Here is a 57,671-nt window from a genome sequence, read left to right as displayed (position 1 = left end):
GGTAGGTGACTTTGCCGCCACCACCGGGAATGGCGGCGCACGAAACCAACAGAAGCGGGAGGACAAGCAGGAACTTCATGGGGAGATAGCAGGAAAAATGCTGTTCAAGCCACGTGGCTGCTTGTCACGAGTTCCCGGCCTTCCAGCAGCTCGATGAAGTGTTTCACGTGATGGGACGCGGAATTTTCCTGCCAGACGGCCCACATGTGGAAGTCGAGGTTGGCGGTGGAATCCAGCGGCAGGATGACCACGTCCTGGTTGCCCAGATCCAGTACATGAGGGAGGAAGGAAATGCCTTGGTCGGCGGCGATGAGCGTGACCATGGAGTCGAAGCCTTCGATCTTCCGGTGTTTGGTGGGCTTGGCGCCTTCCGCGGTGTAGATCTGGCAAATGGCTTCCTTATGCCCGGACTTTCCGTCGCCTCCCACGCAAAGGAGGGTTTCCCAACGGAGATCCTTGAGCGCGACCGATTCACGTGTGGCCAGCGGGTGCTGGCGGGAGACGGCGACGCCGAAGATGGAGTGGACCACGCAGAGGCTGCGGAGGTAGGGGTAGCTCTCGACTTCCTTGCCGTACGCGAAGCCGATGTCGATCTTGCCCGATGGCAGCGAACGAAGCTGTTCGGTGGGAAGCATCTCCACGAACTCCACTTCCACGCCCGGATATTTCTGATGAAAAATCTTGAGTGTCTTCGGCAGGAAATCCGTGGCGATGATGCCGACGCTGCCGATGCGCAGTTTGCCCCGGTGGCCGGATTGCGCGTCATGGGCCCGCTCGATGGCGTTGCCTGCCAAAGCCAGGAGCTGCTGCGAATCCTCCAGGAAAATCTCGCCCGCCTTGGTCAGGGAGACATTCACCGTGTCGCGGTGGAGCAGTTTTACGGAGATCTCATTCTCCAGATCCTTGATCTGTTTGCTCAAGGCGGGGCGGCTCACGTTCAGGCGATCCGCGGCTTTGCGGAAGCTAAGTTCCTCAGCAACCGCCACGAAATATCGTAAATGTCTGAGTTCCATCCCGGCCAGAGTGGTAATCTAAAGTTACCAGCATGGAAACATCAAAGTCATTCCGGTTTTAAAAAAATAGGCGATACCTAATCCACTCGAACGTTCGTTTGAGGGTTCCACGCCATCTCCCATGCGCCCGATTTTATTCCTGCCCCTCTCTGTCATTTGGTTGTGTTTGCCGAGCTGCGGTAAAAAGACCGCCGCCGCACCGCCTGCCATGCCGCCGGCCCACGTGTCGTTCCTGCCTGTGACGAAAGAGACCGTCACCATCACGCGGGATCTGCCGGGACGCATCGATGCGGTGCGCGTGGCGGAAGTCCGGGCGCGTGTCGCGGGCATTCTCCTGAAGAAAACCTTCGAAGAAGGTGCGGAGGTCAAGGCGGGCGACGTGCTCTTCCAAATCGATCCCGCACCGCTCCAAGCCGCCCGCGACAGCGCGCAGGCCAACTACGTGCGTGCCGAGGCAAACGCGAAGCAGACACAAAACGACGACAAACGCTTCCGCGAGCTGGTCGCGGTGAACGCGGTGAGCAGGAAGGAGGCCGATGATTCCGAGTCCGCCGTGGCCGTTGCGTCGGCGGAATTGCTCGCGGCGAAGGCCGCGCTGACCACCGCCGAACTGAACCTCGGCTATGCCACCGTGACGGCGCCCATTTCGGGCCGCATCGGCAAGGCGGTCGTCACGGAAGGAGCGCTTGTTGGCCAGGGCAGCGCGACCCTGATGGCGGTCATCCAACAGCTGGACCCGATTTATTTCGACTTCACCCAATCGAGCGCCGACCTCGTCGCGCTGAAAAAGGCCGGCACCGATGAAAGCAAGGTCAGCCTGCTGCTGGAGGACGGCAGCGCCTACGAACATCACGGCCGCCTGCTTTTCTCCGAGGTGTCGGTGGATCAGACCACCGGCATGGTGACGCTCCGCGCGGAGTTTCCCAATCCCAAGGGTGATCTGCTTCCCGGCCTGTTCGCCCGCGCCCGCGTCGTGCAGGCGGTCAAGGAAAACGTGGTGACGGTGCCCCAGCGGGCGGTCACCCGCGCCACGGCCGGCATGAGCAGCGTGTTGCTGGTGGATGACAAGGACCATGCGGAACTGCGCATGATCCGGACCGCCGAGGCGATAGGTGACAAGTGGGTGGTGGAGTCCGGCCTGGAAGGCGGCGAACGCCTCGTCATGGAAGGCCAGCTCAAGGCCAGGCCCGGTGCTCCCGTGGTACCGGAGCCGTATGTTCCGCCGCAGGAAAAAAGCTCCGACCCGAAGGCACACTGATCCCTCCAACTTTCTAACAACATGGCCCGTTTCTTCATCGACCGCCCGGTCTTCGCTTGGGTGATCTCCATCCTCATCTGTCTCCTGGGGGGCATCGCGATCACGCGGCTGCCCGTCGCCCAGTATCCCAGCGTCGCTCCGCCATCCATTTCGATCACGGCGAACTACGCCGGAGCCTCCGCCGAAACGCTTACCGACACGGTGACCTCGGTCATCGAGCAGCAGCTCAACGGCATCGACAACCTCTTCTACATGTCGTCCGCCAGTGATGCGAACGGCACCGCCACCATCACCCTGTATTTCAAGCCCGGCACCGATCCGGACGTGGCGCAGGTGCAGGTGCAGAACAAGGTGCAGCTGGCGACGCCCAGCCTTCCCGCGACCGTGCAACAGCAGGGCGTGGTTGTCGCCAAGGCGACGCGCAACTTCATGATGTTCATCGCCCTCACGACCGATGACGGCAGCATGGATGCCATCAGTCTCGGGAACTATCTGGCCTCGAACGTGCTCGACCCGCTCCGCCGCGTGCAGGGGGTCGGCGAGGTCATCCAGTTCGGCACCCAGTACGCCATGCGCATCTGGCTCGATCCTGACAAGCTGAACAGCTACGCGCTCACACCCGGAGACGTCTCCGCCGCCGTCGCCGCGCAGAACACCCAGGTGCCCGTCGGCCAGATCGGCCAGCTCCCCGCGGTCCAAGGCCAGCAGCTCAACGTGATCCTTCAAGGTCGTTCCACCCTCCGAGAGGTGAAGCAGTTCGAAGACATCGTCCTGCGCTTCAACACCGACGGCTCCCGCGTGTATCTGCGGGATGTCGCCCGGGTGGAGCTGGGTGGCCAGGAGTATTCCATCAAGGCGAACATCGACGGCAAGCCCACCGGTGCCTGCGCCATCAAGCTGTCCCCCACCGCCAACGCGCTGGACACCGCCAACGCAGTCCGCACCGAGGTGGACCGCCTTTCGAAATTCTTCCCGCCGGGAGTGAAGGTTGTTTTCCCGCTGGACACCTCCACCTTCGTCAAGATCTCCATCGAGGAGGTCATCAAGACGCTCATCGAGGCCATCATCCTGGTGTTCCTCGTGATGTACCTGTTCCTGCAGAACTTCCGTGCCACCCTCATCCCGACACTGGTCGTGCCGGTGGCCCTCCTCGGCACCTGCGGCGTCATGGCGGCGTTCGGCTTCTCCATCAACGTGCTCACCATGTTCGGCATGGTGCTCGCCATCGGCATTCTGGTGGACGACGCCATCGTCGTTGTTGAAAACGTCGAACGGATCATGAGCGAGGAAGGCCTGTCTCCCAAGGAGGCCACCCGCAAGGCCATGAGCCAGATCACCGGCGCGCTCATCGGCATCACGCTGGTGCTTACCGCGGTGTTCCTGCCGATGGCGTTTTTCGGTGGCTCGGTGGGCACCATCTACCGCCAGTTCACGATGTCCATCGTGTCCTGCATGTTCTTCTCCATCCTGATGGCGCTCACGATGACGCCCGCGCTTTGCGCCAGCCTTCTCAAGCCGGTGGAGGCGGGTCATCACCATGAGAAACGCGGATTCTTCGGTTGGTTCAACCGCACCTTCGACGCCACCACCCGCCGCTACCAAGGCTGGGTCGGAAGCCTCGTCAGGCACTCGGCTTCAGGGATGGCCGCGCTCGTCCTCATCTGCGCCGCTGTCGGTTACTACTATCAGAAGATGCCGTCCTCGTTCCTTCCCGAGGAGGACCAGGGCTATTTCCTGACGCTGTTCTCGCTGCCACAGGGCGCCACCGACGAGCGCACCGTCGCCGTGCTCAAGCAGGCGGAGGAATATCTCGCGAAACAGGAGGAGGTGGAGCATTTCTTCACCGTGGCCGGATTCAGCTTCGCCGGTCGTGCGCAGAACTCGGGCCTCGCCTTCATCCGTCTCAAGCCATGGGAAGAGCGCAAGGGATCCCAGCACAAGGTGCAGGCCGTCATCCAGCGCGCCTTCGCGGGATTCTCCGGGATCAAGGACGCCATCGTGTTCCCCATCAACCCTCCCGCCATCCCGGAACTCGGAACCTCGTCCGGTTTCGACTTCTGGCTGCAGGATCTCGGTGGAAAAGGTCACGAGGCATTGGTCGCCGCCCAAGGACAGCTCCTTGGAATGGCCGCGCAGAATCCCAAGCTCGCCGGCGTCCGGCCGGAAGGCCTCTCCGACGCCGCCCAGATGAAGATCGAGCTGGACCAGGACAAGGCGAGCGCGCTCGGCGTGTCGCTTGCGGACATCAACACGACCATGCAGACCGCCTTCGGTTCCAGCTACGTGAACAACTTCGTCAACGGCACGCGCGTGCAGCGCGTGATCATCCAACTGGACGCACCCTTCCGCATGAAACCGGAGGATATCGGCAACGTTTACGTCCGGAACAAGCAGGGCGGCATGGTCGCCCTTTCAGAAGTCACGAACATCAGCTGGACCTACGGCTCGCCACAGCTCCAGCGCTACAACGGCGTGCCGGCGGTGAACATCAAGGGCATGGCCGCCCCCGGCCTCAGTTCGGGCGAGGCGATGAGCGAGATGGAGGCCATGGCCGGCAAGCTGCCGGAGGGCTTCGGCTTCGAATGGTCCGGCCAGTCGCTGGAGGAAAGGATTTCAGGGGGCCAGGCTCCCATCCTCTATGCGGTGTCCATTCTCATCGTGTTTCTCTGCCTTGCGGCGCTTTATGAAAGCTGGTCCATCCCCGTGGCCGTCATCATGGTGGTCCCGCTCGGCATTTTGGGTGCCCTGCTCGCCGCGCATTTCCGCGATCTGCCGAACGACGTGTTCTTCAAGGTGGGCCTTCTCACCACCGTCGGCCTTTCAACCAAGAACGCGATCCTCATTATCGAGTTCGCGCTGGATGAGATCAAGGCGGGCAAGGAACTCATCCCCGCCACCCTGGAGGCCGTGCGTCTCCGGTTGCGTCCCATTCTCATGACCTCGATGGCCTTCGTCCTCGGTGTGGTCCCGCTGGTCATCAGTTCGGGCGCGGGTTCCGGTAGCCAGAACGCCATCGGCACGGGAGTCGCCGGCGGCATGGTTTCAGGAACAATCCTCGCGGTTTTCCTCGTCCCGGTGTTCTTTGTGGTCGTCAGCAAAGTCGTCACCCGCTTCTTTGGCCGTCCCGCCGCCGAAGCTCCCCCTGCAGCAACTCAAAAAGGAGAAATTCACCATGCGTAACTCACTCGCAACCATCTTGGCCACCGGTCTGCTCACGACCTCTTGTTCCTTCATCCCCGCGCTCGACCCCATCAATTCCCCTGTTTCCGGCAAGTTCCCCGGCAAAACCGGCGGGGAAGTCCCGGGTGACATCGCATGGCAGAAGTTCTTCACCGATCCCCGGTTGAAAAAACTCGTGCAGGCCGCGCTGGAAAACAACCGGGACCTCCGCATCGCGGCGCTGAATGTGGAACAAGCCCGCGCCCAATACGGCATTTCCCGCAGCGATCTCTTCCCGACCATCTACGCGGGTGCCTCCACCGAGCGCAGGCGCAGCGTCAATGCGGATGGCGGCGGCGGTTCCGCTTCCGGCAACTATGACGTCAGCGTGGGGCTCTCCTCCTACGAGCTGGACCTCTTCGGCCGTGTCCGGAGCCTGAACCGCAGCGCGCTGGAGAGCTACTTCGGCAGCGACGCCGCCCGCGTCGGCGCGCAAATCTCGTTGGTCGCCCAGATCGCGAACCAATACCTCGCGGAGCGCGCGCTGCATGAGCAGGTCGCTCTTTCCGAGCAAAGTCTCGAGGGCTTCAACTCCGCCTATGACATCGTGAAACAGCGGTTCGACGCCGGTGCCATCTCGGAACTGGATCTCAGCTCCATCGAGGTCCAGCGCCAGACGGCGAAGGCGGACCTGGCGGCCTTCCGCCAGCGCATTCAGGAAGTGAACAACTCGCTCACCTTCCTTTGCGGCGGATCATTGCCGGCGAACCTTCCCGCCGGGCGCTCGCTGGATGAGATCCTGGTTGCGAATGTCCGTGCCGGGGTTCCTTCCGAGCTGCTGTTCCGCCGCCCGGACATCCGCGAGGCCGAGCACCAGCTCCGTGCCGCGAATGCGAACATCGGAGCCGCCCGCGCCGCGTTTTTCCCGAGCATCACCCTCACCACCAACGTCGGAGCCGCCAGCAACAGCCTGTCGAACCTGTTCTCGAACGGGACCGCCACCTGGTTGTTCTCCCCCGCCATCAACGTTCCGATCTTCGACGGCGGCCGCAACAAGGCGAACCTCGACGTGGCGGAGATCCGCAAGGAAATCGAGATCGCCAACTATGAGAAATCCATCCAGACCGGCTTCCGCGAGGTGGCCGACAGCCTCGCCTCACGCACGGGCCTGGATGAACAGATCAGCGCCACCCAGAGCCTCGTCAAGGCGCAGCAGAAGCGCGCCGATCTTTCCAAGGCCCGCTACACCCAGGGCGTGGACAGCTACTTCGAGGTCCTCACCGCGACGCTGGACTACTACACCGCGCAACAATCCCTCATCCGTCTCCGCCTCGCGCGGAACATCAACTCGGTGGGCCTCTACAAGGCTCTCGGAGGAGGTTGGTAAACGGGATCCTCAAAACCGTCCGGACCGCGGCGGGCCACCGCCCGGTCCGGCGGACTTCACCGGCCCCTCGCCTTCGCCGCCGTGGATTCGCCGCAATACGGGCACCGGAACTTGTTCTGGAAAATGATGCTCAGAGCCACGCGCAGGCGGTAGCTGCCGAGAAGCGCGCGCGCGTTCCGGTGTTTCGAGCAACCGTTCCGCGCGATGGATTTGGCATGGCACAGCGGGCAGCGCGCGCGGATGGCCACGGCCCACTGGGTGATGCCGACGGCGACGGTGCCGCCCATCAGCCCGAGCGCGAGGGAGGCCAGTTCCCTGTCCGCCGTGACGAGGGAATGCACGAGGAGGCCGGAGGTCGCCAACAGCAGCAGGAAGAGAAGAACGATCAGCCAGGAGGCGACCTTGAAACGGGTGACAGCGTGTTGGGAAGGTAGGCGGTGCATGTGCGGGTCGGGACACCGGATGATCCGTTAGAATGTGTTAGATTCCATCGTCGGATCCGCCCGGTGGTTGTTGGGGAAAGGGCGGGTTATGCTCGTCCCGGGCCGGATATAACGTGCGTCGGAACACTTTGTCTTTCCGAAATTTCAAAAAACGGCGGTTCTTCCCGAGAACGGCCCCTGACAGGCCGGAATCACTGCATCTTCGACATCGTCTGGAAGATGGACGTGATCATCAGATAGGCCATCGCGCCGATGAGCACCGCCATGACGATGAGCACCGCCGGCATGACGAGCGCCATGATGCGCTGCAGGCTCTTATCAAGCTCCTTGTCATATCTCTCTGCGGCGCGGCGCAGGGACTGGTCGATTTTTCCCGTCTGCTCGCCCACTGAAATCATGTCGATGAGCAGGGCGGGAAAGGTGCCGTTCCGGATGAGCGCCTTGGAGAACGAGCGGCCGTCACCAACCTGGGCGATGACCTGGTCCAGCGCGCCACGCAGCGAACGGTTCTGGGTGGCGTCGCGCGAGAGTTCCAGCGAGCGGAGGAGCGGCAGTCCGTTTCCGACGAGGTTGGCCATCGTCTCCAGGAACTGTACATAGAACCGGCTGGTGATGACGGCACCGACCAGCGGCAGCTTGAGCTTGATGCGGTCCCATGTCGGCTTGTTCGCCTCGTTGTCCTTCCAGGCCTTGAAAAAGATGAAGCTGGCGATGCCGGTCAGCAGCACCACGAGCCACCACTTGCTGAGGAAGTTGGATACGCCGATGAGGATGGCCGCGCCCAGAGGGATTTCCCCGCCGCTGCTCTTGATAAGCTGGGTGAGCTGCGGAATGAGGGTGGTGACGAAAACGATCGAAACGCCGATGCCCGCGAGAATGAGGAACGCCGGATAGATCATCGCAAGGATCAGGCGGGCCTGCAGTTCCGCGAGGGTCTTGAGGTAGTGCGCCTGGCGCTTCAGAATGTCGTCCAGAGCGCCGGAAGCCTCGCCCGCCGCCGCCAGCGAACAGTACAACGGGCCGAAGCTGGGGCTGACTTTTTTCAGGGCAACGGAGAAATTCACACCATCCCGCACGATCTGGCGGATCTTGAAAGACACGGCCTTGAGGTTTCCAAGTTCCTGGCGGCTTTCCATCGACTTGAGGGCCGGCTCAAGCTGGAGGCCGGCACCGAGCATGTCGGAAAGTTCCTCGGTGAAGAGCACGACTTCCGCACGCTTGAGCTTGATCGGTCCGTCCGGGATCGGCGCTTCCTTGTCTTCGGCCTTGGGCTTTGCTTTTTCCGCTGGCTCCGGTTTCGACTTCGCCCCCTGGGCCGCCTTCTTGGGAGCCGCCGGTGCGGCGGTCTCCTTGAGATTGACCGGCTGGAGTCCTTTTTTATCCAGGACACGCAAGGCTTCCGGGCGATCCGCCGCATCGATTTCTCCGGTGGTGACGGAGCCGTTTGCAGCGAGGGCTTTGTATGCGAAGAGAGGCATGGTTGGGAAAGTGCCGGGGGATCAGTGAGCCGTGGTTCCGATGATCGGTTTTTATTCCGCGCCGCCGATGTCGGAGGAGGTGACGGAAATGACCTCCTCGATGGTCGTCTCACCCTTCATCACCTTGTGCCAGCCGTATTCGCGCATGGGGACGTAGCCATCACGCACCGCCTGGGCTCGGAGTTCGACTGCCTGGGCGCGATGGGCGACCAGCTCCTGCATCGGCGGAGTCAGAAGGATGACTTCGTAAATGGCGAGTCGTCCGGCGAATCCGGTATTCCGGCAGCGGTCGCAACCTTTCGGCGAGTAAGGTTGTCCGGTGATGTGCAGCGGGATGCCGAGATCGCGGCGGTCCTGCTCGCTCACCTCGCGCGGAACCTTGCACGCAGGGCAGAGTTTTCTAACGAGACGCTGGGCGAGGAACGCACGCACCGCGGCGGAGACGAGGAAGGGTTCCACCCCCATGTCCACCAGACGGCTGATGCCGCCCATCGCGTCGTTCGTGTGCAGCGTGGAGAAAACCAAGTGACCGGTGAGCGAGGCGCGGATGGCGATCTCCGCGGTCTCGAGGTCCCGGATTTCCCCGATCATCACGATGTTCGGGTCCGCCCGCAGGATGGAACGCAGCGCGGTGGCGAAGGTCAGGCCGATCTCGTTCTTCACGGCGATCTGCATGACGCCGGTGAGCTTGTTTTCCACCGGGTCTTCCACGGTGACGATCCGCCGCTCCGGGTGGTTCACTTCGGTGAGGAAGGAATACAGCGAGGTCGATTTACCCGATCCGGTCGGACCGGTGATCAGGATGATGCCGTTCGGCAGGTGTAGGATGGATTCGATCTTTTTCAGGACGAACGATTCCATGCCGAGCTTGGCGATGTTGAATTTTTCCTGGTTGAGGAGACGCAGGGAGACGCTCTCGCCCTCGACGGTCGGCACGGTGGCGACGCGGACGTCGATGGTCGCGCCCTCGAACTGGAGGTTGATCCGTCCGTCCTGCGGCACCCGGCGCTCGGCGATGTCGAGGCGGGCCATGATTTTCAAACGGGCGATGACCGAGCTTTGCAACGCCTTGATGTTTTCCGGCACGGCGACCTCGATCAAACGACCGTCGATCCGGTAACGGATGCGGAGATTCGTCGCAAGCGGCTCGACGTGGATATCCGTCGCCCGCTGGTCCAGAGCCTCACGGAGGATCTGGTTCACGAACTTCACAACCGAGGCTTCCTCGTCGTCGTCATTGTCGATGACGTTGGCCTCATCCTCGCCGTTTTCGATCTGGTCGTAGTCGAAATCCCGGCCTTCCAGGATCTGCTCGAAAGTGTCGGCACCCACACCGTACAAGCGGCGGAGCGCTTCGTAGAGCCGTTTGCGGGACGCCATGCACCAGTCGATGGGCAGTGCAAGCTCTTGGGCCGCCGCTTGGCGGGCGACGAGATTGAAAGGGTCGAACGTGCAGACCTTCAGCCGCTTGTGACCTTCTTCGCCGGAAATTTCCACCGGCAGAAGCCTGTGCCGCAGTGCCAGCCGGGGCCCGCAAGCCTCACGCAGTGGGAGTGGTACTTCCGGATTCGGGATGCTGTCCAACCACTCGATGCCGAGATCGAAAGCCAGCTCGCGCATGTACTTTTCCTCATCCACCACGTTCGCATCCAGCACATCATCAATGGGCGAGCGTTGCCGTTGGGAGGCGGTGCGCAGTACTTCGGTAAGCGCGGGGATGTCGTCGCATCCGGTGCGGCGGGCAGGTTCGATCAAAAGCTGGGTCATGGGCGGCGACTTCTTGTCGCTTAAATGCCACCGGGGCGCAATCTTGTCTCTTTAAAATGGTGAAAATGCTCAAGCGCGTTCGCACCCGGTCGAATGTTGGAGATCGAACTTCCCGCGTTTCAGTTGAGGTGACGGAATCCTTCCTTTGAGTGGATTCGAGCGCCCCGTCGCGGGCTGAAGTTCTTTTTGATCGATGCTTTCAAAAAGCATTGATAGCAAGACGATTATGGATATGATGCGTGTAAATGAGACTCGATGTCAGACGGATCAAGCCTTTGATTGAGGCGCTTTCAGCGATTCTATCGGTTGTGCTGCTCTATTTGGCGGTTCAAGGGCATCCCACATTGGGAATTCCGGGGATGCTGCTTTTACTTCAGCTGGTGGTTTCCAGAATTGTGAGCGCCAACGAACGGAAAGAGCGTCGGAAAATGTCCGCCATCGTGAGTGGGATCTTCGGTGAATCTTCCCCCGGACGACCCGATTTCGTCCTCTCTCCCCGATTCCGGGCACCGAATGTCGAATTGATATTCAAATCACCGGAAGATGCCCGGGAGGCGGAGCGAAACGGGACACTTCAAGAATCCGTCGAGCGCGTTCGGAACGAATACTCGATTCCCATCTTTTTGGATAAGGAAGACATCACGGGATCGTTGGTGAAAAAGACAACCAGTTGATTTGAAGCCGGTTTTTCAAACCGTCCGTCCTTCTTCATGAACCACGCCAGACATGCGGGGCATCCAAGGCGATCGGACAAAATCGTTTCCCTGAAAAAAGCCGTGCGATCCGGCCCACTTCATGCATCGTTCAAGTCGTGTCGTATCTGGAAATCAAAGACCTCCAAACCCATTTCACCCAACGCACCGGGACTTTTTTCTCGCCCGGCAAGCACGTCGTCCGCGCGGTGGATGGAGTAACGCTGAACCTTGAAAAGGGAGAAATCCTCGGCCTTGTCGGTGAGTCGGGTTGCGGAAAATCGACATTTTCGCGCACCATCATGCAGTTGATCGCTTCGACATCGGGCACGGTGATCCTCGATGGGGAAAACTTGTCCAATCTCCCTCCTGCGGAAGTGCGGCGGCGGCGGCTGGATTTTCAGATGGTTTTCCAAGACCCCTACGCATCCCTGAATCCACGGATGACGATTTTCTCCACGCTTGCCGAGGCCGTCCGCCAGCGTCACCCCCAGCTCAAGGGCGACGCTCTTTTCAGCCGGGTGGAGACGCTCATGGCCACCGTAGGGCTCGACGCCAAGGTGATGCGGAAATACCCGCACGAATTCTCCGGCGGCCAGCGCCAGCGCATCGCCATCGCCCGCGCCCTTGCTCCGGAACCGAAGCTCATCATCGCGGACGAGCCGGTTTCCGCGCTGGATGTTTCCATCCAGTCCCAGATCCTCAATCTCATCAAGAAACTGCAGAAAGAGCTCGATCTCACCATGATTTTCATTTCCCACGACCTCGGCGTGGTCCACTACATCGCGGACCGCATCGCCGTGATGTACAAGGGAAAGATCGTCGAGTCCGGCCCCGCCGGAGAGGTTTTCCACAACCCGCAGGCGGATTACACGAAGCGGCTGCTGGCCTCGATCCCGAAGCTGGCGGCGGTGTAGCGGCTTTTACCTGACAGCAGGTCGCACGGTAACCCCCGCGGCCTCCAACGTCCTGCGGAGCTCGCTCAGAATCCCCGCAGCCGTCGTACCATCGCCATGGATACAGAGCGTCTGCATGCGTCCTTCGGAAACAAGCGCCATCGCCTGCTCCACCGCTTCGTTCACCTCCTTGATCACCGCACCCGGTTCGCCACGGGGCATCAGCGTGCCGTCGTCGCGGTAACGGCGGTCGGCGAATCCTTCGGTACAAATTTTCACGCCTGCCCGCTCAGCGGCCTGCGCAAGCTCGCTTCCCGGCTGGGCGAACAGGATCAACCCCGGCGACACCTTGAGGATTCCCTCCACCACCGCCGCGGCCAGCGCCGCGTCACGGCCTGCCTGGTGGTAGAGCGCTCCGTGTGGTTTCACATGGTGGAGTTCGGCTCCCTCCTCGGCGGCGAGGGCGGCGAGTTTCCCCACCTGCTCCGCCACCAGTTCCGTGATATTCTCCAATGGCAGGACCATCGCCCTCCGTCCGAAATGCTCGGGGTCCTTGTAACCCGGGTGGGCACCGATCGCGACTCCCGCTTCCTTCGCCCACCGGATCGAGCGCCGCATCGTTTCCTCATCACCCGCGTGACCGCCACAGGCGATGTTCGCGGAGCTGACCAAGCCGATCAGCGCCTCATCCTCGGAACCACCTTCCCCAAGATCCGCATTCAAGTCGATCCATCGCATGACCGTCATGCTAGCAGGTCAATTCCAGTCCGCAACCACTTGAAATCCTGTTCCGCCAATTCGCGCGCCTGCCGGGCTTCCTCCCATGTCACTTCGCGGAATCTCACTTCCGTGCCAGGCCACGCACGCGCCAGTTTCGGCAGATCCACGGAGATCACATGCCCGATCTGCGGGTACCCGCCGATGGTCTGGCGCTCCGCCAACAGGACGATCGGCTGTCCATCCGGCGGCACCTGGACCGAGCCGCAAGCCACCGGCTGCGAAATCATCTCGCGTGGTTCGCAGAGCTCCAACCCCGCACCGGACAACCGTGCGCCCATCCGGTCCGACCTCGGCGTGAGCCGGTAGATTTCCGAGCGGAACCGCTGTCTTGCCTCGGCGGAAAACCAATCCTCCTGAACTCCTGTTAGAAATCCCAGTTCGATCACCTTCCTGTCCGCGGCCCGCCCGACATGCCAGTCACCGCACCTGGGAATCCGTCCCGGTGTTCCAATTTCCAACAAATCCCCCGCACGCAGCGGACGTCCCATCATTCCGCCGAATCCGGCCCTGACATCGGTCGCCGGACTGCCCAGGATTTCAGGCACGCATATCCCGCCGGCGATGGCGAGATAGGAGCGGACGCCGCCGGCGGGTTTGGAAAAATCCACCGTCTCTCCTGCAGCGACGCGCCGTGGCCGCCCGTTGCCGGATACCAGGGCGACCGCCGTTGCCTCGTGAAATTTCAAAATCGGTCCGCTCACGCAGCATTCCAAACAGGCCGCCGACTCGTCGTTGCCCACCAGGAGATTTGCCATGCGCAGCGACTCGCGGTCCACGGCACCGCCGGGACTGACGCCGGACGATTCATGGCCCGGCCTGCCGGGATTCTGCACGGTTGTCAGTCCGCCGGGATGGATGACCTCGACCGTCCCCATCCGTCTTTGGCCCGTCGTCGGCGTGCTCTCTTTCACCGGAGTGATCCGATCCACCGGACAAAACCGCACCCGGTCCCCCGGCAGGAAAAATGAAGGACGGGGCGAATGGACGTCAAACAACGTCACATCCGTTCTGCCTAACAAATGCCAGCCACCGGGCGAGATGGATGGATAGATGCCTGCCTGTCCCGCGGCGATGGCCACCGATCCCGCGGGAACGCTCTGTCGTGGCGTCGCAAGCCGTGGCAGCCGCAACCGCCCGGGCAAGCCTGACAGGTAAGGAAATCCGGGGGAAAATCCCACCGCCGCCACCGTGTAATCCGCACCGCTGTGAAGCGAAACCACCTCGTCCGACGATAAACCCAGAGCGGCCGCCACACCCGCCAGATCACGCCCGTCCTCACCGCCGTACCGGACCGGGATCAATTTCTCCTCGCCCGTGGAAAGCTTGTCCGTGAATTCCGTCGTACGGATCCATTCACGAACCGCCAGCCCGTCCACCGTGTCGAAGTGCACCGCGACGGATGCGAACGATGGAACGATGTCCGTTACTCCTCCGATCTTGTTCTCTCGCAAGGCCACGGCCAACCCCGTCACCCGCGCAAGCGCCGCCTCGCCCGTCAGATCGGGAAATTCCACCAACCATGCGGCATCGCCGAGGGGCTTGAGCGTCATGTCCGCAGCCTTGCACGGTCCTGTGGGCTTGCCAATGCCGGGAAGCCGGAGGATGGTGCAGGAGTCCATTTCTTCCATGAAACCATTCGTCATCCTCACACTGTCCGGCCTGCTTTCGCTGGCTTCGTGCGAGGAAAAGCAACCCACTCCCGTGATCGACCACACCATTCCCGCCGGACCCCGGCGAGCCGCCGCCGCCGCTGCCAATGTGAGTCCGGGACTGAAGCGCGATCTTGCGGCCGTCGGTCTGGAATTCGGCGCTCCGGTGTTTCTCCGCGCGCTCAAGCGGGAGCGGGTGCTCGAGCTCTTCGTCCTGAATCGGTCGACGGAAAAATACGATCTCTTCCGCAGCTATCACATCGCCGGGACCTCCGGCGACCTCGGTCCGAAGCTTGCGGAGGGCGATGGCCAGGTGCCGGAAGGATTTTATTTCGTCCCGCCCGCCGCGATGAAGCCGGACAGCCAGTACCATCTCGCATTCAACATCGGATTTCCCAACAGCTATGATGCCGCCCTCGACCGCACGGGAAGCGCCATCATGATCCATGGCAACAGCATTTCCATCGGCTGCCTCGCGATGACGGATGAGAAGATCGAGGAGATCTACACCCTGTGTTCCGCCGCCCATCAAGGCGGGCTGCCGTTTTTCCGGGTGCACATCTTCCCCTTCCGCATGACGGAGGAAGCGATGGCGGCATCCGCGGCCAGCCCGCATGCGGAGTTCTGGAAAAATCTCAAGGAAGGTTATGACCTCTTCGAGAAAAACCACATCCCGCCGGATGTCACGGCGGCTGATGGGAAATACCGGTTTGAATGAGGTGGTCCTCCGCGCGAGCCGCCACCACGGCATGCATGGGAGATCGGGATGGTGGTTTGATTCAGCTTCCCCAGCTCCATCGTTCCGCATGCCAGAGGTAGCCTTCTCCCACCGGCAGCACATGGCCGATCCCCGGCCACGGCACGTGGAATCCATAACATCTCGTCCGTTCGGCCGCGGCTTGGGCGAATACTTTCTTCCGCGTGTCGATCGACTGCATCGGGTCGTGGTCGAAGGCGATGTACCAGTTGGGATTGTGGAACATGAACCCATGGTGGTGCGAGAGGTCCATGAGATGCAGCAGCGATTCGTTCCCGGACTTGATGCGGAAGATCGCATGGCCCGCCGTGTGTCCGGGGGCCGCCTCGATGGTCACCGCGCCGTTGAAGAACTGGGTGCCCGCCTTGGCCGGTTGTGACACGCCCTTGAGAATGTCGAACTGGCCGCAGACCTCCCTGATCATGCCCGGCAGCTCGGCGCGGTTGCGTTTGGTCTTGGAAAAATCCGGCTCCTTCGCGTGCCAGAAATCATACTCCTCCGGCAGGTAATAGAAGGCCGCGTTCGGAAAGGCGGGTTTCCCACCCGCCACAAACCCGGCGAGGTGGTCCGCATGGGAGTGGCTGAGGAATCCGGCCGTCACCTGCTCGGGTGCGATACCCGCTTGTTTCAAGCCATCCTGCAACCAGCCGATGTTGGTGCTGTCCCGCTCGCCGAACCCGGCGTCGAACAAAGCGATTTCCTTGCCGATCCGGACCACCAGGATGTTCACGTAAAGCGGGATGCCATCCATCCGCTCGCCGTGGCTTTCCAGCCACTCCTTCATCTGTGGCTGGTCCTCGCGCGGCCACATGAGATCGAGCGGTCCGCGGAAAAGCATGTGGCCATCGCTGATCGACCACGCGTCGAACTCACCGATCTTGAATTGATAGACGATTGCGTTGCCATGTTCCTTCGGCTTCGGCGCCGGCTTCGCATCCTGCCCCAGCACCACGCCACCCGCCGTGGCGGCGAAGATTCCGCCTAAAAATGCCCGCCGTCCGAATCCCGGTGCCGATGATGAGTTCATGATGCGCTCCATACGGGATGAAGATGGGGAAGTTTTCGCCGGAATCAATCATGCAGAAGGGGGTGGACCCAGAGTCAAGCCGGAGGAATCGGAAGGTGTCCGACCTGTCCGGCACTTCCACCTGACGAAAAACCAGACAATGCGGGTAGACGGAGTCAACCCTCCGCTGGTTCATTCCACAATCTCCACCGTGATGAAGATCCGCCTTTCGATCGACGGGTCCCCGCTCGCCACATCGATGGCAGCCGCTTGCCCGGACGTCATACCCATGACGCTCGAACCGTTTCCTTCGGAATCGTTGGAAAGAGTGATCTTCCGGAACTTTTTCGACAAGAGGACCGACAGGTTGATACCAGGGAATTCCGGCCACGGAATGTGAGCTTGGGCCGTGGGTATCACCACCTGCTTGAGCCGGCGTTTTTCAAGACCGTAATGTCTGGCAAGCGCATTGAGCGCCTCATCATCGGAGGGAAGCAGCATTTTGAAGTTCCTCGCATCCTCGGGAAGCGTGGGATCGCGTGGCAGATCGATTTGCGTGCCGCTGATGCGCACACGGCCCTTCACCTTCGCCGAGGGAATTTCATCCGGGTGCAGGCTTGGATACCGGGCCGGTTCCCCAGGTTCAGCCGACCCGGCCCAGTTGGTATAGTTTGGAGAAGGGTTTTCCAAGCCGTCCAGCCGCCTTCCAGTGGCATCGATCGCATCCATTCTGGTAAAGATGATCAGGGACCTGCCGGGCTCGACTTCACCCAGATTGGTACAGACCGTAAAGCCACTGGCCAACCGGCCTTTGATCGTCCGTTTGACCGTTTTGATATCGGTCGGACTGATTCCTTTGGGAAGGGTTGCTTTCGAACGCACGAACTCGACGACGGGCTGAAACCGCCCGGGGATGTAATGATAGTCCACGGTTTGACTGATCTCCATCACGATACTGGGACCGGCTTGTGCGGGGACTACCTCATTACCGGGGATTTCCTCGCTGAACTCGGACGAATTGTGCATTTTGATGCCGACGTAAGGATCGCCGGAGTCCGGATTTCGTTTGGAGACCCGGCCCGGCGGCTCCGCGATTTCGCGAATGATTTCAATCATCGATTCTTGTCCGAACTTCGCACACACACTGGGTGATGTCATGATGTGGCATCCTTTCATCCGCTCTAGGCCTCGGAAAATCAATTGAATCTGACCTTCGCTGTAGAGTGATCTGGTCGAAAACCGCCCGCCATCGGTTACATTTTCCCGAACAAGGCCCATCTCCAGACTTTTAGAATCGATGAAGACGAAGTTGCTGGAGATCTTCACCTGCCCACCAGCCCGTGCGGGAGCCGGCGGTGGCGGCGGCGGCGGTGGTGCGGATTCATCGACATCCGGCTGTGCCGGAACCGGCTCCTGTTGGAGCGCTTTTTCCACCGTAGGCTCCTCGGTTTTCTCGGGTACGGTCTCGCCGGCGGGCGTGTCATGGGAAACGGGAGGCATCCCTTCCGCTGCGACTTTCAAAACCGAGACAGACATCGCGGCACAGACGGAAAGTGCCAGGCTGATGCCGATGAAACCTCTTCCAACCGGTGTCACACCCTCCTCCTTTGAATCCAACAAACACACGATCCTCTGTTTCAACCGCCGGACATGGAGACGCCGGGCCATTGAAACGGCGAGCGAGGGATGCTTGTCGGTTTGGCGCGCCATGGCGATGAGGAACTCCCCATAGTCCGCTCGGTCGCCAGCGGAGGAAGCCGCGTGGAGATCACACAGTTGCTCGCGGACGGCGGCCCAGTCGGCGACGAGACGATGGACCAACGGATTCCACCAATTCAGGCAACGGATGACGGCGAAGAGGATCATCCAGCGCGAGTCCTCCGCCTGACGGTGCGCGGTTTCATGGCGCACGGCCCAACGTAATTTTTCGGAGGAAAGAGCATCTAACAAAAAATGCGGGATCACGATTCTGGGTCGCAGGAAACCGATGACGCAGGGACTGGTGGTGGCAGGGGAAATGATAAAATCGGTCCGTGCCGTGCCGGACGGGACGATGTGCCGGAGCACGTCCCATGTGCTGTCATCAAGGGGCTTGAGGGATCTTTTCCAGAGCATCACCCTCATCATGGCGAGCGCGAGCAGACCGAGACCGATGCCGACACCGGTCGCCCAGAGTGTGATCACGGTTGTTGGGAAATCAGGCAGTTCCCACTTCGCCCCGGACTCGGAGTATGGTTCTGATGGTGCCGCCGCCTCGTTTCTGACCGGCACGGTGACGATGGTCCAGAGCGGCAGTTCCGCCGGAGCCGGTGCGACTTGGGCTTCCGGGATAATTGGTGACACATCGGGTGTGGGAGAGGGGCGCAGCGCGGTGATCCATGGCAGCAGTCCGACAACCAGCAATCCGGAGATGGCGGCAAAGGACCGCCGTCCGGGCAAGCGGATGAAGGCGAGGAGCAGTGTGGCGAAAACGGATAGGATCCCCGCATGCAGCGCGACATTGAGCAGATAGGTGGTGGGGAGGCTCATGGCTGGTTTCCTTTCCTGTGGGTTTTGATGAGCTGGTTGAGTTCCGCCATCTCATCGTCGGTCAGCCCGCCTTCCTCCACCAGACAGCGGACAAGCGACAGGCCGGAGCCGCCGAAGAAACGTTGCTTCAGTTCGCTGAGGACTTTTCCGCGCCCGCCTTTTTCAGATGGGGCGGAGCGATAGAGACGGGCGCGGCCCTGATCGTCGGTGAGGAGCCATCCCTTTGCCTCCAGGCGGTTGAGCTGCGTTTGCAAGGTGCTTCGCGTGATGGGTTCGTCACGGCCCTCGTTCACGGATTGGAGCAGTTCGCCGACGGTGACGGGTTGCCTCTGCCAGATCTGGTCCATGAGCGCTTGTTCGGCGGGAGACAGCGGGGGCAGGACGGAGGCTTTCTTGGAACTCATGGGAAACTTAAAGACAAATGTCGCCATAAGCGTCAAGCGGCAAATGACGACAGATGTCGCCATCAAGGTTCATCCGAGGATTCCGGGCGCGAGGCGGGACAACCACCCGGCGAGTTCCGCCGCCGCCCGTGTCTCGGGAAGCGCGTCGAGGTTGTCCAGATCCCAGCGGAAGGAGAGCTTGTAGCCGTCCCATTCACCCCGCGCGCCGCAGTCCCGCATCCAACCCGCGGCCTGGCGGTTCTCCGTGAGGACGTGGCCGGTCATCGTTTCCGCGCCCGCGCGGAAGGCGGTGAGCCACAGGATCGCGAGCAACAGCGTGCCGATGCCCCGCCGCTGGTCGTCGTCCAGGACAATGAATGAAATCTCGACCTCACCGGGTTGGCCGGCGGTCCGCCACCAGCTCGCGCCGCCCATGGGACTGAACTCGCGGGTGGGATCCAGCACCGCCCAGCTGACATGCGTCGCAGGATCCTGATGCAGCACGCGGGTGAGCATGTTGTCTCCGACGACCTCGCCGGTGTGGGTCCAGAAGCGGTTGTAGCGGGCCTCCGGGGAAAGACGGCGGTAGGCCTCCGCCAGCGCGGGGCGGTCATCCGGGACGAGAGGCCGCACGATGATCGGCGTGCCGTCGCGCAGGATGGTTTCGAATCTTCCGGAGCCGTTCACGGACCCAGTCTAGCGGAGGACGCGGGGCGGAAAAGAGCGAATGACCGCTGTATGATTTCAATGTTCAACGCGTCGTGTCCCGTGTTCAATGATCCCGTCACGATGTCCGCCCCGCTCAACTCCAAGAATCTTCCGGAAAACCCCACCGCGGACGATATCCTCAACGTCTTCCTGGATTACCTCACGGCGACCGGCACTGTTCCGTATGATCACCAGGAGGAGGCCATTCTCGAGCTTTTCGCGGGAAACAACGTGATTCTCAACACGCCCACCGGTTCCGGGAAATCCCTCGTGGCGCAGGCGATGCAGTTCAAGTCCCTCTGCCAGGGACGCCGTTCTTACTACACCGTGCCCATCAAGGCGCTGGCGAATGAGAAATTCCTGTCCCTCTGCCACGTCTTCGGTCCGGAAAACGTCGGCATGATTACCGGGGATGCCACCGTGAACCATGACGCGCCCGTCATCTGCTGCACGGCGGAAATCCTCGCGAACATGGCCCTGCGCGACGGAGCCCGGGCACCGGTGGACGATGTCATCATGGACGAGTTCCATTACTATTCCGACCACAGCCGCGGAGCCGCCTGGCAGATCCCGCTGCTCACCCTGCCGCGCGCCCGCTTCCTCCTGATGTCCGCCACCCTCGGCGATTCGTCATTTTTCTCCAAGCAGCTCACCACCCTGACAGGCGCGCCGACCACCCTCGTCCAGTCGGAGCAGCGGCCGGTCCCGCTGGAATTCGAATACTCCACCACCCAGCTTCAGGAAAAGGTCGCCGGGTTGAACGAGCAGGGACGCTCGCCGGTTTACCTCGTCCACTTCACCCAGAACGCCTGCGCGGACACCGCCCGGGACCTGCTCTCCACCAACTTCTGCACCAAGGAGGAAAAGCAAGCCATCGCCCGAGCTCTCGACGACGCGGACTTCCGTTCTCCCTATGGTCGCGAGCTTTCGAAGATCCTCCGTCACGGAGTGGGCATCCACCATGCCGGACTGCTGCCGAAGTACCGTCTCCTGGTGGAAAAGCTCACCGCCCGCGGCCTGCTCAAGGTCGTCTGCGGCACGGACACGCTCGGCGTCGGCGTGAACGTGCCCATCCGCACCGTGATGCTCACGGGCCTGTGCAAGTACGACGGACGTGGTACCAAGATCCTCGCGGTGCGGGATTTCCGCCAGATCGTCGGCCGTGCGGGCCGGCGGGGATTCGACACCACGGGTTACGTCGTCGCCCAGGCACCCGAGCACATCATCGAGAACCTGCGGCTCGCGGCCAAGGCGGCGGCGAACAAGAAGAAATCCTTCGAGAAACGCAAGCCGCCGGAAAAAGGCTTCGTCCACTGGGACGAGCAAACCTTCGCCAAGCTCCAGACCGCGCCGCCCGAGCCGCTCGTTTCCAGTTTTTCCGTCTACCACCACACGTTGCTCAACGTGCTTTCCCGCACCCATGAGGATGGCTGTGCGGCGTTGAAGAAAATCATCGACGACAGCCACGAACCGCCATCGAAGAAGAAGGCGCTCAAGAAGCATGCCTTCAAACTCTTCCGCGGTCTTATCGGCGCGAAGATCCTCCACATCATTCCGCCGGCGAAACGCACGGGGCCGCGGAAGGTCGTCGTCGATGTTTCGCTGCCCGAGGATTTCTCCATCAACCACGCGCTGAGCCTCTACCTGTTGGACGCCATCCCGCAGCTTGACAAGGAAGCGGAGGATTACGCGCTCAACGTCATCTCCCTCATCGAGTCCATCCTGGAAAATCCGGACATCGTCCTGAGGAAACAGGTCGATCTCCTGAAATCCGAGCTCATGGCCCGGCTCAAGGACGAGGGCATGGAATACGACGACCGCATCGAGATGCTGGACCAGGTCGAGTGGCCGAAGCCCGGTGCGGATTTCATCTACACCACCTTCAACGCTTTCAAGCTCCGCCACCCCTACCTCGGCAGCGAGAACGTCCGGCCCAAGACGGTCGCCCGCGAGATGTTGGAAAACTACCAGTCGTTCGAGGACTATGTGAAAACCTACAAGCTCGAGCGTGCCGAAGCCGTGCTGCTCCGCCACCTCGGCGAGGTTTACAAGGTCCTCTCCCAGACCGTGCCGGATCATGCGAAAACCGAGCATCTCCACGAGGCCGAGTCATTCCTCGAACTCATCGTCCGCCACACCGACTCCAGTCTGTTGGACGAATGGCAGGCCATGAAAAATCCGGAAGCCGCCAAGGTTGATAAATCCGATTCCATCAAAAACGAACTCTCCAATTTCAAGGCGAAGATCCCCTACACCAAGGACAAGCAGGCCTTCACCCGCCACCTCCGCAACCACGTCCTCACCCTCGTCACCGCGCTGTCCCGCTACGACACCGAGGCCGCCCTCAGCCTCATCCTCCCCCAGGACAGCGATGGCAAGCCGTGGTCGAACGAGCGCATCCTCGTCCTTCTCAACACCTACCACGCCGCCCGCCACCAGATCCGTCTTGATCCGGAGGCCCGCAACGCCCGCCACACCCACATTTCCGACGACGGCCTGGAGATCCACCAAACCCTCATCGACCCGGACGATCTGAACGACTGGTCATTGAATCTCACGATCGATCTGGAGAAATCCAACGAGACGAGAACCCCGGCGATCCGCTTGGAATCCATTGCGGCGATTTGACATTCTCCTACCTTCAGAGCGGCTGTGGCTGGGTCCCGCCGTCAGTTCCGAAAAGGTGTTTCTGTAATCTTCGCCAGATATTGGCGGGCGAAAGCAACTTGCGTCCGATTCAACCGCTGCCGACAATCCGTCCATTCCGTGGAGACTATCCGTTCGATCGACCGTCCCCGTATGATGCACGGGGCCAGGTGCCGCCGCCGATGCGGACCTGACCGCCGCCGTCGTCCTCTCCCCGGACTCACTTCCGGAAAACACGGACGAAGGCTTTCCATGTATCCACGGAATTTTCCAAAAGCTTGTCGCGTTCGTTGTCACTGAGGTCTCCGCTTTCCTTGGCACGGTCTTCCGCAGCGAGCAGGTCTTCCAACCGGTTTACCAGAGAGGAACGTCTTGAATCGCTGACAGAACTGTCCGCCGCGAAATGGACCAGTTCGTCCATCAGCCATTCCCGGCGGTTCAGGTCCGGGGTGAGGATGCCGCCTTCCACTTTCTCGAGCAGGATGGTGTCGATGTTTTTGGACAGCGCGTCGAGATTGTCAGCGGTCAGCGCGGGGTTCGGAGCCTCAACGTGGGTACTGGAAATTTCCAGAAGCTGGAGGACGAAGGCGCGGGCCTGGGTGACGGTGAGGCGCTCGTTCAGGGTGTTGTTCTGGATCTTCTGGTAGATCGCGGCATGGGTGGCACGCAGCGTCTCGTCGGATTTCACATAGTAGCGGAAGCCTTCGAACGTGAGCTTGCGATAGGTTTCGAACTTGTCGCGGGCGATGCCGAGTTCCTCCTCGACCACCGCGATCTGCGGCTTCTGGGGCTCCGGAGCGGAGTTGTTTCCTCCCCGGAAGGGTGGCGGCGGGTGGGGGCCGCCGGGATTCGCTTGGGTAATGGGGGCGAGGCTGGAAAGGATGCCGAGAATCAGGGCGGTGGTCGGGGTTTTCATGGTCGTTCGGTTTTTTTTCCAGAACGACGGGGAGCGGGCGGGTTGCCTGCGGTGGGTCGTTCCGGTTGTCACCGAGTGAGCACCGGAATTGTAAAGGGATGATGTGGGTCGTGAAAAACTTCGGTTAATTCCCCTCCGTCACATCGCCGTCCTCATCGATCATCGGTGGAACCTTGAGATACTCGATGACCTCGTTGATGGTCTTTTGTTCCACCGGATCAGGAGTCTCCTCCGCCAGCGCGGACAGGGTGGGTATGGCGGCGGTGCTGCCGAAGGTTTTGGTCGCCTCCAGCGCGGCTTCGCGGATTTCCCGCAGGGGGTTCTTCAATTCCCCGAGGATCTGGCGGAGAGAAGCCTCGTCCTCGAACCATGCGAGCTCGTTGAGGTCGGAGACACGCTGGGTGATCCAGTCCAGATTTTCTTCGTCGCCCGCCGGGTGTGGTGGTTGCGTGGGTGCGGGGATTTCATCCGCGGAAATCCGGATGGCCCGGCTAGGCGGGCGCGGGCTTTTTTTAGCTGCCGGAAGCGGGGATTCCACTGCCCCGGCCCGGGCGGCGCGGCCCGGGTCACCGGATGGGCCTAAGCCGCGTGAAATGACAATCGCGGTGGCGGCCAGCACCGCCAGACCGGCGAGCAGGGTGGCGTGGCTGCGTGTCATGGGATCAGTCTTTCAAGATGGCCGCGTCCTTGCCTGAGAGCGACAACTTGCCGTCGAAATACGCGACATTTCCCGAGAGCTGGCCTTGGCCGTTCACATTGGCCGAGGATTTGCTTTCGGAACGCTGGATGTCAAATTTGTCGGGTTTCGAAATATCCAGCTTTTCGGTGGCGATCCCGCTGACCGTTCCCTTCAATGCCGGAAGGTTGATGGTGAAGGAAATGGGAAAATAATTGGTTGTTTTCTGTTCGAGTGTATCGCGCTTGTACTTGCCGTCGAAGATGGAGTCATCCTGGGCCAGGGTTGCCGTGAAGTAGCGGCTGACGTCGGCGATGGCGTTGCCCTTGGAATCGGTGACGATGACCTTGCCGCTGGTGGCGACACGGAGTTGCGAACCTCCGGAATATTTCAAGCCCGTTTGTTTGGCGAGAAGCTTCAGAAGTTGTTTGGAGTCGAGCCGCACGGCTTCGACGTCGCCCGTGACATGGCTGTTCGAGGTGGAGATCCTTTTTTGGTAATAGCAGCGGAGGTCGAGCTTGAGGGTGGTTTCCACGCCCGCTTGAAGTGAAATGGCGGGGACAAGAAAAAGGCCTGAGGCCAACAATGGTTTCAGGAAATGGGATTTCATGACGAGGGAATCGGGAGATTTTGAATGGTTCGGGGATGGCGGTGGGCCGGGCGATGGCATGTGATGCTGTTTTTGACTAGTCCCTATCTGCTTAAATTCAAACGAATCTTTAGCTTTTCGCAAAAATTGACAGTGCCTTCACGAAGAAAAGCTTGCTCCCGGATGTATCGAAAACCGATCGTTGCGATCAGATGACGACGGTTCCGCCCCCCCTCTTGTTGCTCCTGCTGATGACTCCGCTGTCCTTTGCCGGGGAAGTGCTGGAGTCGCTGAAGACGCGGGGAGGCAGGGAATACTTCAAGGTCGAGGTCCTTACGAACGACGATGTCGGTATCCGCATCCGCCACGAGGCCGGAACAGCCCGCGTGCCTTACGGAGATCTTCCTGACGCGGTGCAATCCAAATATCGTGCGGAATGGAAAAAGGCGGTGGCTGTGAAAAGCGAAGCCACCAAGGCCGAGGGCGAACGCATCAGGCAGGAAGAAGAGGAGAAAAAACAGGCCGAACTTGCAGACAAGGAAAAGCCGGTGAAACCGCGTCTCCCGGCCAAGGTATCCAAACCAGTCACCAACGGCCCCCAACCTCCGGCGGACGACAAGGAGATCAAAAAATTGGACGCCTATATCGCGGACCTGAAGATCAAGGCGAGCGAGGCTCTCGCCGAGGCCGCTCAATTGCGGCGTCAGGCTGACTCCGAGCGTTCGAGAACCCGTCGTGTCACCAGAAATTACGGGGATCAGACCTCTTACACGACGGTACCGGACAAGTCAGGCTGGGCGAAGGCGACCAAATATGACGAGCAGGCCGCCGTATTGGAGAGCCAGGCGGAGAAAGCCCGCGCCTTGATTCTCGAAGCACGCGGAAGGCGGGAGGAGATTGAGGAACGCCAGGCTCTGCCAATCCAGGCGGAATGAATGAAAGCCATGGCTTTCGGCCCATTAAGCCGCGATGGACGTGCGGCGCCGGACTTGCCACGACAAGGGAAATCCCTCAGGCTTCTCCGGAAGTCATGAAATCCGCACCCCTCTCCGCCTATCAGGAAACCCTCGGCATGGTTTATTTCGCCCGGATGCTGGACAAGATCCGGCTGCACGCCGCGGAAAACCTCCGCGAGGATTTTTGTGAAAACCTCGGCAAGGGATTCGACGGCCGTTGCTTGAATTTCCTCCGGGTGGATTACGATGATCTCAAGGCCCGCGTCCTGATCGGAGGCGGTGATGAGGAGATCCTGAACTGGTGTTTTGAAGCCGGCCGCCCGCTGAACGAAGGCGACATCTTCGTCTGGAACCAGTACATGAAAAAAGCCGGTTGGAAGGATGGCACCACCGAAATGCTCATCCGCCGCAAGCGGGAGAGCGGGCTGGAGAATCGCGACGAGATCGAGACGATGGCGGAGTACTTCGAGTATGACGAAGGCCGGAAATCCTGACGGATCGCGTTCGGGAACAATCCGGCATGGCTTCGCTACCTATCGACCTTGTGGGGTCGCCCGGTTTCGAAGATCCGTTTTTCGCCGTTCCATACGCACAGCTGTTGATAACCGCACGAGGGTTTCGCGTTGCCTTCCATGTCCGTGATGGCAAGCGATCCGGCGAGTTTCACGGTCGTTTCCTTCCCGTTTGCCTGGAGATATTCCACCTTCAGGCCCGCCCCTTCGAATCTGGCTTCGCCGTGAGGAGGGATTCCAAAACCAGGTTCATCGCTCCAGCACCGGCCCGAAACCCTCACTTGCAGCAGGAGACGCAGTTCCCGGCCGTCCATTTCAAGGAGCCATAGGCTCCCATTCCCCATGTGGGTGCTTTCGATGAGTTCCAGCACCGGATTTTCCAACATGGGAAATGAAGTCCACCGGGCCGAAACCACATGATGCCCGCGTCCTTTTATATATTCGTTCGGAAAGGTCGCGGCCCATTCGACGCCATCACCCGATTGTTTGAAAACCCGCATATGCCCCCACCATTCCTTCTCCCTCTCACAATACGCCGCCAGGATGAGTTTGTCAGAAGGACAGGGATGGATGGTCGTCGATTGGAATTTTGAAAGCCACGTGGAAACAGGCTCATTCACCCAAGCACGATCGACGGTAGCGGGATCCTCCGCATGTGAGGCGGTGGCAAGCAAAAGCAGGAAAATCGGAACTCGCATATCGGGGCGGCCCACTCGTGAACCACCGCTACTACGGGACTAAAGCCATCGGTTGTCTCACAACTTCCGCAAATAATCCATGCTTTGACGGATGCTGGCGAGCGCGTCGGGGGATTGGTCCTGCTCGACATGGCAGTGCTTCACTCCCGCGGCCTTTGCTGCGGAGAGAATGGGTTCCATCGCGATGATGCCGTCGCCGAGTTCCTGGAACGCGTCATGCGGAACATCCGTGGCATACGAGGGAATGGCGATGCCCGATTTGAGATCCTTGAGATGAAGCTGGGAAACGCGGCCCTTGAGCTTGGTGATCAATTCCACCGGATCGAGACCAGCGGCCTTCACCCAGAAGACATCGATCTCGAAGAACACGTCCCGGGAAAATTCCTTGATGAAAATATCATACCCCGTGGTCCCGCCTTCCTTGGGCTGGAATTCGAAGTTATGGTTGTGATAGGAAAGCCGGATGCCCGCCTTTTTCGCCATACCGGCGGCCTTGTTCGCATTTGCCGCGATCTTCTTGTAAGAATCAAGGCCGCCCCGCTGGCCATCCGTCAGATAGGGGATGACCAGCTCGGTAAGACCGAGGGAATGCGCTTTCTCCACCACTCTGGCGAAGTCGGACAGCTCCGCATCCTTCGGATCCACCACACAGTCCCACTGGAAGTGGGCGGAATTGATGGCCAGCCCGGCATCCTTCGCGCCGGAAACCAAGGCATCCGCATCCGGAAATCCATAAAGCTCCACCTGCTTGTAGCCAGCGGCGGCCACCTGTTTCAAAGTGCCCGCAGGATCTTTTCCAAGAGCATCCCGCAGCGTGTAAAGCTGGATGCCGATGTTCTTGCGGTAGGCGTTGTCCGGCTCAAGCGCGGCGAGCAAATGACCGGTCTGGCTCAGTGCCAGGGATGTGGCGGCGGTGTTGCGGATGAAGGTCCTGCGGTTCATGGGTTGGCTGCTTCTATATGATATGGCCCGGCCGGCCAAGCTCCGTCATCGGTCGTCCTTTTTCTTTTTCTCACGATCCGCGGTCTGATCTTTCCCCTTGGTGGACGACTGCGCTTTTTGCTGTTGAGGTCTGGCGGCGGGCCGCTGCGCAGGGCGTTCGGCGGACGCCTGACGCTTCGGCTGGGCTTCGGTCTTGCGGACGGGGGCGGTAGAGGCCTCGACCTTCTTTTTCTGCGGTTGTTCGGGTGCTGTCTGACGTTTTGGCGCGGGGTTGGTTTTTTGCTCGGGAGCCGCCTTGCGTTGCGGGGCGGGAGCCGCCTTTTCCCTTTGGCCGGGATTGGCCTCGCGTTTTTGCTGAGGTGCTGCCTCGCGTTTGGGCGCAGGGTCGGCCTTGCGCTCGTTATCTCCCTGGCGTTTGGGTGCCGGGTCGGTCTTGCGCTCGTTGCCCCCCTCGCGCTTGGGCGCGGGATCAGCCTTGCGCTCGTTGTCTCCCTGACGTTTGGGTGTTGGGTCGGCCTTGCGCTCGTTGTCCCCTTGGCGTTTGGGTGTTGGGTCGGTCTTCCGTTCGTTGTCGCCCTGGCCTTTGGGTTCGGGGTTGCCCTGTTGGGGTTTCCCCTCCCGGTTGTCCTGCTTGCCACGTTCGGTATCGGGTGTGGTCTTGCGGTCCGGCTGGGTTTTCGGAGCGTCCTTGGCTTTTTCCTTCTGTTGCGGATTAGGATCCGTCTGGGATTTCCGTCCCGGGGCTTCCTCGCGTCTTTGGCCCGGCTTGTCGCGCTTCTCCTCAGCCCCTTCCGGTTTTCCGCCAGTACGTGGCTGGTCGTCGCGCTTCGATTCCCTGCCCTCCCGGCCTTCCTTTCCTTCACCGGGTTTGCCTTTGGCGGGATCCTGACGGTTTCCTTCACGAACATTGTCATCCTTCTCCGATGCCCGGGCTTGGACTCGTGCCGGTGGCCCGCCGTCCTTGTCGGATCGATCGGATTTTTTCGCCAGGACAGGAGAGCGGTTCACCTTCTGCTTCCTTGATTCGGCGGCGCTGCGCTCAGGGCCTTCCGGCGCATTTTTGCCACGGACCTCGAGCTGTTCACGGTCACGGCCGAATTTGCGGATCTCCTGCCTTTGGGAAATGTAACGCTCCCTTTCGTTCTTATCCACGGCCTTGAAACGTTGGCGGCCGTCCTTGCGGTCACCAGTAACGCGGTCGAACCGCTCGGCGATGTCATAGCGGTCGCGGTCACGATCGCGGTCCCCCTGTGGCCGGGAAGTCAGTGCGGCCCATGTCCGGGGAGGACGGGCGTCCCGGTTGTCGCGGCGGAATTCGAAATACTCCTGACGCCTGCGATCCCACTCGCGGTCGCCGCGGTGCTCCCAGCGGTCGTGTGCGTAGAAAGGATCATACCCGCGGCGTCCACGATTGTAGGAATAGGAGGCATAATATCCACGGTCCCGATACCTCGGCTCATAGTAGTCGCCGAAATAATAGTGATTGTGGCTGGGCCTCAGGAACAAGTGGTTGCTGAAGACCGCAAGACTGATGACGGTGAGCGGCGAATAAGTGAAATTCGGGCGCGATACATAGGCGGGTTGGAAACGTACCGGCGCGAACACCACTCCACGGCGGACCACCGGGTAGTCCCAATAGCCATCCACGTAAACATAGCCACGCCGGGTCCATCGATAATAAGCGGGCACCCATACCCAGTTCTCACGGGCTCCCACCCAGGTTCCGGGCCTCCAGGCGTAGCGTTCCTCACGATAAACCCAGTTGCCTGGAATCCAGGTCTGGTCATTGGAGGCGGCCTCGACATTGGGACCTGTTTCCAACGTGCGCGGAGGTTCGGGCAGATAGGAAACTTCCGTGGTGTCCGCATCCTCCCAATATCCCGAGGTCCATTGCCACCTGCCTTCGGCTTCGGCCCAATAGCCGGGAACCCACTCCCGGTCCGGCGGCAGATTCCGCCAGATCCCGCTGATCCATAAAAAGTCGTTCTGATCGTCATCCCATGCCCAGTAGCCCGGTATCCAGGTGACGTTGTCACCCTCGAGCCGCTGCTCGGGCGGCACCTCCTCGATCAGCACCGGTGGTTGTCGGTCGACAAACACGCCGGGTTCGGGATCATAACTGATGGTTCCGGCGAATGCCTCGTGTACCGGCCCGCGGGTGAGCACTTCGGCCCCCTGGGTATCGGTGTCGGGTTGGGCGTTCGAGATGCCGGCTCCAAGAAAAGCGCCCCCCATGATGACGGCCGCCAACGCGCTTTGGATTTTGTGTCGATGTAAATGCATGTGTACCTCCTTTTATCGGATTGTGTAGGATAGACACGACCGGGAGACATGTCATTCAACTTTTTTTACACATATAGCATTTAAAAAGCATTTAAATTTACAATAACGGATCACGTTTCTGCACGATCATGTCGTGCGTTCCGCACGCAAGGCTGGATGCAGTTATGGATATCAGAAATCCAGATAGATCTCCGTGCGACGGTTCGCGCGGCGGCCCTCGGGGTTGTCCATGCCGCTCTCGGTGATGTTCGGACGGCGTGGTTGGCTGGCCCCTTTCCCCACAGTAACAATCTGGGAGGGTGAAACACCGGCTTTGCTGAGATAGTCCCTGACGACGTCCGCGCGGCGGGTAGAGAGGCTGTTGTTGTAATCCTCCGTCCCGAGGGCGTCGGTGTGGCCGCTGAGGGTGATTTTTTTCCCGGGATCCGCCTTGAGAATCATGGTGACGATTTCCAACTGGCGGCGTGTGCGCGGGTTCATCTCATCTTCGTCGAACTCGAAGTAGAGTGCCAGCGTGTCGCCGCCGGCGGGATTCTTCACCAAGGGAGAGTAATAGATGTCACCACCCGCCACACGGCGCGCGTAATCGGCGAGGAGCTGGTTGAGGTTGATTTCGGAAACGATCCAGTTCGACGGGGTGGGAGGCTGGATCATGTTGATGCCGAACTGCGCGGATTGTTTCCCGTCTTTTGTTTCCACATTCGCAAGATAGCCGACGGTATCCTCGCGCTGGAACATGGAGCGCAGCGGTTTGGTTTTCCGCATGCGGTATTCGCCTTCTTCGAACAAGATGCAAAGGCCGGCGATCTTCGCGTCAGAGACGGTGGCGGGATCGACGAAATCCCTCGCGAATTCAAAGTCCTGCCTGAGCACCGCCTGGAGAAATGCATCAGCCACCCCGAGGGAGTCGGCGAAGACAGCCTTCGGGATCGGTTCGCCTGGGCCGGGCGGCAGCGTGAGCCGTTCCACGGCCCATCTCCCGTTGAGGCGGCGGAGGTCGAGGAAAATACTGTCGCGGCCGGGTTGCGCGCCGTCGAGTTCCAGAGCCCAGCGGGAGCGGGCGTTGAGTTCGAGTTCGCCCACCTCGCGCACGCCGTCCGGTTGGCGCAGCCGCAGCGGGGTGGAAGCCATGAGTTTCAGCTTGGCGGTGGTTTCCGGATCAAGCGCGTCCTTGCCGATGAGACGGGCGACTTTCGCGAGATCCCCGGCTTCAAGCGCGGTGGCGATTTGTGAAACGAGCACGGCGGGATCCGCGGCGGCGACGCCGATGCCGAGGTCCGCCAGAACCTTGTCCGGGTCCTCAGGCTTGGCCGGTTCGGTGAGACCTTCGATTTTCGGCGGAGCGACCGGTTCCGCCGCCTGCGTCGGGACGGCGGGCGGAAGCTCGGGATTTTTCACCCTGAGGCGGGTCGCCAGCATGACCACGGCGGAGGTGGCGAGCAGGGCGGCGAGGCCCAGGAAGAAGTAAGGGAGTTTCGAGCGGGGATGCATTTGAGGCGGTGTTGAAACGCTGGTGGGAGTGGGTTAATTTCACCAATACCCGTCATTCGTCAGGCGGCAGCGCGGGCAGGTTCACTTTGGAAATCTGACCGTTCCGGACGATGTTGAGGGTGGTGTCCCGCACGGCGGCGGAGGCGGCTAGGGAAAGGAAAAATTCGTTCGCATTGCTGACGCGGGATTGGTTCACGGCGTAGATGAGATCACCCGGCTTCAGCAGATCCGCGGCCAAGCCGCTTGGAAGAAGATTGGTGACCACGGCTCCGGAATAGCCGCGCATGCGCTCGGTCACCGACAGATCCCGCACCTGGATGCCCAGCGCTTGGAGGATTTCCCTGGGTTCGCGGGCGCGTCCTTGGGCCGAGGGATCGAGCGGAAGCGGGGGGGCGAGGGCGGTGGCCCCGGCTTCGGCGATGGTCGCCTTGAGTTCCTGTGTGTTGCCTTTTCTCCAGATGTCGATGCCGAGGGTCTGGCCTACCTTTGCCCTCTGGACGAGCGAAATCAGCTGCTGTGCGGTCCTGATTTTCTCGCCATTCACCGATTCGACGATGTCGCCGTATTGCAGGCCGGCGGTCTGTGCCGGAGAGCCGGGCAGGATGCCGATCACCGCGACTCCGCCGGGACCATCATATTGCAGGACCGAGCGGACCATCGCGTCCACATCCCGAACCTGGTTGATGCCGAGATAGCCGCGGATGGGACGGCCGCGCTCGAGGATCTGGAAAAGCGAGTCCTTCACGTCGTTGGAGGGAATGGAGAATCCCACGCCCTGGAAGCCGGGGTTCTGCTTGTCCGGCGAGTAGATGGCCACGTTGATGCCGATGATCTCTCCGCGCAGGTTCACCAGAGGGCCGCCGGAATTGCCAGGATTGATGGCGGCGTCCGTTTGGAAAAGATCGCGCTGGTTGTCGGAAAGCGAGCGTTCCTTCGCCGAGATGATGCCTTGGGTGACCGTTTCGCCGAGGCCGAAGGGGTTCCCGATCGCCATGACGATCTGGCCGACCTTCACCTGTGAGGAGTCCCCCATCTTCAGAGGGGTGAACGTTTCCTTCGAATCGATCTTCAGGACGGCGATGTCCAGCAACGTGTCCTCGCCGATGAGATGGGCCGTGTAGGTCTTGCCGCCATGGAGCGTCACCTGGATCCTCTGCTGCCCGGCGATGACGTGGTGGTTCGTGACCACGTGGCCCTCGCTGGTCACGATGACGCCGGAGCCCTGGCCCTGCGTGGGGAGGTTCCGGGACTGGGTGCCGCCCCAGACATCGAACAAGCGCTCGGTGCGCACCCCGGTGGTGTCGATGCTGACCACCGACGGGACAACGACTTCCGTCAGCGTGGCATACTCATTGTTGAGCCTTGAAAGCAGCTCCACGTCACCGAGGTCCAGCGGAGGTTGTTCGGGAAGGGTGAATTTCTCGGGTTTGAATTCCCCGGTCTTGTTTGAAAAACCCGGGATCAGGCTCCGCAGGTCGCCGCCCGCGCGGTACGTCCGCAGGACGGTGACCGCGGCGAACGCGGTGACAAAAACAACGGTGAGCGCCAGCAATCGTCGAAAAGCAGGATTCATGAATGGGGGCAGGTGACGCCGCCAACATGCCCCGGAATCCCGAATTTCCAAGCGCGTAAACAAAATCCCCTCCACCGCGTTTTTCCCTGAAAATAGTTGTTCTTCCGCCTTGGCCCGCTGCGTATGATCTGAGATGACAATCCCCATGCGAGTGCCCATTCTCCTTGTTTGTTCCGCTCTGGTCCTTCCCGGACTGCGTGCGGAGTCACTTTCCTCAGCGGACCGAGAGACGTTGTTGGAGAATCTGGAAAAAATCCGTGAGGCTGCGGAAGGCAGGGTGGATGCGAGGTTCAGGCTCGCCATCACCGCTTTCCGGAACGCCCTCAGCAGCGACGAAGCCGCCATCGAGCTCTACTTCAACTGCATGGAAAAGGTGGACTTCGAGGACGTCCACAAGCGTGCGGCGGACTTCCGCGAATGGAAGCGCCAGCAGGGGGAGAAACTTTCAGATCCCGGCCTGCGCCTCGCGTTGCGTTACCAGCTCCGCTGGCTGATGCTCACGCTCGAAGCCGCATCCGTGAAACCGGACCGCGCGAGGCTGGTTCGTGAGGCTCAGGAAACCGTGGACTCGATCTTCCGTGACTCTGAAAAGCTGAAATACCAACAGCAGATCCTCAGCCAGTCCGTCACCTCCACTGTTTTCGCACGCGCCTATGACATCAACCACGTGAAGGTTGAAAAATGGTCTCTGTCTCCCATCGCCATCGACGCGATTTACGACAACATGCTCCTCCCTCCCTATCGCACACCCACCGGGCTTGCGAGCCTGCGGGCCGGTTGGATCAAGCGTATCCAGCAGGAAACCGTGAAACAGGAGTTCTGGTCCGCGGAGCCGCGGAGAAGAGGGGAAGAGCGTGAGGAAAAGCGTATCGCCATGGCGGACGACATGAAGACTCCCGAGTATCTCGAATTCATCGAGAACGAGCTTCCCCAGCTCCAGTGGGACATGGAGGTGGACCTCTTCACCTACGGTGACGAGAGCGGGGCTTCGGTCCGCATGCTCGCGCACCTGGAAAAATACATCAACCACCCCTCCGCCCGTGAATGGGGCGAGGAGTTCAAGAAGCTCATCCAGCCCAAGTCCGCCCTGACCCCGGAAGGCGTTCCCGCCGCTCCGGGGGCCGATGCGGCTCCTGCGCCGGGCACGACTCCGGACCCTGCCGGCACGGTCGCCAAGTAGTCTGGAACCCGGCCTGTCTGGAGAGACGGGCCGGGGCTTCCGCCCCCTCCGGAATCATCCGGCGGGCTTGTTCCGCAAGCGACGGACAGGTCGTTTTCTCTCCAACTTCCTTATTGAATATTCCGGGGAGACGTGTTAGTGATGCCATTGGTTGAAAACCCACACTACCATGTCAAAAATCATCACGCTCGTTGTCGCATGCACATTGGTTTCACAGGCATTCGCTGAAACTCCGGCCGCCGCCGCACCCACCGCCGACTCCGCCTATCAAAGCGGTGTCGCCGCTGAAAAAGCCGGTGATGCCGCAGCCGCCGGCAAATTCTACAATCAGGCGCTTCAACTGAACCCGAATCACGCCAACGCACGTTACAGCCTCGGACAGTTGAGGATCAACGCTCCCAGGATCGCCGCCAAGGCACGCGAGGACAAGTTCGGCTCGGTGTTGATTCCGGCCTTCCAACTGGATCAGGCCACCCTTCAGGAGGCCATCACCGCGCTCGGTCTCATCATCGAGAAGGAAAGCAAACAGCAGGTGACGCCGAACTTCGTGATTGAAGATCCGAAGCAACAGCTCGCCGGGCAGAAAATCTCCCTCAATCTCAAGAACATGCCCGCGAGGGCCGTCATGAAGTACCTCACCGACCAAACGGGAGCCAAGGTGCGTTACGATGAACATGCGGTGGTCGTCTATGCCCGCTGAACAGGGGGTGTGAGGTGGTCATAGCGCCACCGGTGATCCGGTGGCGTGGATTTCAAAAACCCGGGAAAAGGAGGATGCTCCGTTTTCCGGGTTTTTCCATTCATGCCGGCTGCCTACTGGCGCGCCGCCTCCATGATCGCGCGGTGGACATCCTGCGCCGTTTTCACGGGAAATGCGGTGCCGAGCAGCACAGGGCGTTCGTCCGCGGGTACGTGGTCGCGCCCGTGGGAACCTTTCACCAGCGAGGCATCAAGCGGGATCACGTCGAGCAACCCGCGCAGCCCGAGCTTTTTCTTCAGGAGGAATTTCGCGATGCGCAGTTTGGGGTGTTTGATCGCGGGATCCACGAAGAGCTCGCACGGGTCGTAGCCCGGCTTGCGGTGGATATCGATGGTCCGCGCGTAATCCGGCGCCACCGCGTCATCATTCCAGAAATAATAGGTGAACCATGCGTCCGCCGCCGCCACGGCGATGAAGTCTCCGGCCCGCTCCGTCGCCACGCCCTCCGGCCAGTCATCCGTGACCTCGCGCACCTCGTCAATTCCCGGTGTGTTGCCTAACAACTTCCTCACCTCCCAGCGGATCGCCGGATCATTCACATACACGTGCGCCACCTGGTGATCGGCGATGGCGAACGCCTTCGACGCACCGCAGTCCAGGGTTTCAAGTCCCAGTTCGTTCTTGATCTGGATCCAGCCTTTTTCCCGGAACAGGCGGTTCAGGTGGATCACCTTCGAGACCGGGGAAATTCCATATTCGGACAAAACCAGCACGCGGATGCCGCGCGACTCGTAGAAGTCGATGAGGTCCGCCGCCACCTTGTCGATTTTCCGGCACTCGTCGGGGATGTTCGCGGCAAGGGGTCCGTCCTTTTGAAGAGGATAGTCCAAGTGCGGAAGATAAACCAGGCTCAGCGTGGGCGAGTGCTTCTCCTCCACCCATTTGGCGGAGGCGGCGATCCACTCGGACGACGCGATCCCCGAGCCGGGTCCCCAGAACGCTTGGAACGGGAACGGTCCGAGATCGTTTTTCAACTCCTCGCGCATTCCCATTGGCTGGGTGTGCACGTCGAAAACCTTCCTGCCGTCCGCCGGATAGAGAGGTCGCGGCGTGATGGAAAAATCCGCCGTGGAGTGCATGTTGTACCACCAGAAAAGCTTCGCGCAAGTGAAGCCGGGGATCTCCCGCCGCAGTTTGTCCCACAGCTTCTCGCCGCGCACGATGTGGTTGCTCTGTTTCCAGAAACGCACCTCCGCGTTCTCCCGGTCATACCATCCGTTCGCCACCACACCGTGTTTTCCCGGTGAAGTCCCGGTTACGATGGACGACTGCGCCGTGCAGGTCACCGCCGGGAACGCGGGCTTGTAGGACTGCATCCCGTTCTTTTCAGCGAACCGGGTGATCCCCGGCATGTCAGGTCCGAGCAGCGATTTGGACAGTCCGACGAGATTGATGACGGCGAGGCGCATGGGTGAGTTTGTTCTGACACCGGCACCATCCGCGCCGGGATTGTGGTTTCACACCCCGAACTGTCTCGCCGCCTGCAGCGTGTTCTTCATCAGCATGGCGATGGTCATCGGGCCGACGCCGCCGGGGACGGGGGTGATGGCCGAGGTGAGCGGAGCGACCTCGGAATAAGCGACGTCACCGGTCAGACGGTAGCCGGATTTTTTCGAGGAATCCTCGACGCGGTTGATGCCGACATCGATGACGACGGCGCCGGGTTTCACCCAATCCGCTTTCACCATCTCAGGGCGGCCCACGGCGGCGATGAGGATGTCCGCGCGGCGGCAGATGCCGGGCAGATCTTTCGAACGGGAGTGGGCGATGGTGACGGTGGCGTTCGAGTTTTTCGCGACGAGCAGCAGCGCCATCGGCTTGCCGACGATCATGCTGCGGCCGATGACGACGGCTTCCGCGCCATTGGTGTCGATGCCGGAAACTTCCAATAGCTTCATGCAGCCCGCCGGCGTGCAGGGGACGAAGCCGGTGGGATCTTCCAGCACGAGCTTGGCGACGTTTTCCGGGTGGAATCCGTCCACATCCTTGCGCGGATCGATGGCGCGGATGATGGCTTCCTCATCAATGTGTTTCGGCGGAGGTGACTGGACGAGGATGCCGTGGACCTTCGGGTCCGCATTGAGGTCTTTCACGACCTGGAGCAGTTCTTCCTGAGTGGTTTCCGCAGGCAGTTCGATCTTCACCGAGTGGAACCCCAGTTCGGCGCAGGTGCGGGCCTTCGATCCGACATAGACCTGCGATGCGGGATCGGCGCCGACGAGCACGACGGCCAGTCCGGGCTGGATGCCTTTGGCGAGAAGTTCGGCGGTTTCGGCGCGGCACTCGTCGAGCACTGCGGCGGCTACGGCTTTTCCATCGAGAATTTTCGGCGTGTTCATGGGGTAAATTGGTCAGAGATCGTCAGCTCCGGCGAGCAGGATGTTTTTCACCCGTTCCACCTGGGCGAGAAATTCCGTTTCGTCGAGCTTGGCGGGGATGAAGATGAGTTCGTCGAATGTGACGTCCACTTCGCTGAACGGCTTGGGAATGACGAGACGGTCCCAGGAGTTCACATGCCAGGCCTCGGTGAATTTCAGGTGGATCGGGACAATGGGAGCTCCGGTGGATTGCGCCAGCTTGATGATCCCCGGGTGGAAGCTGTAGCGCGGACCGCGCGGGCCGTCGGGAGTGATGCACACGTCATAGCCTTCCTGCAGGGACCGCTTCATGCCGATCAAGGCCGCCACCGCCCGGCGCGAGGACGAACCGCGCACCGCACCGAGTCCGAAGACCGACATGGCTTTCGCCAGGATCGCACCATCCTTGCTGGCGCTCGTGAGAACCACGGATTTCCTGAGATTCCCACCCGTGCGCCACCAGATCGGAGGCATGGTGAAAATGCGGTTGTGCCAGAGGGCGTAGATGACGGGGCGGATGGGGTCGTGCGCGGTGATGACTCCGCAGCGGTCGTAGATTTCAAAACGCAGGGTCTTCGACCACACACGCATGAGCCAGCCCGCGAGGGTGCCGAGGATCTCCGCCTTGCGGTTTCCTTGGATCTCGGTGCTTTTGGGTTTGCTCATTTGTCAGATGCCGGCGGGGCGTGCCGGTCGCGCGGGATGTGGTGAGTTTCTCCACCCCGGCCTCTTTGACAAGCCCCTCCGTGGAGAAACACAACTTGCCCGGTGTCGGAAAAAATGCGCTGCTGGAGGCATGGAAAAAGCCGTTTACATTCCCAAGACCTGGGCTCTGCCGGATTCGATCCGCAAACGTCTTGGCGAGTCGGTCGGCAAGCAGCGTCTGATGAACGAGGAAGGGCATCTCCTCCTGCTTCTCCACCAAGTCCCGCGTGCGGAGGACGACGAAGTCCGCACGGCGGTGGTCATCTGGAGAAATCCGGCGGGCGAGTGGAAAAGCGCGCCCGCGGCGGGCGGCCTGACCGGGCTGGAAGCCCACATCGCCTCCTACCGCACCGCCATCCACCAGCTTGACGAGGAGGTGGAAGCCGCCAAAACGGCGCGGCAGTATTTCGAAATCATGCGCCGCATGCACCCGCTGCAACGGGCGACCCGCAGCATGCTCGAGGTGGTGCAGGCGACCCGCCAGGCCCTGCCGGACGATACCCGCATCATCAACATGCGGGACCAGGCGGCGGATCTCGAGCGCGGGATCGAGCTTGTCGCGGCGGATGCGAAAGCGGGCATGGAGTTCACCGTCGCCGAGTCCGCCACCCAGCAGGCCCATGCGGCGGACGTGGCGAACGAGGAAGCGCGCCGTTTGAACCGGCTTGCGGCTTTTTTCCTGCCGCTCGCCACGCTTGTCGCCGTTTTCGGAATGAATCCGCCGGAAACCCTTTATAACCAGACCGGTTTCTGGACGGTTCTCGCGGCAGGCGTCATGCTCGGCTTCTTCGTGCACGCCGTCGTCGGCAGGAGAAATCGCAACAACCGCTGATAGGGATGGATTTCCGCCCCTTCCTCCTCAGGGTTTCACGGCTTCGATCTTGAAAAACACCCGGCTTTCGGTTTTCGGTCCGCTACGGAGTTTGAACGAGATCGGAATTCCTGGCGGGACGAACGGCAGGGTTTTGATTTCCTGATCCAACACGTCGGTGCCCGGGATCATCGTGAGATTGATCCACTTGTGGTCTTCCGAGAGATATGCCGAAAACTTCAGTCCCGGCAGCGACAGCCAGGGTTGGCGGAATTCAATGAGTGGAAGCTCCACTGTCCCGAGTTTCTCAATTTCCGCGCCCAGCACATTCTCAAAAACCTCCTGATATGGCTGTATCACCCAGTTCATGGAATCGGTTACGGGTGGAAAATTCTTGGAATGGGGATGCCGGGCCAGATCCGCCTTCAGATCCGCTGCCGGCACACTCACGCGCGTGCCACTGATCCGCACCCTGCCCTTCACATCCACGGAAGGCCTCTTGAACAACTGGCCGGGACTGCCAGCAACGCTATCACCTTCGGCGGTGAGAGGTGTGGCCTTTGAAAAAACCTGGGCAAACGTCCCTGGCTCCACTTCTCCCAAATCCACGCACACCACCTCGCCGAGATTCAGCCGGGCGGAAACATCGGCTTTTTTGAAAAGGAAATCGCTGCCTCCGGCAAACGGCTCGGCGGGTGTCAGCGAAATGGGAAATCCGCTGCCGGGAAAAAAGCGGTAGGTCGCCCGGGTGGTCAGTGAGATCTGTTGGTTTTCAAAGATCGCACGGGATTCGTACTGGATTCCGTTTCCAATAGGATCCGCGAATGACGGGCGATCCTTCTGGGACCAGAGGTTGATCTTCCGGTCGTAGCGGGTTTCGAAGGTCTTGTTTTCCCCGTGGTCCAGTTTGCCGGTGGTGTGGACGGCGATGCAGCCTTGGTCCTCCGCCGTTTTGAGAAACTCCTTCATCTCGTGATCCTTCAGGATCTCTCCGCTTTTTCTACCGGAGGCTGATTTGGAAATGATCATCCAGTAGTCGATATGGAATTTTTCCGGCTGGAATGTGATGGCCTGCGGCCGGGCCGCCTCTTCTTCCCGCGATTCGATTACCGCTTCTTCCGCCGCGCCGATCCTCATTACGGAGACGGCAACTGCCAGAACCACAACCAGTCCCGCGCTGAGACTGGCGAAGCCTTTTCCGACGGGACTCCCGCTTCCCGCGGATTCCAACAAACCCACAAGCCGTCTTTTCAACCGGCGTGCTTGGCGGCTCTTCGCCATGGCGACGGCGAGTGGCGGCTGTTTGGAAACCTGACGGGGCATGGCGATGAGGAATGCTCCGTATGCCGCACGGTTCTCCGAGGGGCCTGTGGCTTGAAGATCGCAGAGCTGCTCGCGGGCATCGTCCCACCGGGAAATGAGCAGATGGACCAGAGGATTCCACCAATTCAGGCAACGGATGAAATTGAAAATCAACATCCAGCGGGAATCACCCGTCCGCCAGTGGCCGATCTCATGGCGGAGCGCCCAGCCCAGCTTTTTCTTGGAACCCGCATCAAGCAGGAACGAGGGAATGACAATCAGGGGCCGCCAGAAACCCGTGACGCAAGGACTCATCCAGCCCTGGCAGATCCGGAAACGACCGCGAGCGGGAGCTTCGGGGACGAGTTGTTGGAGAGCGGACCAACTGGCGTCGTCAGGTTGCGCCAGTGATTTTCTCCAAACCACGACTTGCAGCCAAGCGATGCAAAGTTTCAGCAGCGCGATGCCTGACCCAACGGCCCAGAGCGTGTTGAAGAGGTAAGGAAAATTCGGATAAACCCGTCCCGCCGCCGGGGCGATGCCCGATTGGGAAGTTGGCGGAATTTCCACTTCCACCGTCGTCTTCATCGGGACCGTGGCCACGGTCCAGAGCGCCAGCCCGGACGGTGGTTCTTGAATTCCCGCCGCCGGCTGGAAGATCCGCGGCGCCGCAGCGGGTCGCAGCGCGGTGATCCATGGCAGGACGCCCACCGCCATCAGCCCCACGATCGCCACAAAGGCGCGCTTCTCCGGAAGGCGGAGGCATACCAGCAGCAGGCTTGTGAAAACCGACAGCAACGCCGCATGTAGCGCGACATTCAGCAGGTAGGTGGAGGAAAGGTTCATGGCTTTTTCCCTTGTTGATGTTTGACGATCAGTTGATTCAGTTCATCGAACTCCTCCTTGCTCAGGCCTCCCTCTTCGACCAGACAGCGGACGAGCGAAAGACCGGATCCGCCGAAAAAGCGCTGTTTCAGCTCAGCCAGCACCTTTCCGCGTCCACCTTTTTCCGACGGCACCGAGCGATACAGCCTTGCGCGACCCTCGTCATCGCTCAGCAGCCAACCTTTCGTCTCCAACCGGTGAAGCTGCGTTTGCAGGGTGCTGCGGGTGATGGCTTCCGCCCGACCGTCGTTCACCGCCCGGAGCAGGTCTCCCACGGAAACGGGCTGCTTCCGCCAGATCAGATCCATCAACGCCTGTTCGGCAGGCGACAATGGCGGGAGGGATGACGCTTTCTTGGGATTCATGGGAAATGACATGACAAATGTCGTCATGAGCGTCAAGCGGGAAGAGACGACGTTTGTCGTTGTCTTCGGCACCGGGGAATTTCCCAACTTTTCCCTTTTTCCACATCCGGCCGTTGATTCCCGGCTGCTTCCACCTGCGTATTGACGCGCCGCACCGAGTCCTCCACTCTGCGCCGATGAACGCAGCGCCAGTCGTCGGGATCATCATGGGAAGCACGTCGGATTGGCCGACGATGGAGCACGCCGCACGCGTCCTGCGTGACTTCGGCGTGGCATGGGAAGCGGAAGTCGTCAGTGCCCACCGCACGCCGGACAAGCTTGTTTCCTATGCCGAAACCGCGCGTGGCCGCGGTCTCAAATGCATCATCGCCGGAGCCGGCGGAGCAGCCCATCTGCCGGGCATGACCGCCGCCATCACCGATCTCCCGGTCCTCGGCGTGCCGGTTGAGTCCAAGGCGCTGCAAGGCGTGGACTCGTTGCTTTCGATCGTCCAGATGCCCGCCGGAATTCCGACCGCCACCTTCGCCATCGGCAAGGCCGGCTCGACGAATGCCGCGCTTTTCGCCGTGGCCATGCTCGCGAATGAAAATCCCGGACTCGCGGAAAAGCTCGCGGAGTTCCGCAAAAACCAAACCGCCACGGTGAAAGCCGCGGCGCTGCCTCCCCTTGATCCCATCGACTGATTTCATGTCTGCTTCTGTTCCCATTCACGCGCCAAATTGTGTCGTCGGTGTCATCGGTGGCGGCCAGCTCGGCCGTATGATCGCTCTGGCCGCGCGGCGGCTCGGCGTGCGCACGGTCATCTGGACCGGCGGCTTGGAAGCCCCCGCCGTCGAGTGCGCTGACGAGGTCATCGACCTGCCGTTCGACGACGAAGAGGCCCTGCGGGATTTCTGCGGCCGTGTGACCGTCTCCACCGTCGAATTTGAAAACATCCCGTGTCACACTCTGGAGAAAGTCGCGGAATGCACCGGACTCTTCCCCTCGCCACGCGCCATCTGCATCTGCCAGAACCGCGAACGTGAGAAAAATTTCCTCAAGGAGAACGGCATTCCCCACACCTGGTACGCCGTCATTTCCAACGCGGCCGACCTCGCCGCGGCGATGAAGGAACTCAACGGCCCGGGTGTCTTGAAAACCGCGGATTTCGGTTACGACGGCAAGGGCCAGCTCAAGCTCGAAGGAACCGAAGATCCGGAGACAATCTGGGCCGCCTTCGATGCACCGCGAGCCGTGCTGGAAGCGTGGGTGCCCTTTGACAAGGAACTCTCCGTCATGGTCGCCCGTGGGGCGGACGGTGTCACCGTCACCTACGACCCGGCGGAAAACCGGCATCGTCACCACATTCTGGACGTCTCCATCGTCCCTGCCCGGGTTTCGCCCGCCGTGACCCTGGAGGCTGCGGCCATCGCCCGTCGTGTCGCGGAAGCGCTTGATTACCGGGGCATCCTTGGCGTGGAATTTTTCCTGAAAGCGGACGGTTCGCTGCTCGTCAACGAGATCGCTCCACGCCCGCACAATTCCGGACACCATACGCTGGACGCCTGCGTCACCTCCCAGTTCGAGCAACAGCTGCGTGCCGTGATCGGCCTGCCGCTCGGCTCCACCCGCCTGCTTTCGCCCGTGGTCATGCTGAACCTGCTCGGCGACATGTGGCCGGAGGAAACGACCCCGCCGGATTGGCACCCTCTCTTCGCCGACGGCGAAGCCAGCCTCCACCTCTACGGCAAGCGCCACGCCAGGGGCCGCCGGAAAATGGGACACGCGAACATCCTCGGAGCCACCACCGAATCCGCGCTCGAACGCGCGGAGGCGCTGAAGGCGGAGTGGCTGGGGCTGTAGTCCCGGCCCGGTTTCCCGGGACCTCCAACGGGCGTCACGCCCTCACGGTTTCCCCGGGAACACCGGCTTCTGCTTTTGCGAAGCCTCGAAGGCGGAGGGGGTGTCGAGAGGGACGCCGGGGTCGAGCTGGTCGGTGAGGCTGCGGTCGAGCGCGGCGGCGAGGCGGGCCTTGGTTTCCGCGTGCGCGGGATCCGTGGCAAGGTTGGTCATTTCAAAGCGGTCTTCCGCGGTGTGATAGAGTTCTTCCGCAGGCCGGTGCATGTAGCGCTGGACCATGTGCAGCGCGTGGGCGTCCTCCGTGGAGCGGAACATCCACGTGCTCCAGTAGGGGTTGTGCTCGTCGCGCCCCATCATGTGTTTCTCGATGTAGAGTTTTTCCGGGGAAAGGTTCCGGATGTAACGCCAATCACCATTGCTGATGGAGCGGATGGGATAGGGCGGACCTTCCGGGTAATTGTTGTGCATGCCGTAAACGAATTCCCGGTGCCGGTCGCCCTCTCCCCGCAGGACGGGAGCGAAGCTGGCGCCGTCGAAAGCGGAGGCGTCCGGTTTTCCTCCGGCGAGATCCATGAGTGTGGGAAGGACGTCGGCATACTGGACCAGCGCGGGGGTGCGGCGTCCGGCCGGTACCACGCCGGGCCAGCGGGCGACCAGCGAGGTGTGGAGGCCGGTGTCCCAGTTCGTCCACTTGTTGCCGGGGAACTGCGCGCCTTGTTCGCTGGTGAAAAGCACGAGCGTGTCGGAGGCTTTTTTGGTGGTTTCCAGCAGGGCGAGCAGCTCACCCACCTGGTTGTCCATGTAGGTGACTTCGGCGAGGTAGCGGGAGAAGCTTTGCCGGGTCATCGGGGTGTCGGCGAAATTGGCAGGCAGTTTAAGTGACTTCGGCGGGTAGGCCGAGGCGTCGCCCATCACCCATGGCGCATGGGGTTCTGTCAGTGCGACGACGAGGCAGAATGGTTGCGCGTCGTCACGGGTGATGAAGTTTTTCACGCCCGCGGTGTCGTTCGGGCGCGTGGGGTTGTTGACACAGTTCTCATCATAGCCCGGGACATTTTCAAACGGGTAGACCGAGGCGGGCTGGACATGGGATTTCCCTGCGAGGCCGACGCGGTAGCCGAGATCTCCAAGGAGGTGTGGCATGCTTTTGGTGCCGGGCCGGCTGGTGCCCTGGTTCCACGCGCAGCCGTTCCGCAGCGGCAGGCGGCCGGTGTAGAGTTCCGAGCGGGAGGGCGCGCACATCGCCATGCCGAGGTAGGCGCGGTCGAAGATGGTTCCCTGCTTTGCGAGTGAATCGATGTTCGGGGTTTTGGCATTCTGCCCGCCATGGATCGCGAGGTCGCTGTAGGTACAGTCGTCCGCGATGATGACGATGACGTTCGGCTTCACCGCCGCGATCAGCGGGGTGAGCAGCAGGCAGGTGAGGGCGATCAGGGATTTCACGGTCTTTTCTTGGTGGGTTGAGGACCCGGTTTCAAGAAAACGTGGCCCGCGCCGCCGTAAACCCTTCATTCTGCGGAATGTTTCGATCTCACGCCTGGCCGCGTCCCAGGTATTTCACCACGGCTTCGGTGCGCGTGCGGACGTGGAGCTTGGTGTAGATGTGGTGCAGGTGGGTGCGCACGGTTTCGACACCGATTCCCAGATCCCACGCGATCTCCTTGTAGAGGGAACCCTTCGCCAAAAGGTCGAGGATCTCCGTTTCCCGGGGGGTGAGGTTCAGGTTGTCGTTTTTCTGCGGGGCTTCCTTTTTGAAATGCTTCACCACCTTGCGGGCGATGGCGCTGGACATGGGCGAGCCGCCTTCGAGCAGGTCTTCCAGCGCTTCCAGCAGTCTGGTGGGGATGTCGCGTTTGAGAAGGTAGCCGGATGCCCCGGCGGCGAGCGCGGCGTAGATACGGTCGTTGTTGTCGTAAACCGTCACCATCAGCACCTGGATGTCCGGCTGGCGGGCGGTGAGCTGCTCCACGCACTCGATGCCGGACATGCCCGGAAGCTGGATGTCCATCAGCACGACCTGTGTGGGCGAGTTGGAAAGCGTCTCGAGCGCGGACTCACCGTCCGGGAACGCGGCGATGAATTTCCAGCGCGGAGAGGAGACGATGATTTCAACCAAGCTGTCACGCAAGGTGTCGTCGTCCTCGACAACGGCGATGGTCACTGGATTTTCGATCATGGCAGCCTTGGTTCGTGGGTTTTCGCCAGCGGGCACCGCAGGCTGACACAGGTGCCGCCGCCGGGCGAGGATGAGATTTCACAGGTGCCGCCGATGTCGGCCAGACGGGCCTTCAGGTTTCCGAGACCGTGGCCTTTCACCAGGGAACCGGTGGCGAACCCCTGCCCGTTGTCGCGGATGTCGATGCCGAGGGTCTTGTTCCCGAAGCTCACCGCAAGGGTTACCTCACAGGGACCGGCGTGCTTGAGGATGTTGTGCAGGGCCTCGCGGACGGCCATCGAGATGTGGTGCCGGAAGTCCGAACTGATGGGGTGGGAGGGAAGCGAGGAGGGGATTTCAAAACGACAACGGATGCCGCTTTCCGAAAAAAGCTCCTCGGCGTGACTGGTGAGACGGGACGCCAGTTCGTCCAGATTGTCGTGCGAGGGGTCCACCGCCCAGACGAGTTCGTCCATGGCGACGACGAGTTCGCGGGCGGCACCGGACATCTTGTCGAGTTGCTTGCGGGCGTCGTCCGGGTCGTGGTCGATCGCCCTGTTGGCGAGCGAAGCGGCGACATTCAAAACCGTAACGCGTGTGCCGAGGTCGTCGTGCATGTCGCGCGCGATGCGGGTACGGTCTCGCTCGAGCGCGGTGAGGAAGGAAAGCTCGCGCAGCCGCCGCCGGTTTCGCTGGTTCCGCTGGCGGATCACCCCGGCGGCGATGAGCGAGATGACACAGGCGGTCGCGACGGGGAGGAACCATTCGCGCTGCCAGAAATGAGGGCGCACCAGGATCCTGGCGGAAAGTCCCGCCGTTTCCGGATGCGGTTCCTCCGTCATGCCGATGGCCCGGAAAACGTAATCGCCCGTCGGGACGTTCAGGAAGGTGGCGCGCTGCTGGTTTCCGGTGATCACGTTGTAGGCTTCGCGCCAGGTGACGATCAAGGTGCGTCCGGCGACCTTGGCGGCGTCGAGCGGCTGGGTGGCGGTCCACTTGCCGCCCATGGACTGGTCGCCGTCGATCAGGCTCAGGATGGCGGATTCCTGAGGACGGGTGGTCAGCGCGATGGCGGGTTCCGCACCTTCCCGTTTCCAGCCCTTCGGCGCGCGCATCGGGAAAAGCGGACCGGTTCCCTGTTCGAAGGTCCCGTTCGACCAGAGCGGAATGGCGGGTTGTTCGGGGAGGAACAGATTCAGATCGTCGATGCCGAGGCTGCCGCTGGTGTCCGGGGCTCCGGAACTCAGGGTGACGCGGAGGAAACGGGCGTTTTCCGGGGCGTAGAGCGGCTCGCGCCGTGGGGTGAGCGTGGAATCGATGAATCCCGCCCCCCAGCCGGAACTTCTCCCGGTCATGTTGAATTCGGCTTGGGAAACCGGCTTCGACTGGGCGTCGAGAAACTCGAATGTCAGACTCATGCCGAGCACGCTCTGCTGCCAATGCTCGTCGAATCCCTCCAACTGGCACCGCAGTTGAAGCGGGTTTCCAAAAGAACTCGTCCCCGTGGCGATGTCGAAATCAAGCCGGTGCAATCCAGGCTTCAGACTCAGTGGAGTCCCGTTCCGTGGCATGGTGGTCGCCCGTTCCCCATCCACGCTGATCCCGGTGAGATGCAGTTGGAACGGCGCGCCGCCGTCGCGGTGTCCCGGTTCCTGCGGGTTGTAGTCCGAAGTCTTCCTCGAAGCGGGAGGAACGAAGCAGAAATCCGTCGGATGCCTTGCGACCGAACTCATGCGCACCTCGTCGATCAAGCCGGGGAAAGGTTCCGCCTCCGCGTTCATCGGGACCGCGCTGCGGGCCTCGTTGCCGATGGCGAAGTCGCCCACCGTCGTGGCGAGATTCTGCGAGAGCGTCCCGACCCCGATGCGGTTGGCGGACTCGCGGCGCTGGTCCAGCCGGGTCCAGTAAAGCTGGAGCGCTCCGGGGATTCCGGGACGTCCGTCGTAGGAAACCGCCACGTGGAACCAGTCTTTTGTATTGATCGCGTCCGGTCCTTGGGTGGGGATCGAAGCGATCGCCCCGCCCACCGCGTCGCTGTGGTTGAGCGGGACAAATGACAGGAACCCCTCGCGCTCGATGCGGAAGCTGAACATCCGGTCATCCAGCTCGCCGTCCATGGTCAGGATTCCCAACGCGATCGACGCTGTCTCGGAAGGCAGTTGGTCGAATTTCAACAGCGCCTCATAGGTGAACGCCCCGTTCGCGCCCTGGAACTGGAAATTTTTGGGCGCGTTGTCCTCCTTTCCACTGGCGAGGGCGGGAGCGGCCGTGATGATGGCTCCGGCCAGAGATGGCTCGCCCGGAGTGCCCGCGGTGTGATGGTGGAAGGAGATCGAGCCGCCCATACCGGGCAAGCCGGGTTGCAGCGTGGCGGCTCCGTTGTGCATCCCGTGCAGGGAGTTCCCGGTTTTCGACGAGTCCTTGAACGGGGGGGCCGCCTCGTCGAGATGCCAGAGATGCAGGGTGAACTCGTCCGCCGCATAAGGCCGGACATTTTCCGCCGCGAGATGCCCGATGAACAGCAGCGGGAAAACGGATGCGATCCATCGCACTGGATGATGTGATGGGTCGGGTTTTCTCATCTTCTGGCAGCCGGACTTCTTAGGACGGAAATGTCGGGATGATGCAAGGCGGCAGTTGGCGGCTCACACGAATGTGGGATGGGCGTCATCCCCTTTTGGTGTGAACGCGCCGCATCTCATTGAATCCCGCGAGATTACGCCACTAGTTTGCCCTGATTTTCATCCGGCGAAACCCGTGACCTCCCCAAAGGTCGGAGACGAATCCAACCCATCACTTAAAAATCCAAAGCAATGCACCTCAGAAAGAACCCCTTCCTCGCCGTGGCTCTCACGTCCGGCTTGCTTCTCCCTTCCGTCCGGGCGGAACTCGCTCCCTATTCCTCACCGGACGCGGATACCAGCTACCTCTATCACTTCAACGAGGCTGCCGGGGGCAGCTCCGCAGCGAACGCAGGCTCCACCGGTCGCGCCGCGCTCTCGGTGGATGGGAACCCCTATGCCGGGGATGCCGTCGACCAGGCGCTGATCACCAGCGTGCTCGGCTATCCCGGATACACCGGCTTCGGCGAGGCCGCGTTCGTTTCCGGCGACGCCTGCCTCGGTGTGGACGCCGATGGAAATGGTGCATTCCGGCCGGGAGACGCGGATCCCGTCGGCCTGGACGAGATGACCGACCACTCGACCATTTATGGAGTGGGGAACGCGTTCACGCTGGAGGCGATGATCAACGTGCCTTCCATCACCGCCGGAAATCGCGAGATCATCTGCACTGACAGCAACGGTGCCGCCGCGGATCGGGGTTTCCAATTCCGCATCAACGCTACGGGAAACCTTGAGTTCAACGCCATCGGCACCACTCCCGCCGCAGCCGTCGTGCCGATCCCCACGACAGGGACCCATGCTTTCGCCCCGAACCAGTGGTTCCATGTGGCCCTTACCTACGACGGGACCAAGCTACGGTTCTACTGGACCAAGGTCGACCAATCGGTCACCGCGGCGCATGAGATCGGCACGAATACGGTGGAAACCGTCGAGCTTGCCGACAACGCGATCCTGGTCCTCGGCAACGAGGGCCGTGCCACCGGTGGTCTCGGTGGTGAACCGCTCGGTGGCTACCTCGACGAAGTGCGCATCAGCAAGGTCGCCCGGACCCCGGCCCAGTTCATTTTCTACGATGGCGGCGACACGGACGGCGACGGACTGCCGGACGGTTGGGAGATCTCGATTTTCGGTGATCTTTCAAAAACCGCGACGGATGACACCGACGGGGATACCTTCAACAATCTGGCGGAATACAACGCAGGTTCCAACGCGAACGACTCCTTCTCGGTTCCCGGCGATGTCGATGGCGACGAGCTGGCGGATTCATGGGAAATCGCGAATTTCGGAAACCTGAACAAGACCGGCTCGGAAGATACCGACAACGACTTCAACACCAACGAAGACGAGGAAACAGCGGGTACGAACCCGAACAGCAACACGAGCTTTCCGGATACGGATGCGGACACCCTCAATGACGGTTGGGAGTATCGCTTCTTCTCAGATCTCAGCGCCACCGCCGCCGCGGATCCGGATGCCGACCTCTACACGAACTCGGAGGAATACGCGTTGGGAACAAATCCGGCCGAACAATTTTCATCGCCGGACAGCGATGCCGACGGCCTCAACGACGGCTGGGAAGCCCATTACTTTTTTGTAAACGGGGACAGCCGGGCGACGCTTCTCGCGAAACAAACCGGCGAAGGCGATCCGGATGCGGATAGCTATACCAATGACCAGGAGGAAACCGCCGGCACGAATCCGACCACCTCCGAAAAGCCGTCCGACCTGGACGCGGACGGTCTCATCGATTCGTGGGAGATGTTTTATTTCGGCGATCTCGACGAAGTGGCCTCTGGAAACCCCGATGGCGACAGCGGCACGAACCTGCAGGAGCAGAACGCCGGTTCAGACCCCACCCTGGCGACATCCGTGCTGACCGACATCGATGGCGACGGAACTCCGGACGTTTCCGAGGCGTTCCAGCCCTACACCGCCGACAGCCACACGCTGCACCTCTGGCACCTCGACGAGGTGGACCAACCGGCCTCCGACGCAGGCAGCAACCCCATCACCATGACCGCGCTCACGGTCAACGGACGGCTTTGGCAGCCCTCCCTCGCGGGCTTCGCGACGGGGCTCAACACGTCCGCCGGTCGTGGCACGCTCACGGGGGCCGTACTTTCCGCCAAGCCGTTGGTGGTCGGCACCGGCGACGACACCACGATGACCTATGCAGGAGCTGACGGTGCGTTCACGTTCGAGGGCATCGTGAGGATCGACTTTGATCCCGCCGTGGCCTCGGCGACAGCAATGCAGATCGTGACCGGTGAATCGGATGCGATTCCCACCCGGGTCTGGCAGTTCCGTCTCGTCCCCGTCAATGGTCCCGGCAACGCGGGTGGCACCACCCCGCGGTTGGAAATCATCAACATCAGCGGCGGTGGCATCACCCAGGCGCTTTCCGCCCCCATCCCCACGAGCGGCGACCCGAATGCCATCGTGCAAGGCAGCTGGTATCATGTGGCCGTCACCTACAACGGCAGCGAGGCCACGCCGGACAACCTGAAGCTCTACTGGACGTTGCTCGATCCGTCCCGCACCGCCGCCCACGAGTTGTTCTCGGGACAAATGACCCACGACCTCATCACGAGCACGCCGGATTTCACCATTGGCAACGAGGGCCGCGACGGCACCTCCGGGGCTGGCAGCACGGACGGCTTCGCGGGTGTCATCGATGAGATCCGCATCAGCGACGTCGCCCGCACACCGGCGCAGTTCCTTTTCAAATCCGCCGGTGACTCGGACAGCGACGGCTTGCCGGATGCTTGGGAAACGACGTATTTCGGCGGCCTGGGCCAAACAGCGGGCGGCGACTTCGACAGCGACGGAACAAGCAATCTGGTGGAATACCGCCTGGGCCTGATTCCGAACAGCGGCAGTTCGAGATTCGCCGCGCGGACGAACGATGCCAACCCGGACGATGGATTCACCATCACCTGGCCCAGCCTGCCAGGAACGAGCTTCAATGTCTGGCGCAGCGATGACCTGGCAAGCTGGTTGAAGATCGCTCCCGCACTGCCCGCGGCATCCGGGGCCGCCACCTCGACCAGCCACACCGACTCCACGCCGGTCCCTGTCGGCAAAAAAGCGTTTTACCGGGTAGAATTGGTAACTCCCTGATGGGTTCAGGGAGAACAACGGGGCCGGAGGGATTGGGTTCCTCCGGCCCTTTTCTCAAAAGTGGCGGACTTCTCCGGTCTTCCGGCGGTCATGCGCTTGTATCGTGCGTTGGACGCGTGTGGAGCTTGAAACCGCGATGGCAAGCCCATGCGCCCGCCGCGGATGCTTCCCCGCGCACACGCTGCCAAATGGCCCGGACCAATCATCCCAAACCGAATCTGAAGTGACCTTGAAAATTTGCGACGGCTCCCCCACCCCTTTCTTTTTTCTCTCCATCGCGCTGGGTGTCACCTGTGCCCATGGCTATGTGTCCGGCCCCTATCAGGCGGACGGTGACACGGTCCATCTTTTCCATCTGGATGAGGCGGCGGGGTCTTTTTCCGCGAAAAACACCGGCTCTGCCGGACATGCGGGCATCACCGTGGATGCGAACGCCGCCACCGTGACGGATGTTTTCAACGGCGCCGCCGGCTTGTTCGGTGGAAGCGCGTTATTGACGAACACCCGTGGCATCGGGATCGACTTCGACAAGAACGGCGGCTTCAGCACCGGCGGCGCGGATCGGTTCGGTTTCGGCACGCTGGTGGGGACAAACCGCGCCTTCACATTGGAAGCCCTGGTCAAGCCGTCGACCGCGGATTTCACCAATCACGCCGAGATCTGGTCCGGTGATTCCTCCGCGACCGGCCAGCGCGGGTTCCAGTTCCGCATCACCGCTTCGGAACAGCTCGAATACAACGGCCTTGATTTCGGCGGAGGAAACGAGGTTGTCACCCTGCCCACGATCAAGTCCGGCGCTTGGTACCACGTGGCGCTCGCCTATACCGAGGCCGGTCAAGCGGCGGGATCGGGATTGTTCACGTTCTATTGGACGGAGGTCGGCGATTCCGTCACCCAGGCAAGCGTGCTTTCCAGTTGGACCGGAACGGCGATCACGCCATCCGTGGTCACCCAACTGGTGCTCGGGAATGAAGGCCGTTCCACCCTCAACGAAGGATTTCCCGGACTCATCGATGAAGCTCGCGTCAGCCGTGTCGCCCGCACCGCGGGGCAGTTCATTTTCAGCGTGCCGAGCGATGACGACCATGACGGTCTTCCGGATTACTGGGAGCAGCGCATTGTCAGTGCGGATGCCGGAGACGGGATCACCTCCATTGGTGACGTGTTGCCCGGAGAGGATTACGACAAGGACGGCCTGACGAATCTACAGGAATATCAGCTCGGCACGGATCCGCTCGTGATGAACGACCCGGACGATCTTGATGGAGACGGACTGGCGGACGTTTGGGAAAAGACTTATTTCCCGTCCATCTCCACCCATGACGGGGATGACGATCCTGATGAGGATGGCTTCACCAACGGGCAGGAGGAAGCCCTCGGCACCAACCCGGCGGTCTTCAATGACCCGGGGGATGTCGATCAGGACGGACTTCCCGACGAGTGGGAGCTGGGGATCATCAATGCGAGTGCCACGGACTCCATCACCGTGCTTCAGGAGGTGCGCCCCGGTGATGATTTCGACGGAGACGGGGCCTCGAACTTCGAGGAATATGCCGCCGGAACCGCACCGGACAACGCCGGATCCGTACCGGGCGACGGCGACACGGACGGGCTCACGGATGATTGGGAGAGAAAACATTTCGCCAGTCTCGCGCAGGTCGCGGGAAATGATCCGGACGAAGATGGTGCCTCCAATGCGGCCGAGCAAGGTGCCGGGACCGATCCCAACGATCCTCTCTCCCATCCGGGAGCGGAGGTGGATCCGGGCCGGCCGGCCGGGCTGATGGTGGATCTCCTTGCCCTGCCCCACCTCACGACCATTCCTGACAAGACACCGGAGTTCGCATGGATCTACCAGCCCTCGCGCCGTGGCGACTTCCAGAGCGCCCGCCGGATCATCGTGGCCTCCACCCCGCTGCTTGCGGGAAAGGGCACGGGTGACATCTGGGACAGTGGTAAGATTTCTTCCGGTGATTCGGTCGACGTCGGATACACCGGCCCCGAGCTCGTCGCCGGCCAGACTTACTCGTGGCGTGTCCGCACTTGGGACGCGGAGGGAAAAGGCGGCGCATGGTCGGCCATCCAGACATTCACCATCGACTCCACGCCGCCCCAATCAGGCGCGCGTTCCATCTACAAGGCATCCGCGAACGACAGCACGGGCTACAACTGGGCCGGGCGGTACCAGCCCGCGTTCGGAACCGTCGTGCCGCCGGTCAAATGCATCGCCAAGGGAGACGGCAATTATTTCGTCGATTTCGGGAGAGACGGCTTCGGTTATCTCACCGTGCGCCTGAACGGTGCCTACGCCGGGAGGAAGATGACGGTGAGGTTCAGCGAGCACGCCACCGCGAACTCGGTGGTGGATGCCGGTGGCACCACCACCGACCCGGCCACGACGCAGGCGACCGTCACGCTGCGGAACGGCGATGTGGTTTACAAGATCCGCAGCAACGACGTCAGTGGCAACGGCATCCTGGTGGACGGCTTCGCAGGGGGCGTGGTCACGCCCTTCCGCTACGTCGAACTGGCGAACTGCCCTGCCGGGGTGACGGTGGCGGACATCCGCCAGCAGGTGCTGCATGTTCCGTTTTCTGGAAAAGCCGCCCGCTTCGGTTCTTCCGACCCAACGCTGGACGCCGTTTGGGAAATGTGCCGCCATTCGATGAAGGCCACCACCTTCGCGGGTGTGTACGTGGATGGCGACCGCGAACGCCTGCCTTACGAGGCGGACGCCTACATCAACCAGCTCGGCCACTACGCGGTGGATCGCGAATTCACCACCGCGCGCTATTCTTATGAATGGCTGCTCGACCACTCGACCTGGCCGACCGAGTGGAAACTGCATTTTCCGCTGATGGCTTGGGCGGACTACATGCACACCGGCAACGTCGAGGCCCTGGCGGTGAACTACGGCAAGCTTGTCAGCCACGTCGCGCAATACCAACCGGAAGTCCGCGCCGACGGGATACTCTCGCATTCCAACAACAACATCGTGGACTGGCCGGCCGGCGAGCGGGATGGCTACGTGCTCACGGCGGAGAACACGGTGGTGAACGCGTTCTACCACAAGTCCTGGAGAATCCTCGCGGACATCGCCGGGGTGCTTGGAAACACGGCGGATCAAGCGGCGTTCACGGCGCGCGCGGATCTCCTCGCGTCGAATTTCAACAGCGTGTTCTGGAACGGCAGCCGCTACAAGGATGGCGCGTCGACCGCCCATGTCTCGGCCCATGCCAATTTTTTCCCCCTCGCCATGGGGATCGAGCCGCCGGACAAACAGGCGGTTCTCGATTTCCTGAAATCCAAGAAAATGCCGTGCAGCGTCTATGCCGCGCAGTATCTGCTGGAAGCCTTGTTCGAAGGCGGCGAGGCGGATCACGCCATCGGACTGATGAAGGACAACTCCACCACCTACGACCGCCACTGGTGGAACATGATCGCGAAGGGTTCCACCATCGCGATGGAGGCGTGGGGAAACAACTACAAGCCGAACCAGGACTGGAACCATGCATGGGGCGCGGTTCCCGCGAACATCATCCCGCGCTATGTGCTGGGTCTCGCCCCGCTCACGCCCGGCTACGCGACCGCACGGATCCAGCCACGGCTCGGCACCGGTGAAGGAACCAACGGCCTGACTCTTGCTTCCGGAGTGATACCCACCATCCGCGGACCCGTCGGGATCCGGGTGGAAAATTCGCCCGGCACCTTCCGGCTCACCGTGGATATTCCGGGAAACATGCTCGTCCGCGTGCTGGTCCCCACCAAGGGCTTGGCCGATCCGCGTCTCATCGTCAATGGAACCACCGTCGCCGCTCCGGTGGAGAACGGTTGGCTCGTCCTTGAAAACGTGCGCGGCGGGAGGCACTCCATCTGGCTGGGCAGTGCGTCCGATCATGCGGAGCTGCGTGAAAATTGGAAAACCGCGATGTTCGGCGACGATGGAGCCTCTGCGGATGACGCTCTCGATCCGGATGGAGACGGCGTGACCAATGGCGACGAATTCATCGCCAACACCGATCCCCTCGATCCCGCCGATCGTTTCGTGATGAAGACGTTCGAGACAACGGGCGCGGGTGCTCCGTTCCACATGACCATCCCTGGGAAACCCGGCCGGCGCTACCTGCTCGAACGCACCACCACCCTGCTGCCTGACTCGTGGTCTTCCGTCGACGCCCCTCCCCTGCTCACCCGGCCCGGAGACCTGGTACTGGAAGATCCCGCGCCGCCTTCGGGAAAGGCCTTCTACCGCGCGCGGGTGGAGCTGCCCTGAGTCCGGCGGCTGTGTGGTGCACGCATCACCTTTTGGCGATCTCCTGCTCCGCCTCCTTGACCAGCAGCTCGGCGATGACCCAGTCGAACCAGTAGGGAGGAACCGAGCTGCCCTGCACCGCGTCGTTTCCTTCGGATTCGGTGATAAGCTTTCTGGCTTCCGCCAATGTCTCGTCCGCCTTCGCGACACCTCCCATGCGTGAGTGGATCATGGACAGAAGGGTGAGGATGGATGCGCGGCAGGAATTCTTGATCCGGGGATCCGCCAGGCCGGTTTCGCAAACCCTCAGCGCGGCTTCGTGAGCACCTTCCCGGTAGTGGTAGAGACCCAGGGCGAAGCCCGACCAGGAAGGAAGGGAAGTGAGGGTGGGCTCCCCCATCACCTCCACCGTGTGCCTGAGACGCTTGAGCAGGTCGTGGTCGGCAGGGCTGAGGAGGCAGATCTTCAGGAGATGCTCCGCTTGCAAGGTATTGCGCGGGGTGAGGTAGCGCTCCTTCACCTCCCTGCGGAACGCGAGGTATTCCTCCTTCTCGTGGTAGAGCAGCGCGGAACTGATGGCCAGGAAGTCCGACCGCTGGAGGACGTTGGAGGGTTCGTCCAACAGGTTCGCCTGCATCAGCAGCTTGAAGCATTGGATCGCCTGGTCCCATCGGCCGTGGGTGGCGTTCCAGTCTCCGAGAGCCCGGAAGACGGATGCGGCTTCGAGCGATGGCTCGATGGACGACAAGGGGTATTTCTGCCGCAATGTGTCGGCCTCGTCGATGCGGCCCTGATCGAGGAGGAATGCCACGCGCGCGACGTTCGCCCGCGCGTCGGCCTCCTCGCGCAGGCGGCTTTCCACGGCCCTGGCGGCTTGTGCCTCCTCGCGCAGCCGGAGCTGCTCGCGGAGCGCCTGGCGTTCGCGCTTGTAAAGCCCGGTGGAGATCACGAGGCCCGCCACCAGCGAGGCCGCGAGCGCGATTCCGGCACTCACGGCGAGGCGGTTCCGGCGGATGAATTTCTCGAGAAGGTAAAGCCGGCCCGGTGGCCGGGCGGTGACGGGCTGGTGCTCCAGGAACCGCTGCACGTCCCGCGCGAGACTGTTGACGGTCTGGTAGCGGCGCGCCCGGTTCTTGTCCATCGCCCTGAGCACGATCCAGTCGAGGTCGCCGCGGATGAAGCTGACCAGTTGTGTGGGCTCCGCCTTGCGATCCTTGGCGACGGTTTGCAAAACGTCCCTGCCCACCTCGCCGAGCATGAGGGAGGGGCGTTGGATCTCGGTGTTGAGCAAGGTGTCCCGGATTTTTGAAATACCCTGGGTGGCCAGCAGGTCGCCGTCCAGCGGGGTGCGCGAGGTCAGCAGCTCGTAGAGCAGCACGCCCAGGCTGTAGATGTCGCTGCGGGTGTCCACGTCCAGTCCCGCCAGATCGATCTGCTCCGGACTCATGTAGGCGGGCGTGCCGAAAAACTGATCGTGCGACGTGAACGGCTTTTCTCCGAAGGCCTGGGACTCGATGGCCTTGGCGATGCCGAAATCAATCACCTTCGGTTCATCGAGGCCATCGTGGTCGGCGACGAGGATGTTCGACGGCTTGATGTCCCGGTGGATGATGCCCTTCTGGTGCGCGTGCTGGATGGCGTGGCAGACCTTGATGAAAAGATGGAGCCGCTGCACGGTTCCCAGTTTCTTCGAGTCGCAGTAGGAAGTGATTTTCTCACCGGTAACGAGCTCCATCACGAAGTACGGTCGTCCGGACGAGGCGGCTCCGGCATCGAGCACCTTGGCGATGTTCGGATGGTCCATCAGTGCGAGCGCCTGCCGCTCGATCTCGAAACGCGCGATGACGCTCTCGGTATTCATGCCGAGCCGCACGATCTTGATCGCCACGCGCCGCCGGATGGGTTCCTCCTGCTCCGCCTCGTAGACCACGCCGCCGCCGCCCTCGCCGATGCGTTTCACCAGACGGTAACGGCCGAGTTTCGCTCCGGGGCCTTCGATCAACGCATCCAATGGTGACGCGGCGGAAGTGTCCGAGGGTGCCATTTCGGAAATGATGTCCGATGCCATCCGGGCGCGTCGTTCGCGGGCGTCGAGGAAAAAGGACGTGGCTCCACGGGTGGCGTCGACC

The 57,671-nt window shown here is 61.5% G+C and carries 44 protein-coding genes (2 of these 44 only partly in view); 16 read left to right on the top strand and 28 right to left on the bottom strand.

All coding sequences use genetic code 11. From position 1 onward, the window contains the following. Positions 1 to 79, bottom strand: the beginning of a protein-coding gene (locus JIN84_RS04480; protein ID WP_200349807.1) for a hypothetical protein. 320 nt of this gene lie to the left of the window's left edge; 79 of the gene's 399 nt are visible here — the first part of the coding sequence; it begins with the start codon at positions 77 to 79; the stop codon falls past the left edge of the window. A gap of 25 nt (positions 80 to 104) precedes the next feature. Further along, positions 105 to 1,013, bottom strand: a complete 909-nt coding sequence (locus JIN84_RS04475) for a LysR family transcriptional regulator (RefSeq protein WP_200349806.1) — start codon at positions 1,011 to 1,013, stop codon at positions 105 to 107. Positions 1,014 to 1,134: 121 nt separating this feature from the next. On the opposite strand from JIN84_RS04475, the gene JIN84_RS04470 reads away from it, so the two are divergent. Genes JIN84_RS04470 through JIN84_RS04460 form a run of 3 tightly spaced genes read left to right on the top strand, consistent with a single transcriptional unit; the run spans position 1,135 to position 6,817 of the window. Beyond that, positions 1,135 to 2,271, top strand: coding sequence for an efflux RND transporter periplasmic adaptor subunit (locus JIN84_RS04470; protein WP_200349805.1), 1,137 nt, complete (start codon positions 1,135 to 1,137; stop codon positions 2,269 to 2,271). Positions 2,272 to 2,292: 21 nt separating this feature from the next. After that, complete coding sequence (locus tag JIN84_RS04465) at positions 2,293 to 5,451, top strand: efflux RND transporter permease subunit (RefSeq protein WP_200349804.1); 3,159 nt, start codon at positions 2,293 to 2,295, stop codon at positions 5,449 to 5,451. Further along, positions 5,444 to 6,817: an efflux transporter outer membrane subunit gene (locus JIN84_RS04460; RefSeq protein ID WP_200349803.1), complete on the top strand. Its 1,374-nt coding sequence runs from the start codon at positions 5,444 to 5,446 to the stop codon at positions 6,815 to 6,817. The genes JIN84_RS04465 and JIN84_RS04460 overlap by 8 nt, the downstream gene beginning before the upstream one ends. A 56-nt stretch (positions 6,818 to 6,873) precedes the next feature. Here JIN84_RS04460 and JIN84_RS04455 read toward each other — a convergent pair whose 3' ends face one another. The 3 genes from JIN84_RS04455 to JIN84_RS04445 all read right to left on the bottom strand — a co-directional run bounded on the left by JIN84_RS04455 (position 6,874) and on the right by JIN84_RS04445 (position 10,505). Then, positions 6,874 to 7,260, bottom strand: a complete 387-nt coding sequence (locus tag JIN84_RS04455) for a hypothetical protein (RefSeq protein WP_200349802.1) — start codon at positions 7,258 to 7,260, stop codon at positions 6,874 to 6,876. Positions 7,261 to 7,451: 191 nt separating this feature from the next. After that, the gene (locus JIN84_RS04450) at positions 7,452 to 8,738 is read right to left on the bottom strand and encodes a type II secretion system F family protein (RefSeq protein WP_200349801.1); all 1,287 of its coding nucleotides are present in this window, start codon (positions 8,736 to 8,738) and stop codon (positions 7,452 to 7,454) included. Positions 8,739 to 8,789: 51 nt separating this feature from the next. Then, positions 8,790 to 10,505, bottom strand: a complete 1,716-nt coding sequence (locus tag JIN84_RS04445; protein ID WP_200349800.1) for a GspE/PulE family protein — start codon at positions 10,503 to 10,505, stop codon at positions 8,790 to 8,792. Between the two features lie 245 nt (positions 10,506 to 10,750). Here JIN84_RS04445 and JIN84_RS04440 point away from each other — a divergent pair, with 245 nt between their 5' ends. Next, positions 10,751 to 11,179 (top strand): hypothetical protein, encoded by a 429-nt coding sequence (locus tag JIN84_RS04440; protein ID WP_200349799.1) that lies wholly within the window; start codon positions 10,751 to 10,753, stop codon positions 11,177 to 11,179. A gap of 137 nt (positions 11,180 to 11,316) precedes the next feature. Continuing rightward, positions 11,317 to 12,114 (top strand): ATP-binding cassette domain-containing protein, encoded by a 798-nt coding sequence (locus tag JIN84_RS04435; protein ID WP_200349798.1) that lies wholly within the window; start codon positions 11,317 to 11,319, stop codon positions 12,112 to 12,114. A gap of 6 nt (positions 12,115 to 12,120) precedes the next feature. Here JIN84_RS04435 and JIN84_RS04430 read toward each other — a convergent pair whose 3' ends face one another. Further along, positions 12,121 to 12,840: a 5-oxoprolinase subunit PxpA gene (locus JIN84_RS04430; RefSeq protein ID WP_200349797.1), complete on the bottom strand. Its 720-nt coding sequence runs from the start codon at positions 12,838 to 12,840 to the stop codon at positions 12,121 to 12,123. Beyond that, positions 12,837 to 14,501 (bottom strand): 5-oxoprolinase subunit PxpB, encoded by a 1,665-nt coding sequence (gene pxpB, locus JIN84_RS04425; protein WP_200349796.1) that lies wholly within the window; start codon positions 14,499 to 14,501, stop codon positions 12,837 to 12,839. The genes JIN84_RS04430 and pxpB overlap by 4 nt, the downstream gene beginning before the upstream one ends. On the opposite strand from pxpB, the gene JIN84_RS04420 reads away from it, so the two are divergent. After that, on the top strand, positions 14,500 to 15,240 hold the full coding sequence (locus JIN84_RS04420; protein ID WP_200349795.1) for a murein L,D-transpeptidase: 741 nt from the start codon (positions 14,500 to 14,502) through the stop codon (positions 15,238 to 15,240). The genes pxpB and JIN84_RS04420 overlap by 2 nt on opposite strands. Positions 15,241 to 15,301: 61 nt before the next feature. On the opposite strand, the gene JIN84_RS04415 is transcribed toward JIN84_RS04420, so the two are convergent. From JIN84_RS04415 to JIN84_RS04400, 4 genes are all read right to left on the bottom strand, one after another. Further along, positions 15,302 to 16,306 carry an MBL fold metallo-hydrolase gene (locus JIN84_RS04415; protein ID WP_200349794.1) on the bottom strand — a complete coding sequence of 335 codons (1,005 nt, stop codon included), beginning with the start codon at positions 16,304 to 16,306 and terminating at the stop codon, positions 15,302 to 15,304. A 171-nt stretch (positions 16,307 to 16,477) separates the two neighbouring features. Beyond that, entirely contained in the window at positions 16,478 to 18,814 is a 2,337-nt protein-coding gene (locus JIN84_RS04410) for a M56 family metallopeptidase (RefSeq protein ID WP_200349793.1), read from the bottom strand. After that, a complete protein-coding gene (locus JIN84_RS04405; RefSeq protein WP_200349792.1) occupies positions 18,811 to 19,218 on the bottom strand; it encodes a BlaI/MecI/CopY family transcriptional regulator in 408 nt (135 codons plus the stop codon). Before JIN84_RS04405 ends, JIN84_RS04410 begins: the two co-directional genes overlap by 4 nt. A 69-nt stretch (positions 19,219 to 19,287) precedes the next feature. Then, entirely contained in the window at positions 19,288 to 19,884 is a 597-nt protein-coding gene (locus JIN84_RS04400; RefSeq protein ID WP_200349791.1) for a GNAT family N-acetyltransferase, read from the bottom strand. Between the two features lie 51 nt (positions 19,885 to 19,935). Here JIN84_RS04400 and JIN84_RS04395 point away from each other — a divergent pair, with 51 nt between their 5' ends. Continuing rightward, on the top strand, positions 19,936 to 22,533 hold the full coding sequence (locus tag JIN84_RS04395; protein WP_234043178.1) for a DEAD/DEAH box helicase: 2,598 nt from the start codon (positions 19,936 to 19,938) through the stop codon (positions 22,531 to 22,533). Positions 22,534 to 22,771: 238 nt separating this feature from the next. On the opposite strand, the gene JIN84_RS04390 is transcribed toward JIN84_RS04395, so the two are convergent. The 3 genes from JIN84_RS04390 to JIN84_RS04380 all read right to left on the bottom strand — a co-directional run bounded on the left by JIN84_RS04390 (position 22,772) and on the right by JIN84_RS04380 (position 24,753). Beyond that, on the bottom strand, positions 22,772 to 23,467 hold the full coding sequence (locus JIN84_RS04390; protein ID WP_200349790.1) for a hypothetical protein: 696 nt from the start codon (positions 23,465 to 23,467) through the stop codon (positions 22,772 to 22,774). A 124-nt stretch (positions 23,468 to 23,591) separates the two neighbouring features. Beyond that, the gene (locus JIN84_RS04385; protein ID WP_200349789.1) at positions 23,592 to 24,125 is read right to left on the bottom strand and encodes a HEAT repeat domain-containing protein; all 534 of its coding nucleotides are present in this window, start codon (positions 24,123 to 24,125) and stop codon (positions 23,592 to 23,594) included. Positions 24,126 to 24,129: 4 nt separating this feature from the next. Then, positions 24,130 to 24,753 carry a hypothetical protein gene (locus tag JIN84_RS04380; RefSeq protein WP_200349788.1) on the bottom strand — a complete coding sequence of 208 codons (624 nt, stop codon included), beginning with the start codon at positions 24,751 to 24,753 and terminating at the stop codon, positions 24,130 to 24,132. Positions 24,754 to 24,983: 230 nt separating this feature from the next. Between JIN84_RS04380 and JIN84_RS04375 the strand changes: the two genes are divergently transcribed. Next, positions 24,984 to 25,667: a hypothetical protein gene (locus JIN84_RS04375; protein WP_200349787.1), complete on the top strand. Its 684-nt coding sequence runs from the start codon at positions 24,984 to 24,986 to the stop codon at positions 25,665 to 25,667. A 95-nt stretch (positions 25,668 to 25,762) separates the two neighbouring features. Next, complete coding sequence (locus JIN84_RS04370; protein WP_200349786.1) at positions 25,763 to 26,182, top strand: DUF5069 domain-containing protein; 420 nt, start codon at positions 25,763 to 25,765, stop codon at positions 26,180 to 26,182. 35 nt (positions 26,183 to 26,217) lie between these two features. Here JIN84_RS04370 and JIN84_RS04365 read toward each other — a convergent pair whose 3' ends face one another. The 5 genes from JIN84_RS04365 to JIN84_RS04345 form a co-directional block, all read right to left on the bottom strand. After that, complete coding sequence (locus JIN84_RS04365; RefSeq protein ID WP_200349785.1) at positions 26,218 to 26,586, bottom strand: hypothetical protein; 369 nt, start codon at positions 26,584 to 26,586, stop codon at positions 26,218 to 26,220. 369 nt (positions 26,587 to 26,955) lie between these two features. Next, a complete protein-coding gene (locus JIN84_RS04360; protein WP_200349784.1) occupies positions 26,956 to 27,840 on the bottom strand; it encodes a sugar phosphate isomerase/epimerase family protein in 885 nt (294 codons plus the stop codon). A gap of 45 nt (positions 27,841 to 27,885) precedes the next feature. Further along, on the bottom strand, positions 27,886 to 30,075 hold the full coding sequence (locus JIN84_RS04355) for a YXWGXW repeat-containing protein (protein ID WP_200349783.1): 2,190 nt from the start codon (positions 30,073 to 30,075) through the stop codon (positions 27,886 to 27,888). 219 nt (positions 30,076 to 30,294) lie between these two features. Then, complete coding sequence (locus tag JIN84_RS04350) at positions 30,295 to 31,614, bottom strand: OmpA family protein (protein WP_200349782.1); 1,320 nt, start codon at positions 31,612 to 31,614, stop codon at positions 30,295 to 30,297. 52 nt (positions 31,615 to 31,666) lie between these two features. Continuing rightward, positions 31,667 to 33,187, bottom strand: a complete 1,521-nt coding sequence (locus tag JIN84_RS04345; RefSeq protein ID WP_200349781.1) for a trypsin-like peptidase domain-containing protein — start codon at positions 33,185 to 33,187, stop codon at positions 31,667 to 31,669. Positions 33,188 to 33,332: 145 nt separating this feature from the next. On the opposite strand from JIN84_RS04345, the gene JIN84_RS04340 reads away from it, so the two are divergent. Beyond that, a complete protein-coding gene (locus JIN84_RS04340) occupies positions 33,333 to 34,367 on the top strand; it encodes a hypothetical protein (protein ID WP_200349780.1) in 1,035 nt (344 codons plus the stop codon). A gap of 169 nt (positions 34,368 to 34,536) precedes the next feature. Continuing rightward, positions 34,537 to 35,067, top strand: a complete 531-nt coding sequence (locus JIN84_RS04335) for a hypothetical protein (RefSeq protein WP_200349779.1) — start codon at positions 34,537 to 34,539, stop codon at positions 35,065 to 35,067. Between the two features lie 113 nt (positions 35,068 to 35,180). Here JIN84_RS04335 and JIN84_RS04330 read toward each other — a convergent pair whose 3' ends face one another. From JIN84_RS04330 to JIN84_RS04320, 3 genes are read right to left on the bottom strand one after another with little or no spacing between them, the layout of a single operon-like run. Next, positions 35,181 to 36,536: an alkaline phosphatase family protein gene (locus tag JIN84_RS04330; protein WP_200349778.1), complete on the bottom strand. Its 1,356-nt coding sequence runs from the start codon at positions 36,534 to 36,536 to the stop codon at positions 35,181 to 35,183. 48 nt (positions 36,537 to 36,584) lie between these two features. Then, the gene (gene folD / locus JIN84_RS04325) at positions 36,585 to 37,466 is read right to left on the bottom strand and encodes a bifunctional methylenetetrahydrofolate dehydrogenase/methenyltetrahydrofolate cyclohydrolase FolD (RefSeq protein WP_200349777.1); all 882 of its coding nucleotides are present in this window, start codon (positions 37,464 to 37,466) and stop codon (positions 36,585 to 36,587) included. Positions 37,467 to 37,478: 12 nt separating this feature from the next. Further along, positions 37,479 to 38,150 carry a lysophospholipid acyltransferase family protein gene (locus tag JIN84_RS04320; RefSeq protein WP_200349776.1) on the bottom strand — a complete coding sequence of 224 codons (672 nt, stop codon included), beginning with the start codon at positions 38,148 to 38,150 and terminating at the stop codon, positions 37,479 to 37,481. Positions 38,151 to 38,280: 130 nt separating this feature from the next. On the opposite strand from JIN84_RS04320, the gene JIN84_RS04315 reads away from it, so the two are divergent. Next, on the top strand, positions 38,281 to 39,021 hold the full coding sequence (locus tag JIN84_RS04315; RefSeq protein WP_200349775.1) for a CorA family divalent cation transporter: 741 nt from the start codon (positions 38,281 to 38,283) through the stop codon (positions 39,019 to 39,021). 27 nt (positions 39,022 to 39,048) lie between these two features. Here JIN84_RS04315 and JIN84_RS04310 read toward each other — a convergent pair whose 3' ends face one another. Next, positions 39,049 to 41,148: a M56 family metallopeptidase gene (locus JIN84_RS04310; RefSeq protein ID WP_200349774.1), complete on the bottom strand. Its 2,100-nt coding sequence runs from the start codon at positions 41,146 to 41,148 to the stop codon at positions 39,049 to 39,051. Then, entirely contained in the window at positions 41,145 to 41,552 is a 408-nt protein-coding gene (locus JIN84_RS04305; protein WP_200349773.1) for a BlaI/MecI/CopY family transcriptional regulator, read from the bottom strand. The genes JIN84_RS04310 and JIN84_RS04305 overlap by 4 nt, the downstream gene beginning before the upstream one ends. 176 nt (positions 41,553 to 41,728) lie before the next feature. Here JIN84_RS04305 and purE point away from each other — a divergent pair, with 176 nt between their 5' ends. Together purE and JIN84_RS04295 are read left to right on the top strand one after the other, a co-directional pair. Then, positions 41,729 to 42,235, top strand: a complete 507-nt coding sequence (gene purE, locus JIN84_RS04300) for a 5-(carboxyamino)imidazole ribonucleotide mutase (RefSeq protein ID WP_200349772.1) — start codon at positions 41,729 to 41,731, stop codon at positions 42,233 to 42,235. 4 nt (positions 42,236 to 42,239) lie between these two features. Beyond that, the gene (locus JIN84_RS04295) at positions 42,240 to 43,394 is read left to right on the top strand and encodes a 5-(carboxyamino)imidazole ribonucleotide synthase (RefSeq protein WP_200349771.1); all 1,155 of its coding nucleotides are present in this window, start codon (positions 42,240 to 42,242) and stop codon (positions 43,392 to 43,394) included. Between the two features lie 42 nt (positions 43,395 to 43,436). On the opposite strand, the gene JIN84_RS04290 is transcribed toward JIN84_RS04295, so the two are convergent. The 3 genes from JIN84_RS04290 to JIN84_RS04280 all read right to left on the bottom strand — a co-directional run bounded on the left by JIN84_RS04290 (position 43,437) and on the right by JIN84_RS04280 (position 48,098). Then, entirely contained in the window at positions 43,437 to 44,834 is a 1,398-nt protein-coding gene (locus JIN84_RS04290; protein ID WP_200349770.1) for a sulfatase family protein, read from the bottom strand. An 88-nt stretch (positions 44,835 to 44,922) separates the two neighbouring features. Next, entirely contained in the window at positions 44,923 to 45,567 is a 645-nt protein-coding gene (locus tag JIN84_RS04285) for a response regulator (RefSeq protein ID WP_200349769.1), read from the bottom strand. Continuing rightward, positions 45,564 to 48,098: a histidine kinase gene (locus tag JIN84_RS04280; protein WP_200349768.1), complete on the bottom strand. Its 2,535-nt coding sequence runs from the start codon at positions 48,096 to 48,098 to the stop codon at positions 45,564 to 45,566. Before JIN84_RS04280 ends, JIN84_RS04285 begins: the two co-directional genes overlap by 4 nt. Before the next feature lie 261 nt (positions 48,099 to 48,359). Between JIN84_RS04280 and JIN84_RS04275 the strand changes: the two genes are divergently transcribed. Both JIN84_RS04275 and JIN84_RS04270 read left to right on the top strand, forming a co-directional pair. Further along, on the top strand, positions 48,360 to 51,290 hold the full coding sequence (locus tag JIN84_RS04275; RefSeq protein WP_200349767.1) for a laminin G domain-containing protein: 2,931 nt from the start codon (positions 48,360 to 48,362) through the stop codon (positions 51,288 to 51,290). 223 nt (positions 51,291 to 51,513) lie between these two features. Further along, the gene (locus JIN84_RS04270; RefSeq protein ID WP_200349766.1) at positions 51,514 to 55,563 is read left to right on the top strand and encodes an alpha-L-rhamnosidase-related protein; all 4,050 of its coding nucleotides are present in this window, start codon (positions 51,514 to 51,516) and stop codon (positions 55,561 to 55,563) included. Positions 55,564 to 55,588: 25 nt separating this feature from the next. Here JIN84_RS04270 and JIN84_RS04265 read toward each other — a convergent pair whose 3' ends face one another. Beyond that, positions 55,589 to 57,671, bottom strand: partial view of a serine/threonine protein kinase gene (locus tag JIN84_RS04265; protein ID WP_325099553.1) — the 3' portion only. Its footprint extends 113 nt past the window's final position; only the last 2,083 of its 2,196 coding nucleotides appear in the window; its start codon lies off the right edge, out of view; the stop codon is at positions 55,589 to 55,591.

This window comes from Luteolibacter yonseiensis (assembly GCF_016595465.1).
In the GTDB taxonomy this organism is placed as follows: domain Bacteria; phylum Verrucomicrobiota; class Verrucomicrobiia; order Verrucomicrobiales; family Akkermansiaceae; genus Luteolibacter; species Luteolibacter yonseiensis.
This window is presented reverse-complemented; position numbering and strand designations above follow the sequence as displayed.

Excerpts from the sequence above, each read along its gene's own strand:
- purE (WP_200349772.1), top strand. The coding sequence starts at position 41,729 with ATGAACGCAGCGCCAGTCGTCGGGATCATCATGGGAAGCACGTCGGAT.
- JIN84_RS04450 (WP_200349801.1), bottom strand. The coding sequence starts at position 8,738 with ATGCCTCTCTTCGCATACAAAGCCCTCGCTGCAAACGGCTCCGTCACC.
- JIN84_RS04345 (WP_200349781.1), bottom strand. The coding sequence starts at position 33,187 with ATGAATCCTGCTTTTCGACGATTGCTGGCGCTCACCGTTGTTTTTGTC.
- JIN84_RS04470 (WP_200349805.1), top strand. The coding sequence starts at position 1,135 with ATGCGCCCGATTTTATTCCTGCCCCTCTCTGTCATTTGGTTGTGTTTG.
- JIN84_RS04475 (WP_200349806.1), bottom strand. The coding sequence starts at position 1,013 with ATGGAACTCAGACATTTACGATATTTCGTGGCGGTTGCTGAGGAACTT.
- JIN84_RS04305 (WP_200349773.1), bottom strand. The coding sequence starts at position 41,552 with ATGAATCCCAAGAAAGCGTCATCCCTCCCGCCATTGTCGCCTGCCGAA.
- JIN84_RS04410 (WP_200349793.1), bottom strand. The coding sequence starts at position 18,814 with ATGAGCCTCCCCACCACCTATCTGCTCAATGTCGCGCTGCATGCGGGG.
- JIN84_RS04330 (WP_200349778.1), bottom strand. The coding sequence starts at position 36,536 with ATGCGCCTCGCCGTCATCAATCTCGTCGGACTGTCCAAATCGCTGCTC.
- JIN84_RS04460 (WP_200349803.1), top strand. The coding sequence starts at position 5,444 with ATGCGTAACTCACTCGCAACCATCTTGGCCACCGGTCTGCTCACGACC.
- JIN84_RS04350 (WP_200349782.1), bottom strand. The coding sequence starts at position 31,614 with ATGCATCCCCGCTCGAAACTCCCTTACTTCTTCCTGGGCCTCGCCGCC.
- JIN84_RS04320 (WP_200349776.1), bottom strand. The coding sequence starts at position 38,150 with ATGAGCAAACCCAAAAGCACCGAGATCCAAGGAAACCGCAAGGCGGAG.
- JIN84_RS04430 (WP_200349797.1), bottom strand. The coding sequence starts at position 12,840 with ATGACGGTCATGCGATGGATCGACTTGAATGCGGATCTTGGGGAAGGT.
- JIN84_RS04395 (WP_234043178.1), top strand. The coding sequence starts at position 19,936 with ATGATTTCAATGTTCAACGCGTCGTGTCCCGTGTTCAATGATCCCGTC.
- JIN84_RS04365 (WP_200349785.1), bottom strand. The coding sequence starts at position 26,586 with ATGTTGGAAAATCCGGTGCTGGAACTCATCGAAAGCACCCACATGGGG.
- pxpB (WP_200349796.1), bottom strand. The coding sequence starts at position 14,501 with ATGGAAGAAATGGACTCCTGCACCATCCTCCGGCTTCCCGGCATTGGC.
- JIN84_RS04465 (WP_200349804.1), top strand. The coding sequence starts at position 2,293 with ATGGCCCGTTTCTTCATCGACCGCCCGGTCTTCGCTTGGGTGATCTCC.
- JIN84_RS04340 (WP_200349780.1), top strand. The coding sequence starts at position 33,333 with ATGCGAGTGCCCATTCTCCTTGTTTGTTCCGCTCTGGTCCTTCCCGGA.
- JIN84_RS04390 (WP_200349790.1), bottom strand. The coding sequence starts at position 23,467 with ATGAAAACCCCGACCACCGCCCTGATTCTCGGCATCCTTTCCAGCCTC.
- folD (WP_200349777.1), bottom strand. The coding sequence starts at position 37,466 with ATGAACACGCCGAAAATTCTCGATGGAAAAGCCGTAGCCGCCGCAGTG.
- JIN84_RS04380 (WP_200349788.1), bottom strand. The coding sequence starts at position 24,753 with ATGAAATCCCATTTCCTGAAACCATTGTTGGCCTCAGGCCTTTTTCTT.
- JIN84_RS04420 (WP_200349795.1), top strand. The coding sequence starts at position 14,500 with ATGAAACCATTCGTCATCCTCACACTGTCCGGCCTGCTTTCGCTGGCT.
- JIN84_RS04360 (WP_200349784.1), bottom strand. The coding sequence starts at position 27,840 with ATGAACCGCAGGACCTTCATCCGCAACACCGCCGCCACATCCCTGGCA.
- JIN84_RS04285 (WP_200349769.1), bottom strand. The coding sequence starts at position 45,567 with ATGATCGAAAATCCAGTGACCATCGCCGTTGTCGAGGACGACGACACC.
- JIN84_RS04275 (WP_200349767.1), top strand. The coding sequence starts at position 48,360 with ATGCACCTCAGAAAGAACCCCTTCCTCGCCGTGGCTCTCACGTCCGGC.
- JIN84_RS04405 (WP_200349792.1), bottom strand. The coding sequence starts at position 19,218 with ATGAGTTCCAAGAAAGCCTCCGTCCTGCCCCCGCTGTCTCCCGCCGAA.
- JIN84_RS04310 (WP_200349774.1), bottom strand. The coding sequence starts at position 41,148 with ATGAACCTTTCCTCCACCTACCTGCTGAATGTCGCGCTACATGCGGCG.
- JIN84_RS04315 (WP_200349775.1), top strand. The coding sequence starts at position 38,281 with ATGGAAAAAGCCGTTTACATTCCCAAGACCTGGGCTCTGCCGGATTCG.
- JIN84_RS04455 (WP_200349802.1), bottom strand. The coding sequence starts at position 7,260 with ATGCACCGCCTACCTTCCCAACACGCTGTCACCCGTTTCAAGGTCGCC.
- JIN84_RS04375 (WP_200349787.1), top strand. The coding sequence starts at position 24,984 with ATGACTCCGCTGTCCTTTGCCGGGGAAGTGCTGGAGTCGCTGAAGACG.
- JIN84_RS04445 (WP_200349800.1), bottom strand. The coding sequence starts at position 10,505 with ATGACCCAGCTTTTGATCGAACCTGCCCGCCGCACCGGATGCGACGAC.
- JIN84_RS04385 (WP_200349789.1), bottom strand. The coding sequence starts at position 24,125 with ATGACACGCAGCCACGCCACCCTGCTCGCCGGTCTGGCGGTGCTGGCC.
- JIN84_RS04335 (WP_200349779.1), top strand. The coding sequence starts at position 34,537 with ATGTCAAAAATCATCACGCTCGTTGTCGCATGCACATTGGTTTCACAG.
- JIN84_RS04415 (WP_200349794.1), bottom strand. The coding sequence starts at position 16,306 with ATGAACTCATCATCGGCACCGGGATTCGGACGGCGGGCATTTTTAGGC.
- JIN84_RS04355 (WP_200349783.1), bottom strand. The coding sequence starts at position 30,075 with ATGGGGGGCGCTTTTCTTGGAGCCGGCATCTCGAACGCCCAACCCGAC.
- JIN84_RS04295 (WP_200349771.1), top strand. The coding sequence starts at position 42,240 with ATGTCTGCTTCTGTTCCCATTCACGCGCCAAATTGTGTCGTCGGTGTC.
- JIN84_RS04440 (WP_200349799.1), top strand. The coding sequence starts at position 10,751 with ATGAGACTCGATGTCAGACGGATCAAGCCTTTGATTGAGGCGCTTTCA.
- JIN84_RS04370 (WP_200349786.1), top strand. The coding sequence starts at position 25,763 with ATGAAATCCGCACCCCTCTCCGCCTATCAGGAAACCCTCGGCATGGTT.